This window comes from Sulfurimonas sp., from assembly GCF_050296975.1.
Lineage (GTDB): Bacteria > Campylobacterota > Campylobacteria > Campylobacterales > Sulfurimonadaceae > Sulfurimonas.
Genome location: NZ_JBNKRX010000008.1, coordinates 1 through 57671 on the forward strand (window position 1 = coordinate 1; position 57671 = coordinate 57671).

Annotated in this window: 64 protein-coding genes (1 of these 64 running past the window's edge); 42 read left to right on the forward strand and 22 right to left on the reverse strand. The window is 33.4% G+C overall.

Annotated elements, in window-relative coordinates; translation table 11 throughout:
• Nucleotides 1–245: 245 nt before the first annotated feature.
• Nucleotides 246–1061, forward strand: a complete 816-nt coding sequence (locus tag ACQY56_RS01850) for an RHS repeat-associated core domain-containing protein (protein WP_428737712.1) — start codon at nucleotides 246–248, stop codon at nucleotides 1059–1061.
• Between the two features lie 9 nt (nucleotides 1062–1070).
• Nucleotides 1071–1490, forward strand: a complete 420-nt coding sequence (locus tag ACQY56_RS01855; RefSeq protein ID WP_428737711.1) for a hypothetical protein — start codon at nucleotides 1071–1073, stop codon at nucleotides 1488–1490.
• Here ACQY56_RS01855 and ACQY56_RS01860 read toward each other — a convergent pair.
• The 4 genes from ACQY56_RS01860 to pgsA are packed head-to-tail and all read right to left on the reverse strand — an operon-like array spanning nucleotide 1487 to nucleotide 3908.
• The gene (locus ACQY56_RS01860; RefSeq protein WP_428737710.1) at nucleotides 1487–1675 is read right to left on the reverse strand and encodes an IS3 family transposase; all 189 of its coding nucleotides are present in this window, start codon (nucleotides 1673–1675) and stop codon (nucleotides 1487–1489) included. The genes ACQY56_RS01855 and ACQY56_RS01860 overlap by 4 nt on opposite strands.
• A complete protein-coding gene (locus ACQY56_RS01865) occupies nucleotides 1629–2303 on the reverse strand; it encodes a YggS family pyridoxal phosphate-dependent enzyme (RefSeq protein ID WP_428737709.1) in 675 nt (224 codons plus the stop codon). Before ACQY56_RS01865 ends, ACQY56_RS01860 begins: the two co-directional genes overlap by 47 nt.
• Nucleotide 2304: 1 nt before the next feature.
• The gene (gene rseP / locus ACQY56_RS01870) at nucleotides 2305–3357 is read right to left on the reverse strand and encodes an RIP metalloprotease RseP (RefSeq protein ID WP_428737708.1); all 1053 of its coding nucleotides are present in this window, start codon (nucleotides 3355–3357) and stop codon (nucleotides 2305–2307) included.
• Nucleotides 3357–3908, reverse strand: coding sequence for a CDP-diacylglycerol--glycerol-3-phosphate 3-phosphatidyltransferase (gene pgsA, locus ACQY56_RS01875; protein WP_428737707.1), 552 nt, complete (start codon nucleotides 3906–3908; stop codon nucleotides 3357–3359). The genes rseP and pgsA overlap by 1 nt, the downstream gene beginning before the upstream one ends.
• 80 nt (nucleotides 3909–3988) lie before the next feature.
• On the opposite strand from pgsA, the gene ACQY56_RS01880 reads away from it, so the two are divergent.
• The 7 genes from ACQY56_RS01880 to ACQY56_RS01910 all read left to right on the forward strand — a co-directional run bounded on the left by ACQY56_RS01880 (nucleotide 3989) and on the right by ACQY56_RS01910 (nucleotide 9607).
• A complete protein-coding gene (locus ACQY56_RS01880; protein ID WP_428737706.1) occupies nucleotides 3989–4615 on the forward strand; it encodes a class I SAM-dependent methyltransferase in 627 nt (208 codons plus the stop codon).
• Nucleotides 4616–4727: 112 nt separating this feature from the next.
• Complete coding sequence (locus ACQY56_RS01885; RefSeq protein WP_428737705.1) at nucleotides 4728–4979, forward strand: hypothetical protein; 252 nt, start codon at nucleotides 4728–4730, stop codon at nucleotides 4977–4979.
• Entirely contained in the window at nucleotides 4976–6310 is a 1335-nt protein-coding gene (locus tag ACQY56_RS01890; RefSeq protein WP_428737704.1) for a DUF3373 family protein, read from the forward strand. Before ACQY56_RS01885 ends, ACQY56_RS01890 begins: the two co-directional genes overlap by 4 nt.
• A gap of 40 nt (nucleotides 6311–6350) precedes the next feature.
• Nucleotides 6351–6623, forward strand: a complete 273-nt coding sequence (locus tag ACQY56_RS01895; protein WP_428737703.1) for a hypothetical protein — start codon at nucleotides 6351–6353, stop codon at nucleotides 6621–6623.
• Nucleotides 6624–6683: 60 nt separating this feature from the next.
• On the forward strand, nucleotides 6684–7979 hold the full coding sequence (locus tag ACQY56_RS01900) for a hypothetical protein (protein ID WP_428737702.1): 1296 nt from the start codon (nucleotides 6684–6686) through the stop codon (nucleotides 7977–7979).
• A gap of 9 nt (nucleotides 7980–7988) precedes the next feature.
• Nucleotides 7989–8870 (forward strand): metal ABC transporter substrate-binding protein, encoded by an 882-nt coding sequence (locus ACQY56_RS01905; RefSeq protein WP_428737701.1) that lies wholly within the window; start codon nucleotides 7989–7991, stop codon nucleotides 8868–8870.
• The gene (locus ACQY56_RS01910; RefSeq protein WP_428737700.1) at nucleotides 8861–9607 is read left to right on the forward strand and encodes a metal ABC transporter permease; all 747 of its coding nucleotides are present in this window, start codon (nucleotides 8861–8863) and stop codon (nucleotides 9605–9607) included. Before ACQY56_RS01905 ends, ACQY56_RS01910 begins: the two co-directional genes overlap by 10 nt.
• Before the next feature lie 36 nt (nucleotides 9608–9643).
• On the opposite strand, the gene ACQY56_RS01915 is transcribed toward ACQY56_RS01910, so the two are convergent.
• From ACQY56_RS01915 to ACQY56_RS01950, 8 genes are all read right to left on the reverse strand, one after another.
• Entirely contained in the window at nucleotides 9644–10420 is a 777-nt protein-coding gene (locus ACQY56_RS01915) for an enoyl-ACP reductase (RefSeq protein WP_428737699.1), read from the reverse strand.
• 2 nt (nucleotides 10421–10422) lie between these two features.
• Entirely contained in the window at nucleotides 10423–11316 is an 894-nt protein-coding gene (gene dapA / locus ACQY56_RS01920; RefSeq protein ID WP_428737698.1) for a 4-hydroxy-tetrahydrodipicolinate synthase, read from the reverse strand.
• A gap of 45 nt (nucleotides 11317–11361) precedes the next feature.
• Nucleotides 11362–12612 carry a M16 family metallopeptidase gene (locus tag ACQY56_RS01925; protein ID WP_428737769.1) on the reverse strand — a complete coding sequence of 417 codons (1251 nt, stop codon included), beginning with the start codon at nucleotides 12610–12612 and terminating at the stop codon, nucleotides 11362–11364.
• A 104-nt stretch (nucleotides 12613–12716) separates the two neighbouring features.
• Nucleotides 12717–13775 carry a quinone-dependent dihydroorotate dehydrogenase gene (locus tag ACQY56_RS01930; protein WP_428737697.1) on the reverse strand — a complete coding sequence of 353 codons (1059 nt, stop codon included), beginning with the start codon at nucleotides 13773–13775 and terminating at the stop codon, nucleotides 12717–12719.
• Nucleotides 13776–13870: 95 nt separating this feature from the next.
• Complete coding sequence (locus tag ACQY56_RS01935; RefSeq protein WP_428737696.1) at nucleotides 13871–14404, reverse strand: hypothetical protein; 534 nt, start codon at nucleotides 14402–14404, stop codon at nucleotides 13871–13873.
• A 99-nt stretch (nucleotides 14405–14503) separates the two neighbouring features.
• Nucleotides 14504–15514: a virulence RhuM family protein gene (locus ACQY56_RS01940; protein ID WP_428737695.1), complete on the reverse strand. Its 1011-nt coding sequence runs from the start codon at nucleotides 15512–15514 to the stop codon at nucleotides 14504–14506.
• A gap of 62 nt (nucleotides 15515–15576) precedes the next feature.
• Nucleotides 15577–16635 carry a restriction endonuclease subunit S gene (locus tag ACQY56_RS01945; RefSeq protein WP_428737694.1) on the reverse strand — a complete coding sequence of 353 codons (1059 nt, stop codon included), beginning with the start codon at nucleotides 16633–16635 and terminating at the stop codon, nucleotides 15577–15579.
• Between the two features lie 59 nt (nucleotides 16636–16694).
• On the reverse strand, nucleotides 16695–18710 hold the full coding sequence (locus ACQY56_RS01950) for an HsdM family class I SAM-dependent methyltransferase (protein ID WP_428737693.1): 2016 nt from the start codon (nucleotides 18708–18710) through the stop codon (nucleotides 16695–16697).
• Nucleotides 18711–18986: 276 nt separating this feature from the next.
• Between ACQY56_RS01950 and ACQY56_RS01955 the strand changes: the two genes are divergently transcribed.
• Nucleotides 18987–19550 carry a DJ-1 family glyoxalase III gene (locus tag ACQY56_RS01955; RefSeq protein ID WP_428737692.1) on the forward strand — a complete coding sequence of 188 codons (564 nt, stop codon included), beginning with the start codon at nucleotides 18987–18989 and terminating at the stop codon, nucleotides 19548–19550.
• Nucleotide 19551: 1 nt separating this feature from the next.
• Complete coding sequence (locus ACQY56_RS01960; protein ID WP_428737691.1) at nucleotides 19552–20091, forward strand: DUF4136 domain-containing protein; 540 nt, start codon at nucleotides 19552–19554, stop codon at nucleotides 20089–20091.
• A gap of 1 nt (nucleotide 20092) precedes the next feature.
• On the opposite strand, the gene ACQY56_RS01965 is transcribed toward ACQY56_RS01960, so the two are convergent.
• The 5 genes from ACQY56_RS01965 to murJ are packed head-to-tail and all read right to left on the reverse strand — an operon-like array spanning nucleotide 20093 to nucleotide 24395.
• The gene (locus tag ACQY56_RS01965) at nucleotides 20093–21004 is read right to left on the reverse strand and encodes a class I SAM-dependent methyltransferase (protein ID WP_428737690.1); all 912 of its coding nucleotides are present in this window, start codon (nucleotides 21002–21004) and stop codon (nucleotides 20093–20095) included.
• Between the two features lie 21 nt (nucleotides 21005–21025).
• Nucleotides 21026–21301: a type II toxin-antitoxin system RelE/ParE family toxin gene (locus ACQY56_RS01970; protein WP_428737689.1), complete on the reverse strand. Its 276-nt coding sequence runs from the start codon at nucleotides 21299–21301 to the stop codon at nucleotides 21026–21028.
• Nucleotides 21291–21545 (reverse strand): prevent-host-death protein, encoded by a 255-nt coding sequence (locus ACQY56_RS01975; RefSeq protein WP_428737688.1) that lies wholly within the window; start codon nucleotides 21543–21545, stop codon nucleotides 21291–21293. The genes ACQY56_RS01970 and ACQY56_RS01975 overlap by 11 nt, the downstream gene beginning before the upstream one ends.
• A 56-nt stretch (nucleotides 21546–21601) precedes the next feature.
• On the reverse strand, nucleotides 21602–23002 hold the full coding sequence (gene cysS / locus ACQY56_RS01980; RefSeq protein WP_428737687.1) for a cysteine--tRNA ligase: 1401 nt from the start codon (nucleotides 23000–23002) through the stop codon (nucleotides 21602–21604).
• Nucleotides 22989–24395 (reverse strand): murein biosynthesis integral membrane protein MurJ, encoded by a 1407-nt coding sequence (gene murJ / locus ACQY56_RS01985; protein WP_428737686.1) that lies wholly within the window; start codon nucleotides 24393–24395, stop codon nucleotides 22989–22991. The genes cysS and murJ overlap by 14 nt, the downstream gene beginning before the upstream one ends.
• Before the next feature lie 80 nt (nucleotides 24396–24475).
• On the opposite strand from murJ, the gene ACQY56_RS01990 reads away from it, so the two are divergent.
• Genes ACQY56_RS01990 through ACQY56_RS02020 form a run of 7 tightly spaced genes read left to right on the forward strand, consistent with a single transcriptional unit; the run spans nucleotide 24476 to nucleotide 31972 of the window.
• Nucleotides 24476–26380, forward strand: coding sequence for a flagellar assembly protein A (locus tag ACQY56_RS01990; protein ID WP_428737685.1), 1905 nt, complete (start codon nucleotides 24476–24478; stop codon nucleotides 26378–26380).
• Nucleotides 26381–26398: 18 nt separating this feature from the next.
• Nucleotides 26399–26974, forward strand: coding sequence for a Holliday junction branch migration protein RuvA (gene ruvA, locus ACQY56_RS01995; RefSeq protein WP_428737684.1), 576 nt, complete (start codon nucleotides 26399–26401; stop codon nucleotides 26972–26974).
• A gap of 14 nt (nucleotides 26975–26988) precedes the next feature.
• On the forward strand, nucleotides 26989–28026 hold the full coding sequence (locus tag ACQY56_RS02000) for a D-alanine--D-alanine ligase (RefSeq protein ID WP_428737683.1): 1038 nt from the start codon (nucleotides 26989–26991) through the stop codon (nucleotides 28024–28026).
• On the forward strand, nucleotides 28026–28760 hold the full coding sequence (locus ACQY56_RS02005) for an alpha/beta fold hydrolase (RefSeq protein WP_428737682.1): 735 nt from the start codon (nucleotides 28026–28028) through the stop codon (nucleotides 28758–28760). Before ACQY56_RS02000 ends, ACQY56_RS02005 begins: the two co-directional genes overlap by 1 nt.
• Nucleotide 28761: 1 nt before the next feature.
• Complete coding sequence (locus tag ACQY56_RS02010; protein WP_428737681.1) at nucleotides 28762–30207, forward strand: Mur ligase family protein; 1446 nt, start codon at nucleotides 28762–28764, stop codon at nucleotides 30205–30207.
• Nucleotides 30207–30692 (forward strand): TRAP transporter small permease subunit, encoded by a 486-nt coding sequence (locus ACQY56_RS02015; protein WP_428737680.1) that lies wholly within the window; start codon nucleotides 30207–30209, stop codon nucleotides 30690–30692. The genes ACQY56_RS02010 and ACQY56_RS02015 overlap by 1 nt, the downstream gene beginning before the upstream one ends.
• Complete coding sequence (locus tag ACQY56_RS02020) at nucleotides 30689–31972, forward strand: TRAP transporter large permease (protein WP_428737679.1); 1284 nt, start codon at nucleotides 30689–30691, stop codon at nucleotides 31970–31972. The genes ACQY56_RS02015 and ACQY56_RS02020 overlap by 4 nt, the downstream gene beginning before the upstream one ends.
• On the opposite strand, the gene ACQY56_RS02025 is transcribed toward ACQY56_RS02020, so the two are convergent.
• Together ACQY56_RS02025 and ACQY56_RS02030 are read right to left on the reverse strand one after the other, a co-directional pair.
• Entirely contained in the window at nucleotides 31969–32595 is a 627-nt protein-coding gene (locus ACQY56_RS02025) for a DUF47 domain-containing protein (RefSeq protein ID WP_428737678.1), read from the reverse strand. The genes ACQY56_RS02020 and ACQY56_RS02025 overlap by 4 nt on opposite strands.
• Complete coding sequence (locus tag ACQY56_RS02030; RefSeq protein ID WP_428737677.1) at nucleotides 32592–33623, reverse strand: anion permease; 1032 nt, start codon at nucleotides 33621–33623, stop codon at nucleotides 32592–32594. The genes ACQY56_RS02025 and ACQY56_RS02030 overlap by 4 nt, the downstream gene beginning before the upstream one ends.
• Nucleotides 33624–33694: 71 nt before the next feature.
• Here ACQY56_RS02030 and ACQY56_RS02035 point away from each other — a divergent pair, with 71 nt between their 5' ends.
• From ACQY56_RS02035 to ACQY56_RS02110, 16 genes are all read left to right on the forward strand, one after another.
• Complete coding sequence (locus ACQY56_RS02035; RefSeq protein ID WP_428737676.1) at nucleotides 33695–34186, forward strand: HIT family protein; 492 nt, start codon at nucleotides 33695–33697, stop codon at nucleotides 34184–34186.
• 2 nt (nucleotides 34187–34188) lie between these two features.
• Nucleotides 34189–35493: a M23 family metallopeptidase gene (locus tag ACQY56_RS02040; protein WP_428737675.1), complete on the forward strand. Its 1305-nt coding sequence runs from the start codon at nucleotides 34189–34191 to the stop codon at nucleotides 35491–35493.
• A 123-nt stretch (nucleotides 35494–35616) separates the two neighbouring features.
• Complete coding sequence (locus ACQY56_RS02045; protein ID WP_428737674.1) at nucleotides 35617–36816, forward strand: molybdopterin-dependent oxidoreductase; 1200 nt, start codon at nucleotides 35617–35619, stop codon at nucleotides 36814–36816.
• Between the two features lie 12 nt (nucleotides 36817–36828).
• Complete coding sequence (locus ACQY56_RS02050; RefSeq protein ID WP_428737673.1) at nucleotides 36829–37137, forward strand: sulfite:cytochrome C oxidoreductase subunit B; 309 nt, start codon at nucleotides 36829–36831, stop codon at nucleotides 37135–37137.
• A gap of 215 nt (nucleotides 37138–37352) precedes the next feature.
• Nucleotides 37353–37553, forward strand: a complete 201-nt coding sequence (locus tag ACQY56_RS02055; RefSeq protein ID WP_428737672.1) for a hypothetical protein — start codon at nucleotides 37353–37355, stop codon at nucleotides 37551–37553.
• A gap of 13 nt (nucleotides 37554–37566) precedes the next feature.
• Nucleotides 37567–38703, forward strand: a complete 1137-nt coding sequence (locus ACQY56_RS02060; protein ID WP_428737671.1) for an MFS transporter — start codon at nucleotides 37567–37569, stop codon at nucleotides 38701–38703.
• A gap of 148 nt (nucleotides 38704–38851) precedes the next feature.
• A complete protein-coding gene (locus ACQY56_RS02065; protein WP_428737670.1) occupies nucleotides 38852–40423 on the forward strand; it encodes a tyrosine-type recombinase/integrase in 1572 nt (523 codons plus the stop codon).
• 59 nt (nucleotides 40424–40482) lie between these two features.
• On the forward strand, nucleotides 40483–40959 hold the full coding sequence (locus ACQY56_RS02070; RefSeq protein ID WP_428737669.1) for a hypothetical protein: 477 nt from the start codon (nucleotides 40483–40485) through the stop codon (nucleotides 40957–40959).
• Nucleotides 40959–41498 carry a DUF6036 family nucleotidyltransferase gene (locus ACQY56_RS02075; RefSeq protein ID WP_428737668.1) on the forward strand — a complete coding sequence of 180 codons (540 nt, stop codon included), beginning with the start codon at nucleotides 40959–40961 and terminating at the stop codon, nucleotides 41496–41498. Before ACQY56_RS02070 ends, ACQY56_RS02075 begins: the two co-directional genes overlap by 1 nt.
• Nucleotides 41499–41613: 115 nt before the next feature.
• Complete coding sequence (locus tag ACQY56_RS02080; RefSeq protein WP_428737667.1) at nucleotides 41614–43155, forward strand: FIST N-terminal domain-containing protein; 1542 nt, start codon at nucleotides 41614–41616, stop codon at nucleotides 43153–43155.
• A 74-nt stretch (nucleotides 43156–43229) separates the two neighbouring features.
• Nucleotides 43230–44687, forward strand: coding sequence for a hypothetical protein (locus tag ACQY56_RS02085; RefSeq protein ID WP_428737666.1), 1458 nt, complete (start codon nucleotides 43230–43232; stop codon nucleotides 44685–44687).
• Nucleotides 44688–44706: 19 nt separating this feature from the next.
• Complete coding sequence (locus ACQY56_RS02090) at nucleotides 44707–45582, forward strand: hypothetical protein (protein WP_428737665.1); 876 nt, start codon at nucleotides 44707–44709, stop codon at nucleotides 45580–45582.
• Between the two features lie 11 nt (nucleotides 45583–45593).
• Nucleotides 45594–47582, forward strand: a complete 1989-nt coding sequence (locus tag ACQY56_RS02095; RefSeq protein ID WP_428737664.1) for a hypothetical protein — start codon at nucleotides 45594–45596, stop codon at nucleotides 47580–47582.
• A 9-nt stretch (nucleotides 47583–47591) separates the two neighbouring features.
• Nucleotides 47592–47930: a hypothetical protein gene (locus ACQY56_RS02100; RefSeq protein WP_428737663.1), complete on the forward strand. Its 339-nt coding sequence runs from the start codon at nucleotides 47592–47594 to the stop codon at nucleotides 47928–47930.
• A gap of 21 nt (nucleotides 47931–47951) precedes the next feature.
• A complete protein-coding gene (locus ACQY56_RS02105) occupies nucleotides 47952–48263 on the forward strand; it encodes a PAN domain-containing protein (protein ID WP_428737662.1) in 312 nt (103 codons plus the stop codon).
• Nucleotides 48264–48376: 113 nt separating this feature from the next.
• On the forward strand, nucleotides 48377–48661 hold the full coding sequence (locus ACQY56_RS02110) for a hypothetical protein (RefSeq protein WP_428737661.1): 285 nt from the start codon (nucleotides 48377–48379) through the stop codon (nucleotides 48659–48661).
• 21 nt (nucleotides 48662–48682) lie between these two features.
• On the opposite strand, the gene ACQY56_RS02115 is transcribed toward ACQY56_RS02110, so the two are convergent.
• Nucleotides 48683–48970: a hypothetical protein gene (locus tag ACQY56_RS02115; protein WP_428737660.1), complete on the reverse strand. Its 288-nt coding sequence runs from the start codon at nucleotides 48968–48970 to the stop codon at nucleotides 48683–48685.
• 1 nt (nucleotide 48971) lies between these two features.
• Nucleotides 48972–49997 carry a hypothetical protein gene (locus ACQY56_RS02120; RefSeq protein ID WP_428737659.1) on the reverse strand — a complete coding sequence of 342 codons (1026 nt, stop codon included), beginning with the start codon at nucleotides 49995–49997 and terminating at the stop codon, nucleotides 48972–48974.
• Between the two features lie 436 nt (nucleotides 49998–50433).
• Between ACQY56_RS02120 and ACQY56_RS02125 the strand changes: the two genes are divergently transcribed.
• The 8 genes from ACQY56_RS02125 (at nucleotide 50434) to ACQY56_RS02160 (ending at nucleotide 56754) form a co-directional block, all read left to right on the forward strand.
• Nucleotides 50434–51495, forward strand: coding sequence for a DNA cytosine methyltransferase (locus ACQY56_RS02125; RefSeq protein ID WP_428737658.1), 1062 nt, complete (start codon nucleotides 50434–50436; stop codon nucleotides 51493–51495).
• Between the two features lie 114 nt (nucleotides 51496–51609).
• The gene (locus tag ACQY56_RS02130) at nucleotides 51610–51963 is read left to right on the forward strand and encodes a hypothetical protein (RefSeq protein WP_428737657.1); all 354 of its coding nucleotides are present in this window, start codon (nucleotides 51610–51612) and stop codon (nucleotides 51961–51963) included.
• Between the two features lie 171 nt (nucleotides 51964–52134).
• Entirely contained in the window at nucleotides 52135–53028 is an 894-nt protein-coding gene (locus ACQY56_RS02135; protein WP_428737656.1) for a hypothetical protein, read from the forward strand.
• A 93-nt stretch (nucleotides 53029–53121) separates the two neighbouring features.
• Entirely contained in the window at nucleotides 53122–53394 is a 273-nt protein-coding gene (locus tag ACQY56_RS02140) for a hypothetical protein (RefSeq protein ID WP_428737655.1), read from the forward strand.
• Between the two features lie 85 nt (nucleotides 53395–53479).
• On the forward strand, nucleotides 53480–54205 hold the full coding sequence (locus ACQY56_RS02145) for a hypothetical protein (protein WP_428737654.1): 726 nt from the start codon (nucleotides 53480–53482) through the stop codon (nucleotides 54203–54205).
• A gap of 34 nt (nucleotides 54206–54239) precedes the next feature.
• The gene (locus ACQY56_RS02150) at nucleotides 54240–56009 is read left to right on the forward strand and encodes a hypothetical protein (protein ID WP_428737653.1); all 1770 of its coding nucleotides are present in this window, start codon (nucleotides 54240–54242) and stop codon (nucleotides 56007–56009) included.
• A 31-nt stretch (nucleotides 56010–56040) separates the two neighbouring features.
• Nucleotides 56041–56505, forward strand: coding sequence for a hypothetical protein (locus ACQY56_RS02155; RefSeq protein ID WP_428737652.1), 465 nt, complete (start codon nucleotides 56041–56043; stop codon nucleotides 56503–56505).
• A gap of 3 nt (nucleotides 56506–56508) precedes the next feature.
• Nucleotides 56509–56754 carry a hypothetical protein gene (locus ACQY56_RS02160; RefSeq protein ID WP_428737651.1) on the forward strand — a complete coding sequence of 82 codons (246 nt, stop codon included), beginning with the start codon at nucleotides 56509–56511 and terminating at the stop codon, nucleotides 56752–56754.
• On the opposite strand, the gene ACQY56_RS02165 is transcribed toward ACQY56_RS02160, so the two are convergent.
• Nucleotides 56740–57671, reverse strand: the 3' portion of a protein-coding gene (locus ACQY56_RS02165; RefSeq protein WP_428737650.1) for a hypothetical protein. The gene runs 592 nt beyond the window's last position; 932 of the gene's 1524 nt are visible here — the last part of the coding sequence; its start codon lies beyond the right edge, outside the window; it ends in the stop codon at nucleotides 56740–56742. The two genes, ACQY56_RS02160 and ACQY56_RS02165, sit on opposite strands and share 15 nt — an antisense overlap.

A 57671-nucleotide genomic window follows, 5' to 3' on the forward strand; every position in this document is an offset into this window, starting at 1 on the left:
TTATAATATTCATGAAGTTCATAATATTGATACAAATAAAGTTGAAGGTAGTTTTCAATATTTGGAAATAGATGAAAAAAATTTACTAAGTGCTATTAGTAAAAACTCTAATTTTAAATTTGAAGTTGATAAAGAAAAAAATAAGGTTTTATTTTTTAGTAACAAATAGAGAAAATTTTCTTCCCTCGTCCCCAATGTCCCCGTTGGTGATGCATAGAAACTAAACAAAAAAGGAGAAACCAAAAATGTGCAAACCACCAAAAAACATTTCTCCTTTTTTATCGTCTACACAAGGAACTCTTACAAAAGTAGATGGCACCATAACAGAGAAATACCTCTGGGCAAATCTAACAACACTACTAGCAACATTAGATACAAACCACAACATAGTAAAAGAGATAACATACGACACTTATGGTAATATACTCCAAGACTCAAATCCAAGTTTTAAAATACCATTTGGATTTGCAGGTGGATTACAAGACCAAGACACACAACTAGTACACTTTGGTTACAGAGAACTAGACACATATACTGGTAAATGGACTACTAAAGACCCTATAGACTTTAATGGTGGGGATAGTAATCTTTATGGGTATGTGCTTAATGATCCTGTTAATTTGGTGGATCCGAGTGGGTTAATGTCTACACAAGACATTATTGCATCTTCACCGTTCCTATATCATTATTTTTTTGGGTTAGGTCAAACTATGAATATATCACCTTTTTCCTCGTTAGGAAGGTTATTACAGGGAAATCTTTCTACTCAAATTTTAGATATGAAAAATGAAGCTATCAAAGATGCACGACAAGTATGTGGAGAATATAATGGGCATTACTCTCGTGCATATGATCTAACAAATATTCCTGAACTATTTTCTTTAGGAAATGGTTCCATTTTTGCAGAAACATACTGTAATAATGGATTGTGTCTTATGCACTTTTATATTAGAGATGCTTTTACAGATGCTTTAGATATTCATGACCAATGGCAAGGAAATCAAGATATTGGTATTCCATATAGAATTAATTTTGATAATTCAACTAGATTTAGCTATTAGGAGGGATTTATGACAGTTTTTAAAATAACGTTTTATATATGGACTTTGGTTATTTTTTGGAGCTTATTTTTGAAAATATTTTCTAATATATTGAACACTATGGATATTTTATTTATAATTTTTGCATTTTCTATTTTATATGCAGTCTATTTAATGTATAAAAATATTGTAAAAGCTCAAGAATATATTAAAATAAATTTAATAATCTTTTGGATCTTATTTGGATTTGAGAAAATCTATGTTTTTCTTTACAGTAGTTATATATTTATATCTAAAAGTGAAATATCAAGTGATGTACCAATGGCAATTGTATTAGTATATATTAATACTTTTGTTACTTTAGTTCCACCAATAATTTTATCTATTATCTTAATACTTTCACGAAGTGATCTGTCAACCCCACATCATACTAAGAATAAAAAACTCTAAGCAACTATTTCCTTTCGTAACATATTTTCTTTAGCCATAAAGTTTTCAAACTCTACAGGCGATAAATTATTATTTGCACTATCTATCCTTTTTCTATTGTAAAATAGTTCAATATATTCATCATCAATATAACATTTTTTATTTATTAAACATAACAGAGCCAAGACGAACCATATTTGAACCACATTCGATTGCTAGTTCAAAATCTCCACTCATTCCCATTGAACAGTATTTTGCATCTGAGATTTGTTTGAAAATCTCATGTGTAATTTCAAAACTTTTTTTGATGATATTTGTATCGTCACTATGTGCACCAATGCTCATAACACCTTTTAGATGGATGTTTGGACAAGTACTTATGATCTCGTTGTATGTAGCCAAAGCATCTTCAGGTATAACACCGTGTTTTGAGTCCTCTTTAGCAGAGTTGATCTGAAGTAGACAGTCCATAGTAGTGTTTTTAGCTTCAAGCTTTTTATTTAGCTCTAGTGCCAATTCAAGTGAGTCAAGTCCTTGAAACAAAGCAGGGTTTAGATCAATAAGGTTATTGATTTTATTTTTTTGCAGGTTGCCGATAAAGTGCCATTCTAGTGGAAGTTCTTCAAGTTCATTTGTTTTTGTTTTTAAGTCTTGTACTTTATTTTCACCAAATGCACGTTGACCTATTTCGTATAGTTTTTGAATCTCATCAACTTGTGAGTATTTACTAACAGCTATGATTTTAACTATATGATGATCGCTTACTTTGAGTCTAGCTGCTTCAACACGACGGATGATATCATCTATATATATTTTATACTCTGTTTGTGTCATCTTAACCTGCCAATCTATTGATATCGTTATAAAGACCAAGCCCCATAAGTCCAAAAAGAATTACCCACCCAGCAATGGTTAGATTCATCATCACTTTTTCACTAACTTCACGACGGAATATCATCTCGTAAATGTTGAACATGATATGTCCACCATCAAGAGCAGGGATTGGGAGTAAGTTTAAAACCCCTAAGTTTACAGAGATGAGTGCTGTAAAGAAAAACAGACTTATCCAACCAACTTTACTTGCATCAGATGTAAGTTGCACGATGCTAATTACACCACCAAGTTGATCTGCTGGAACTTCACCAAAGATTAGCTTTTTAACACTTGTAAATATCACGGTACTTGCAAAAACAGTTTGATCATACGCGTATACAAATGTTCCAAAAAAACTTAACTCCTTTGGATGTGTAACTCCAGCAGCAGTGATACCTATCATCTTTCTTTGTACACTCTCACCATACATGTTATGTGTCTCTTTAAGTTCAGGAGTTAAGATAATCTGATGTAAGTTATTTTCACGTTTGATATCTAACGTTAAAGAGTTGTCAGATTCTGCAATGATCTCAGACATCTCATTCCAACTTTTAATTTTTATACCATTGATGGAAAGAATTTCATCTTTTGCTAAAACTCCAGCTTTATTTGCTGGAGAATCTTTTACAATCTCTCCAATTACAGGAGAAAGCTCTTGAATGCCGCCTAAACCTATAGCAAAATACAAAACAAACGCAAGAACAAAGTTTGCCAAAGGTCCGGCAAAAAGTATGAAGATTTTTTGTAAAGGTGTTTTTGAGTTATAACTATCTGGATCGAATGATTTTTTTGTAGGGTCTAGGTCATCTTGCCCTTTCATACGAACATATCCACCAAGAGGGATGAGTGCTATACTCCATTCCGTTCCCCATTTTTTTATAGTTGCAACACGTTTTCCAAAACCGATGCTAAACACTTCAACATATACACCCATAAGTTTTGCCGCTACGTAATGCCCAAGCTCATGGAAAAAAATTAAAGCCGATAAAACTAATAAAGATACAAAGATACCCATTAAATCTCATCTCCTAAAAGAGCTTTTCTAAACTCCCACATGTATTCAAGTCCAGAATAAACTGTTAAAAATACAGCAAACCAAAGTATCTCATTGCCATAGTTCCAGTGCATCAGTAAAAAACCAATAGCTATCATTTGAGCAACTGTTTTTACTTTTCCAGACCAACTTGCTTTTATGCTAAGTCCTTCACTTACTGCTACTGTTCTTATACCTGTGATGAAAAGCTCACGAATGATGATAATGTAGATCGCCCAAGCAGAAGCCTCGCCAACCATCATAAGTCCTAAAAATGCTGCTAATGTAAGCATCTTATCTGCAAGTGGATCAAGTATAGCCCCGAGCATAGTCATCTGATCCCATTCTCTTGCGATATACCCATCGAAAAAATCTGTGACACTTGCTAGAACAAATAAAAGTGATGCAAAGTAGTAGTTCCAAGTGATGTCATAGCCATTGTCAGTAAAAACTTGTGGATTTAAAATAACCCAAAACATAAGTGGTGCCAATAAAATTCTAATAGATGCTAAAAAATTTGGTAAATTGAGCAAAAAATTCCTTCATATACAAAAGTTATTGCGATTTTATCTTATAAATACTTATCAATCCTTGATATGATACAATTAGCCTTATGAATCAAACTTGCAGACTCTGTGACTCACAAGCAGAATTTTTCCACCAAGATACACAAAAATATTATAGATGTCCAACATGTAAAGCAATCTTTACTGCAAAAGAGGATTTGGTTAATTTGGAGAGTGAAAAAGAGCGTTATGAACTTCACGATACCGAGATAGATGAAGGGTATAAAAAGTTTGTTTTCCCCATAACATCAAATATTCTTGAAGATTTCTCTTCTACTGTAAAAGGTTTAGATTTTGGATCAGGACGTTCCGAAGTTATCTCAAAAGTACTACAAGAACATGGGTATAGTGTTCAAAACTTCGATCCTTTTTTTTCAAACAAGCCAGAACTACTGCAACAACAGTATAACTACATAAGTTCTTGTGAGGTGATTGAACATTTTTATAAGCCTAAAAAAGAGTTTGAGCTATTGGCCTCTATGCTTTTAAAAGGTGGTAAATTATATCTAATGAGTGAGATATACAATGACTCTATGGATTTTGCATCATGGTATTACAAAAATGATCCTACGCATGTTTTCTTTTACACGCAAGATACTTTTGAATGGATAGCAAATGAGTTTAATCTTGTATTGCAAAAATGTGATAAAAGGTTAGTCATATTTTCTCATTAAAATCTTTTCCAACTTTAACAAGATAACACTGATTTATAATTGTTATAATATTTACTAATCATTATCTAAAGCATATATATAATTTTCGTTCATTTTATTGAAAGGAAATAACATGAGTTTAAGTAATAGAATATTAATCCGTTTTTTAAAATTAGTAGTAGCCATCTATGGTTACAGAACAAAGAAAAAACTTTATAATAAAGTAAAAAAACCACAAGTAAAACCAGTGCAAAAGCAAGTAATCAATTTAGAACATTTAAAACAATCAAATCTTTCTGGTTGTATCAATTACGATAAATTGAAAGAGGCTTTTTTAAGGGAATACCACCTTCTGCACTCCTCAATAGTAGGATCAAAAATATGAATGTAGCGAAAATGATTATACTTAGCTCATTAGTAGCTACGGCGTCATTATCTGCTGCAACTTTAAACCAAAATGTACTCAGTAAGATTGATATAGGAGCTGATTATAGATTTTCTGTTGATAGCTTAGGGTATAAAATGGCAAGTGGAAATGAGTATAAAAATAATGCTCTTTTAACAAATAGACTCTGGCTAATGTTAGGGTATACAGAAGACAAACATCTTTCATTTCACTCAAAAATAGTGTACAACAAAGTATTTGGTCAACCAGTTGTTAGTAATGTAGCTTTTGATGGTTTTGATTGGTTTGGTTCAACTACAAATACAGACAATCAAGTACGAATTAAAGAGGCATATATTGATTATAAAGATGACAAATTATTTGGTGTAAATATAGGTTGGGACTTTGGAGTAGGACGTCGTCCAACAACGTACAATAAACTTCTTAGTTTTAGAGATGATGAGGCAGCATCATCTCCACTCGGGCATATCGTTTCAGCTGAATTTGATGGTGGACATCTTGGGTTTAATTTGGAAAAACAGATAGGAATCAAAGGTTTTCGAGTTAAATTGGCAGCTGGAAGAGGTCTAAGTAGTATAGATTCTAGTATCTCTCCAACTCCAGTTGCATCATCAGGTGAAAATATCAATATGTTTGCAATTAATGTAGTGACGTATGCTAATAAAAATCTTCATACAGAACTGCAAGTTTTACGTGCAACAAACCTTGTAGATATAACAAATGCAGGGTTTGATAATACAGGTACATTTAATGCAGCTAATTATGATCCAACTTTAAAAACTGTTGGTGATATAAGTTTGGCAAGTTATATGGCAATGTATAATATAAGCAGTTTAAAAGATACAAAGGTTTTTGCTTCACTTGCTTTATCACAAACTGATCCAAGTAGTGGTGAAACTATGCTTGGAAGTGCTGATAAAAAAGTAGGAACAAGTATTTGGATAGGGACACAGTTCCCGTCGTTGATATCTTCAAAAGGAAAATGGGGTGTAGAGTATAACCATGGCAGTAAATACTTTCGCCCATTTACATATTCTGAAGATACGACGGTTGGCTCAAAACTAGCTACTCGTGGTGATGCTTATGAGATATACTTTACAGAACCATTATATAAAGGACTTTCATGTCAATTACGAACGACATATATTGACTATAAATACTCTGGAAGTAATGGCTTTTTTGGTTCTCAAACAGGGACACCTATGGCTCTAAGTACACTTTCTAGTGCGATGTATGCTTCAAGTGATTTAGCAGATTCTGTTGCAGATAGTGCATATGACTTTAGAGCATATCTGCGATATAGATTTTAATTGTAAAAAATCTCTTATAATAGTTTCGTTATAGTTGCGTATGCGAAACTATTTATCTAAATATGTAGGTATTATACTCTTTCTTGCAACCTTAATGGGGTCGTTTCACCATCATGATGATGGGCGGCAACATGAAGATTGTCAAGTATGTACTCTTCAATCAACAATGCTTGATTCAGATGTGCCACAAACGAGTACTTTCCTAACATATTTAGAAAATTTTAGCGAAGCTATTGTTACACCACTTTTTTCTGTTTATAAAGTGGAATATATCTCAAACGTAAACTCTCGTGCACCTCCGCAATTCTCTTAATTTATAAAAAATAAAAACAAATTTAGTATTAGAACAATTATAAAATGAAAGAGGATATTTATGTATAAAAAATTTATTTATTTATCGCTATTTGCATCACTATCATTATTTGCCGATAGTGAAGTTGATAAGCTTACAAGTGCAAGTATGGATAGTTTTTCTCAAAAAAGTTATCTCCCAGATATTTCACTTATTTTAGATGCAAGTTATGTAACTAGAAACAAAAAAGACGAGGAGTTAACTCACTTAGAGATACCAGGAATTGCACACGGCATTATGGGTGAGCACTCTCATGGTGATGGAGTTTCCCATGCCCCACTAAATGCGCATAATGGATTTAATCTTAACTATGCAGAACTTGCACTACAAAGTGTAGTTGATCCATATTTTTCACTTACAGGTATTTTCCACTTAAGTGAAAATGGATTTGAGATTGAAGAGGGATTTGCAGAAACAACCTCTCTTGGATATGGATTAAAAGCAAAAGTTGGTAAGTTCAAATCAGATTTTGGGCGTATCAATGTTCAACACCAACATGTTCAAGATTTTTCAGATATGCCACTTGTCTATGTAGCATTTTTAGGTGAGCATGGGATCGATGATATTGGTGCACAAGTGCAGTGGACATTACCAACAGATACTTATGTGATGGTTGGGTTTGAGGCTTTGCAAGGAAAAAATCCATCTATGTATGGAGTGGACGCGATTGTACCAGCTGGTGATGAAGAGACGATTGCGGTAAGTTCACCAGATCAGCCAAACTTACTTGTTGGGTATGTTAAAAGTTCATTTGATCTTGAAAATACAACCTTTCTTTATGGCGCGTCAATGGCGTATGGAGATAGCAGGATAGATCATTTAGATGATGAAGAACCACATGCATTTGCTGGTGGAAGTTATTTGTATGGGCTTGATTTGACTATCAAGCACTACTTTGATTCATACTCTTATTTAACATTTCAAGGGGAGTATCTTTACCGTGATATGGATGGAGATATGTACACATATACAGATAGTACGCAAACAGATTTTAATGTAAATGCAACAACTAAAAAACAAGCTGGGTACTATGCACAACTTGTGTATGCGTATAATCAAAATTGGCGTGTAGGTGCAAGATATGATGAGATCAATAAAAATGATGTAACAGTTAATAATGTAGCACAAGATTTAGAGGATAAATTTAACAGATATTCTGCGATGATTGATTACTCTACAAGTGAGTTCGCACGTTTAAGACTGCAATATAATCGTAACTATGCAATGATTAGTGAGGAAAGTAAAAAACAAACAATAGATACTGTAATCTTGGAGTTAAATCTAGCTATTGGTGCACATGGTGCGCATAATTTTTAGGAGTAGGGTATGAAAAAGATTTTAATAGTAATGCTTTTAACCTCTATCTCCCTTGTAGCTAAAGTAAATGTTGTTACAACATACGCTTATTTAGGTGAGATTGTAAAAGAGGTTGGTGGAAGTCATGTAAAAGTGAATGTTTTGGCAAATCCAAAATTTGATCCACATTTTATAGTTCCAAAACCATCTTTGATTACAAAACTTCGCAAAGCTGAACTTTTAGTTTTAAATGGTGGACAACTTGAAATAGGTTGGTTGCCACCACTTTTACGTGGTGCTCAAAATAGAGCTATCAATGTGGGTTCTAAAGGTTTTGTAGATGTAAGTGGTGTGATTCACATGATCGATAAACCAACAAATGTTTCACGCTCAGGGGGTGATGTGCATCCAGATGGAAATCCACACTTTGCACTTGATCCACACAATATGATTCCTATTGCAAAACTTATCACTAAAAAATTGGTTATGCTTGATAGTGCAAATCAAACTGCATATGAGAAAAACTTACAGAGTTTTATAACAAAATGGAGTAGTTTTTTAGATCAATATGATGCAAAAATGGCAACATGTAAAGATACAAAAGTTGTGCAATATCATGAATTGTTTAACTATTTTCTAAAACGTTATGAGTTTACCTTAGTTGGAAATATTGAGCCATTACCTGGAATTTCACCAAGTTCTAAAGATGCACTGAAAACAATTAATCTTATGAAAGATAATAATGTTAAAATTATTTTACAAGATGTGTATCATGAGAAAAAAACAGCGCAATTTATTGCAGATGAAACAGGTGCAAAAGTACAGCTTATTCCACACGATGTTGGAAGTGTAGAAGATACTGATACACTGGAGCATTTTTATAACATAATAGAAGAAAGATTATGCAGATAATAGAGATTTTTTGGCCAGCGTTTACGCTGGCTATTTTACTTGTATATATACATGCTATTTTTGGTATAGAGATCATCCGCCGTGGTGTAATTTTTACCGATCTAGCCATTGGACAGATTGCAGCTATTGGTATGGCTTTGAGCATTACATTTTTAGATGGAAGCTATCAAACACTCCTTGTTTTGACATTTGCAATTTTTGCAGCCTTGGCAATTGCATGGGCAAGTAAAAATCTCAAAAATGTAGAAGCATTTATAGGACTTTTATATGCCCTTGGAATCTCTTCTATTATGATAATCCTTGCAAACTCTGCTGAGGGGATAGAGATATTTTCAAAGCTCAGTGCTGCTGATATTTTATTTACTTCAAAAAATGAACTCTATACAAGTGTGATGTTTTATATCCCTATCTCTTTAGTGATGTTCTTTTTCTATCCAAAAACAAAAGGATTTTTAAGAGAAATCACCTTTTTTATAATGCTTGCACTCACTGTAACATCATCAGTACAAAGTGCAGGTGTACTTGTTGTTTTTGCACTTTTGATAGCTCCAGCATATATGGGGATTGTACAGAAAAAACTGCATCCTCTCATTGTTGCTTGGATAAGTGGAGTTATAGCAATAATTACAGCTCTTATTGGTTCATATCATTTTGATCTACCAACTGGGTACAGCATTGTTTTTGTAATGGTCGCTTTATCTATAGTTTTTGTAGTTATAAAAGAGAGAAAAGTTTAAGAGGAGTAAAAGTAGGGGTTTACCTACTTTTATGAATTATTGAAACGTTGTTCCACCGTCGATGATAAGTGTATGACCCGTGATCCATCCAGCTTCATCGCTACATAAAAATTTACAAGCACCACTTAAATCTTCAGGGAATCCCATTCTGTTTAGAGGGCTTCTTCTTTCTGTTTCAGCACGAACTTCAGCATAGTTTGGAAATGCACGAAGCGCATCAGTGTCAATTGGTCCACCACTTACTGCATTTACACGAATGTTTTTCTCGCCAAGCTCAGCAGCAGCGTAACGTACCATCGCTTCAACAGCAGCTTTGTTTGCACCATGTCCTGCATAGTTTGGAGTGTAGATTAAGTTACCCGTTGAGCTCATAGAGATGATACTCCCACCACCAGCAACTTCAATTCTTTTTGCAGCTTCTTGTGTTCCAACAACAAAAGCATCTACTGTTGCTGTCCAGATGTTATTTAAACCTTTTGGTTTAAGTCTCATAAATGGACCAAATCCACCAACAACAGCACGACCAGAGATGATAGCATTTGAGATAAAAAAGTTTAAAGATTCAAAATCTTCATCAAACTCTTTAAATACATCTTTATAAGTGTCAGGTTCTAAGATATCGAGTTTATACGCACGAGATTTTACACCGTATTTTGCTTCAACATCTGCAACAATTTCATTTGCAGTATCTGCATTTGATGCGTATGTAAAAGCAACGTTTGCACCAGCCTGTGCAAATGCATAAACGATCGCTTTACCGATACCGCGAGTACCACCACTAATAAAAAGAGTTTTACCTTTAAAATCTGTCATATTTACATTCCTTTAATGTCGTAATTTTTCATCACTTCTTCAATTTTTTTCATATTTTGAGTACTTGGAGCAACAAGTGGCAGACGATACTCTAAAGTATCTAGTAGTCCTGCAATGTACATCGCTGCTTTGATTGGTACTGGGTTTGATTCACAAAACATTACACTATTGAGTGGATAAAGTTTGTCATTGATCGCACGTGCACCTGCAAAATCACCACTAAGTGCACGTTTAACAAGCTCTGATTTTAGATCAGGCATAAGGTTTGATGTTACAGATGTAATTCCAGCACCACCATTTGCGAGTATTGGGTAATCAATAGCATCATCACCAGAAAATACTTTAAAATCAGGTCTTTGTGAAAGCAGGGCAGTTACACGCTCTAGGCTTCCAGTTGCTTCTTTAACACCATAGATATTTGCTACATCATCAAAAAGTCTGATTGCAGTCTCTGGCAAGATATCTACACCAGTACGCCCTGGAACATTGTAAAGCATAAAAGGAAGCTCTGGTACAGCTTCTGCGATAGCTTTGTAGTGTTGGTACAGTCCCTCTTGAGAAGGTTTGTTGTAGTACGGGCTTACTGAAAAGATAGCATCAACGCCACATTTTTGTGCAAATTTTGCAGTCTCTATAGCTTCGTGTGTAGCGTTGCTTCCAGCACCTGCAAGAACTTTAACACCTGTGCCTTTACAAACCTCTACCGCTATCTCAATACAACGAATATCTTCTTCATGAGTAAGTGTAGCACTTTCACCTGTGGTACCAACTGGACACACTGCATCCATACCGTACTTGATCTGTCTCTTGATTAGATCAGCGTACTTTTGCTCATCTAATTTTCCATTTCTAAATGGTGTGATCAATGCGGTTGAAGATCCTGTTACTATGTCCATAAAATTGTTCCTTTAAAAATAATGTGCAATTATAGCTAAAAAGTTTTATTTTTTTAATATAACCGTAGTTGATTTGTTAAAATCGAAGTACTTGTTTGCAACCTTTTGCAACTGCTTTGGCGTTATGTTCTCTACGTTTTTTTGGTAGTTAAGTAGTGGTGTGATGTCTCCACGAACAAGATAACTTCCATAAAGATTTGCAACACTTGTTGAGCTCTCTAACGAGTAAATAAAGTCAGATTTTGTATTTATTTTTACTTTCTCTAGCTCCTCTTTAGATACCTTCTCTTTTTTCAAAAGTTTGATCTCTTTGAGTAGCTCTTTTTCAACATCTTTAGCTTTTACACCAGGGTTACAAGTTGCTAAAAATATAAACAATCCCGGATCGGTATTTTCCATATTGTAAGCATATACAGAGTTTACCATTTTCTTTTCATTGACAAGTTTTTTATACAGACGAGAACTTTTCCCAGAGTAGAGAATTTCAGAGATAACACTCAGTGTTGTTTGATCTTCGTTTTTAAAGTCTGGAATATGAAAAGTGATAGCGATCATCTCAACTTCACTCTCTTTATGGATAGTTACTCTTTTTGCACCATTTTGCTCAGGTTCTATAAATTTTACTTCTGGAATATCTACACTGTTTTGGATATCTCCAAATATTTTTTGTGCTTGTGTGAACACTTTTTTAGGGTCAATATCACCAGTTACCATCAGTATCGCATTTTGCGGTTGGTAATAAGTTTTGTGAAAATCTTGAATGTCTTCAATCGTCCATGTACGGATGTCATTCATAAACCCAATCGGTGTCCAGTGGTATGGGTGGTAGATGTAGGCATTGTTAAAAAGTTTAAAGTAAAGAAAACCTAGTGGGTTGTTGTCTGTTCTCCAACGACGCTCCTCTGTTACTACATCACGCTCAGGTTGAAACTCTTCATCTTTGAGTGTCAAGTTTTGCATCAACTCTGCAAAAAGCTCTAATGATTTTCCCATATTGTCAGAACTTGATTTGATAAAGTAGTGTGTATAGTCAAAACTAGTAGATGCGTTGTTAACACCACCGATGCTTTTAACCTCTTTGTCAAACTCTCCAGCTTGAAGATTTTTACTAGATTTGAAGTTCATGTGCTCTAGCATGTGAGCGATCCCAGTTTTTCCCATAATCTCGTTACGGCTTCCAACTTTGTAGAAAATATCTGTACTCACTACATTTGTTCCATTTTCCATTGGAATTACAACAACTTGAAGTCCGTTATCTAAAGTTTTCGTTTTGTATGCTGGAAGAATATCTCCCATATTTACGTTCTGCATTCTGCTCATTGTACTCTCTTTATCTATTTTATCTATATTTGAAGAAAAAATTATTGTTGCACTAAGTGCTAAAACAATTAGGTTTTTAATCATTTTCTATCTGCCCCGATAGCTTCAGTAATGTTGCTGTAACCATCAGCTTTTAAAAGCTCTAGCAGCCCTTTGTTGATGTTCATGATAAGATCAGGTCCGCCAAATATCATAGCGCTGTAAACTTGTACTAAAGATGCTCCAGCTTTGATCCTTTTGTATGCTTCTTCTGCAGAATCTATACCACCCACAGAGATAAGTGTCGTTTTACCGTATAACTCTTTTGCGATCGCCTCAAAAATTTTAAAACTTTTCTCTTTTAAAACTGCACCGCTTAAGCCACCGATATCTTTAGGATTTTTTACAAGTGAATAGTCGATCGTAGTGTTTGTAGCGATGATCCCATCAGCACCTTTTTCAACTGCTAACTTTGTGAGTGCTACGGCATCTTCTTCACTCATATCTGGAGCAATTTTAAGTAAGATCGGCATATCTGTAAGTGCTTTTGCCTCATTAAAAAGTTCAGAAATGAAAGCTTCGTTTTGTAGATCGCGAAGACCTGGAGTGTTTGGCGATGAGATGTTTATAACAAAATAATCTCCTAAACCGTCAAACGCTTTGATCAGGTGTGTATAGTCATTGATCGCTTCACTCTCAGGTGTGATCTTGTTTTTTCCGATGTTGATCCCGATAGGTGTCGAGAATGGATAACGCTCTTTAAGACGCTGCACAACTTTAAAAGCACCGTCGTTGTTAAAGCCCATAGCGTTTTGGATAGTTTGCTCTTCTACGTGACGAAACATTCTAGGTTTTGGATTTCCCTCTTGTGGTTTTGGAGTGACAGTCCCGATCTCTGTGTAACCAAATCCTAACGTTTGAATACCTCTGATCATCGTTGCGTTTTTGTCAAACCCAGCACCAAGTCCAACAGGGTTTAAAAAAGTACGCCCAAAAAGCTCTTGGTTTAAGATAGGATCGTTTATGAAATGTGATTCTAAAAAAGAGTTGAACGGTAGTTGTGAAATGTTTGGAAGTCTAAGCACAAACTCTGCGATATGGTGTGCATTCTCCGGTTGAAATTTGAAAAGATAAGGTTTGAACAAGTTGTAATCTAGCATAGTCATCCACTTATTGAAAATAAGAGTGATTATACTCAATTAAAGGTAATAGTTTGATTATACTGCATTGGAGAGGGAAAAAGTTTAATAAGCTTTTAAAAAGAGTGATTGTCCCTATAGAGTTTAGTTCTAGAAATACTTATATTATTTCTTGCATTTTCGGGACAAATATAAAAGTCTAAGTCTCGATAACTCCAAAGATATAATTTCTCATTTTTATAAAATACAGCATGAGAATTGAATTGATATTCTTCTGATGCTATATATACTGAATATAAAAATGAATTGACATAAGCATAATTTACATTATATTTTTGAAGCCTGTCCAATATCAAAATATTTTTATAATAATTAGCTGAGAGTAAAAAGAATACAAGGAACAAAAAATTATAGGCTAAAGGTGAATACCCCTTAATATATTGAGACCAATATCTATAGGTTAAAAATGTAGTTAGACTTGTCAAAAGTAACGAAATAATAAAAGGTAATACTAAAAATGGAAAGAATTTAGCATAAAAATCAGGGACTAGTAGAAGTAATGGAGGAATTAAAAAAGCACCTAGTAAATTGATATTATAAAATGAAAACAGTGCCCAAAATAGATATGTTTGTAATAGTGTCTTTTTCATTTGAAAGTCCTTTTATTTAAGTTTAACGCTTGACTTCACTGACAGTTATCTATTCAGTGCTAGGTTTTGTTATATGAATTACGACTTATCTATATTGTACTACTTGTTTCTCTCTAAAACATTTTTCATCTCTTTATCAAAGTCTGATTCTATTTTTTGTATTTTATTAAACTCTTCATATTCACTAAATGCTTTTTGTTCGGCTTGAGTTCTTGAGATACTTCCTTTATCCTCAAGTATTTTATATTCATTAAATTCAAGAAATTTATTAACTGAGTTTGCTAAACTCTCCATTGTAAAAGTTGTGTGATTTTTTATAATTCTTTCAATATAATCAAAGTAGCCACTTATCGCACTCTCTAAGTTTTTTATCTCTTCAACACTTAGATAGTTCTTTGCTATAACTGTATCTGATTTTAACACTCTTCCATCGGGTGAATTTTTCCAAGTTTGCAAGCCCATAAATGGTTTTGTTTGGTCTGCACGATTTTCTATGATTTCTGCTGATGTTTGCCCACTGATTGCAAAATGAAATTTATTTTGAACAGTGGCATAAAAATCTTTTGTGATTTGAGAGTTTTTATCATAATCTATACTACACTCTGCAAATATATCTGTAATTTGTTGATATATCCGTCTTTCACTTGTTCGGATTGAACGAACGCGTTCAAGTAGTTCTTTAAAATAATCTTTGCCAAAATAACGACCGTTTTTCATTCTATCGTCATCCATGGCAAAGCCTTTGATGATATACTCTTTGAGTATTTTAGTTGCCCATATTCTAAACTGTGTAGCTTGTAAAGAATTTACACGATAACCAACTGATAAAATAGCATCAAGGTTATAAAACTTTGTATTGTACTTTTTCCCATCTTCGGCAGTATGTGCAATTTTTGCACTAACTGAATCTTCTTCTAATTCTTGACTTTCAAATATGTTTTTTAAATGTTTTGTAATTACTGTTCTATCTACACCAAAAAGCTCGGCTATTTTTTTTTGGGGTAGCCATAGAGTTTCATTGTGTAGATATGTTTCTACTTTTATATCACTGTTTGGTGTTGTATATAGCAAGAAGTCAGTTAGTTCATCTTTTATTGTTAGGTTATTCATCACATTGTTCTCCATACTTTTTATAATCATAGCATCTAAAATTTATATCATTAAAAAGCATGTCATTTTGTAACATTTAGCTTTCTGTCAGTATATAAAACAACATCTTTTATAACTTGCTTTTGAATTGCTGATATAAAAGTTTCCATCATTTTATAGTCAGGTTGATTATTTGTTACTGCTAAATTCATTGGTTGCTTATTTATAATATCAACATTAAAACTAGATCCTCCCCAAGAAAATGAACTAAAAGATTTTCTCATTGTTGAGATAAAAAACAATGCATTTTTTTTGTTAAATTGAGAATTTTTTGGTTTTAAAATTTTTATCTTATCCCCTGTAAAGTATGGATTTTCTTGATAGAACATAGTAGCTGTATCTTGTCCAAAGGAAATAGTATTGCCATCATTTAAGTATTGTATATCTTCATTTATATAACCTCTTTGACCATTGTTTGAACCTTGTCTAACAACATAAGGAAACTTTCCATTATCTAAAACTTTTACTTTATTTGCATCAAACCGTTTTTTGTAAGAATCTACATTAAATTGTGTATCAATGTTGAATTCTTTAAACTTGATTTTTCCTTTTTCAAAATCATCTAAAGCTTTTTGTTCTTCATCTGTTAAAGTATAGTCTTTTAATCCACAAGCTTTTAAATAAACATCTAGTTGTGATATTTGTTCTTTTTCAAGTTCTGTTATAAAAGTTTCTATAAAATTAAAATCTATTTTTTTATCTTTCGTTGGTAGTAGTATTGGAGTTTTATTCATAGCTTCACGATTAAACTTATTACCGTAATCAAATTTTTTAGATGTAGCTACTCTACATGCAGAAATTATTACATTAGCAATAGCTCTATTAAACGGTTTAATTTTTGGTACTAAATGTTGAATATGGGAATATCCTATAAAATTATTTTCTTGGTAAAACATTGTTTCTGCACCAAGTGTTGTATCTGAACAAGTTATTGAATTTCCTTTATTGTTTGCTTTCATATTTGAAAACCCCATAACTCCATTATCAATTGATGAATTTGAAATTAAAGGAATATTTCCATTTTCAGATATTATTTCTTCATTCTTTAATTTATAATATTTTGTCGGATTTATATCAAACAAATCACCTAACTTATATTCGCCCCACTCAACATTTTCTAATTTTTTGTTAAGCGGGGTGTCTACTTTCCCGTATCGCCTTTAGATTTTAAAATATTTGAAACTTCCCAAGAGAGATAATCACTCACAGTTTTTTTGAAGTCTTTCAAAGTTGGTTTTGTATCTATGATTTTGTGTTGATCAAAGTTCCAATCTGCCCCATTAGGTGTGATAAAATCTTCTACATAAATATCATCCAAGTTCCAAGTAGCTTCAACTTTAGCATTTTTACCTGCTTTATATATCTTGACAATATCTGAGTATCTTTTTGTAGGATTATCTATCTCTTGTAAGGCTCGGCTTGTTCTTTTATATCCATCATTTCTAAAATCTATAAACTTAACTGTTTGCTCATAATCATGTGCTTTTCCAGCCTCAAACACATAGATACTTGTTTGTACTCCTGCCATAGGTTGAAAGAGATCTGTAGGCATTTTTATACTGGCTTTTAGAGTATGATCTTTTAAAATCTTTTTGTTTGTTTTAACAGCTTTTCCACTTCCAGCACTATCTTGGATAATAATCGCACCCAATCCACCTGTTTCCATATTATCTAAACCAAAAGATATAAAAGGGATACCATTTTCATCATAACTAAAAGGTGGATTTAGTAATAGTTTATTTGCTTTAAAATCACTATAAAGTTTTTTTGGTGTTTTAAAAGTACTCCCTTTATAGATATTTGAGCTTCCATCTCCTCTTAGAATCATGTTTGTTGCTGCTAGTGTAAACATCTCAGCATTTAGTTCAATACCTAAAAGTTGCTTTTTCTTTATCTCTTCTATTTTAGTTTCTGATTGTGTTGTTTTTTTACCATAAAGATTTTGAGCATTTTCTATCATGATTTCCATTGAAGAGATAAGAAAACCAGCTGAACCTGTAGCTAAATCCATCACTCTACTATCTTTATTTACATCAAGAATTGTTGCCATCATTTTAGTAACATACGGAGGAGTTAAAACTATACCTATCTCTTTTCCATCACCCAGAGCATATTTTAAAAACTCTGAGTACATCTCACCCATAATATCAAGATGACCAGCCATAGCATCGATGGATAAAAATATATTTTCATAAATAAAAGTAAAAATTTGTTTATTGGTACTTGCATCTTCTTTTAATAACTTTGAAACCTCTTTATCAAGTTCTGTTATTTCATCTCTTTGTGAGTCTTTTGAAATTTCTGAAAAACTAGATAACATAAGAGATTGTTTTTCAGCTGGAATATTTCTAAAAGTTAAAAACTCTTTTATTTGATTTACTATTTGTACCCCGTCACGTTTTGACTCAGTTTGTATCCCTTTTAAATCCTCTGGAACTAAACCATCTTGAATTTTGTTTCCATCAGTATCAAGAACATTTTGCATTGATAAAAGCATACCCGATACATACAGTACTCTTTGTGGTGCTGTTATATTATGGTTGTGCATAAGTTTATTTAAACTTTTCGCATATTTTTGTAAGGTTGATTGAGAGTTTATGAGAATATCGTGTTTTTCTTCTTCTGTTAAAATGGCATCGTTGTAAAACTCATCAAATGTATCTTGGTTTTCAAGAAAATCAAGAGTTGTTATAGTATCTAGTAGTTTATAAGAGTGTTCACCTGAACCATAAACATAATATACTTTTAATTCAATACAATCATCCGAATCACCAGCAATACCTATAGCAATAACTTCAGGATATTTTCCAGATGCTATCATACCTGTAGCGTAGTACAAAGCACCATTTACAGCAAAATCTTTTATTGAACTTTCATCAAACTTTACCCCATCCTTTGTATCTTTTAGAAGCTTTTTTATTCCAAGTTTATTTTCAATGATAACTGGTGCTTGTTCGTACTTAGTAATGCTAAAGTCAGGCTTACCAAAATTCGTTTTATTTTGAGTTTTTGCTCGCCCTTTTAATGCAACTTTTAGATACTCAGGAATTGCTGATTCTATATGATAATCATTTTGATTTTTTAAACCTAGTCTTTTAAACTGAGATTTAACCCAATCATTAAGATGCTCTTCTAATTTATAATTTGATTGTGCCATTTATTTTCCCAATGTATTTCTTTATATCATGTCTGTAAAGTTTAGATTTGATATTTTAGCTAAAGATTTATTTAATGTTAATTTTGTTTATACAACTATTTATTAGTAGTATATTATATATAACTGAACTATAAAACCACTTAATACTTCATCATTTTTAATGTAATACTATTAAGTTATGTTAAATAGAAATTTGAATCAAGGTTTGATATGAACGTTAATAAGCTTTTAAAAAATTCTCCTGTAAGATAAGAACACTTTTAAAAAAGGATTTTGATGAGTAAAGTGCTTGTACCACTCGCTTGTGGTTTTGAAGAGATCGAAGCGGTAACAATTATAGATGTTTTGCGACGTGCGGAGATCGAAGTTTTGATCGGCTCTATCACAGGAGATCCTTATGTTGAAGGTGCACATAAAATGTTTGTGCAAACCGATTGTATCGTTGAGAGAGTTACAGCAGATATGATCGATATGATCGTACTTCCAGGTGGCTGGGGTGGTACTTTAGCTTTGGCAGAAGATGCGTATGTGCAAACGCTACTCAAAGATATGGATGCAAAAGGGAAAGAGATTGGTGCTATATGTGCAGCGCCTTTTGCACTTCATAAAGCTGGTGTATTAAAACAAAATTATACTTGTTATCCTGAGATAGAAAATGAGATCAGGCTTGATGGTTTTGTAGGCGATAGGGTGATGGTTGTTGAAGATGGGAATGTTATGACATCCCGTGGTCCTGCAACTGCTATGTGTTTTGCATTAGAGATTGTAAAAAAGCTCAAAGGTGCAGAAGTATATAATAGTGTTAAAAATGGTCTTTTGGCCAATTATTGCGGAGAATAATATGAAGTGGATATATGCAGTTTTTTTAACGATCTTTTTAGTTGGGTGTTCAACGGTAGATGTCAATGTAGACTATGATCAGCAGTATAAATTTTTAGAAGTAGATTGTTTTGCAGTCGAGCATGAAACAAAACAAGGTGAAAGCACTTTAGTAAATGACAGAATCACAACAGCGATCAAGCAACAGATCACACAAAAAGGGTATCAAAACACCTCTACAGCAGGACTTGTTTTTAACTACTTTTACAAAGCACAAGACAAAAAAGACTTTCAAACAAGTTACGGTTTAGGGACTGGTTTTGGAAGACTTGGTTGGGGAGGCGGTATGATGGTCTCAACAACCGATACTTACGAGTATACAGAGGGAACTTTAGTTATAGATGCACTCGATGCTAAAACAAAAAAAATAGTGTGGAGAGGTGTTGGTGTGCTTGAACTAAGAGAACAAAAAACTCCGCAAGAAAAAACAGAGTATGTCAACTCTATAGTTGCAAAAATCTTAGAAAAATTCCCATCTAAGATTGTACAACAGGAGAAGTAAGTTACTCTCGAACAAACACGAGGTTTTTCAAACTTCGTGTCTCATCTGCACTTTTAAACGCTTCTAAATTATCTAAACGTTTCTCAAACTTAAATGTTGGAGCAAGTTTTGCGATCATATCGATGATGAAATCACTCTCTAACTCTGGCGAGTTTAAACACGCTAAAAGTATACAGTTTTCATTTGCTAGTTGAGGCAGTTTAGTGATGATCTTTTCATAATCTTTTGTTGCTTCAAAACTGCCACGCTGAAAACTTGGCGGATCGATGATGATTAAGTCATACGGACCTTTTTTCTTTAAAGCACTAAATGATTTTAAGATGTTGTAGGGCAGAAAACTTACCCCTTTTGGATCAAGAGAGTTGATCGAGTGGTTTGCCATCCCGATCTTTAGTGCGCCTTTTGACATATCTACATTGACAACACTTTTAGCACCGCCAAATTTTGCAGCAACTGAAAAAGCACAGGTGTATGAAAAGAGGTTTAAGACGTGTTTGTCTTTTGCATGTTCACGCACAAAGGAGCGACCGTTTTTCATATCTGGAAAGTAAAAAGTGTTTTTATTTGAGAGGAGATTGAGTTTGAGTTTCATTCCATTTTCTAAAATGATTAGATCCTCTGGAACTTCCCCGCATAACACTTCACTAGGAGCACCTTTTATATAGCGGCGTTGCACAACTAAAGTAGAGTAGTGAGAGTTTATAACAAAGTTTGTAAGCATCTCAATAAGTTCTGCTTCATTTGATTCTTCAAAATAAAAAGCAGCGTTGATGATCTCACTATTTACACTGTCGATCGTAAGGTGTTTTAAGCCCTCATAAAGCCCACCACGCCCATGAAAAAGGCGTTGAAACTCCTCTGTTACATTTGGAAGTTTAGATTCTAAATATGTTTGTAATTCAGTTATTGTCATAAGTCATATCCATTAATAGTTTTAATACACTTCATCATGTGAACCTATCTCTACAGGGATAATTTCTTTTTCAATAATGATCAGTTCAATTGTGATTCGATAACTGATGTTTATAGACACAGAATGAAGATCTGAAAGTTTTCCAGATAGTTTGTGCAGTCTCAAAGATGGATGATGAGGATTTACTTCTAAGAGTTTAATGGTCTTTTCATATTGGGAAAGTACTTCAGGATGTCTTTTAATGAATTTTCGTAAGCGCTTTTCATATTGCTCTGTAAAGATTAACTTATAGATCATTATGAAGAGCCTCGATATGTTCCTCAGCTGTTAATGTTTTTGCTTTTCCCTCTTCTATCTCTTTATGAGTTTGAATAAGTGCTGCTTCAAGCTCACACTCTCTGAGATAATTATAATGTTCAAGATCCATCACAACGTATTTTGATTTACCACGTACACTAATGATCGCTTCATCTTCTAGCTTCAATGCCTCATCTAGTATAGTAACACCACGTGTTTTTAGATCATTTGCCATAATAGTCATATTTTAGTCCTTTTAATAGTACTTTAAATAGTATTATATCGCATATTCTTAAATAGTTATACTTTTTCCCAGAATGTTCCCGCAGGTGTATCCATGATCTGTACACCAAAAGCTAAAACTTCATCACGCAGTTTATCTGAGAGCTCAAAGTTTTTCTCTTTTTTGGCTTCGTTTCTTTGTTCGATCAGGCTCTCAATCTTTGTTTTTGTGTTTGCATCGATCCCAAACTGAAAATACTCAAACGGATTTTTTACACCAAAGCCAAGCACAGTTTCGATATAAGCTAAATTTGCCATCGTGTGACGTTTCAACTCTTTGTGTTTTCCCGCTGTATCGAGTGTTTCGTTTGCAGTAGCTACCATCTCATCGATCAAAGATAGTGCTTTAGAGATATTAAGATCATCGCTAAGTGCTTCTAGTAAACTTTTTTGAAACTGAGTTTCTTCATTTGATTCTGCCAAACCAAAAAGGCGTTTTTTCAGTCTGTAGATTTTATCCAGACGTTTTTTACTTACCTCTAGGTCTTGAGTATTAAAGTTAAAGTTTGAGCGGTAGTGCGTACTTAAAAGATAAAAACGTAACACCTCTCCATCATACTCTTTAAGTGCATCTTTTAAAAAGAAACTGTTGCCTAAAGATTTACTCATCTTTTCGCCGTCAATATTTACAAAACCATTATGTATCCAGTATTTTGCAAGTTTATGATCGCTTGAACAACGTGTTTGTGCCGCTTCATTTTCATGGTGAGGGAAAAGTAGATCAGCCCCTCCGCCGTGAATGTCGATCGCATACTCTTTGTCTTTATATGCAAGGTGTTCTTCGATCATTGCAGAACACTCTAAGTGCCACCCTGGACGTCCTGCTCCAAAAGGACTAGGAAATGTTACAGAGCCATCTTTTACAGATTTCCAAAGAGCAAAATCGGCTGGGTTTTTCTTTTGATCAGATGATGCTACACGGTTTTGTTTATCGTCTTCATCTTGAACACGGTTTGAAAGGGTTAAATACTCGCTGTCACTTGAAGTGTCAAAATAAACATCACCCTCTGTAGTTTTATATGCGTGCCCTTTGTCGATCAGCTTTTGGATCATGGCAAACATCGCTTCTAAATTTTCAGTCGCTTTTGGCTCTAAATCTGGGCGTTTTACACCAAGGGAGCCCATCTCTTTATGAAAAGCTTCAGTATAGAAGTCCGTAATAGTTTTGATATCTTTTTTTTGCTCGATCGCTTTTTTGATGATCTTATCATCTATATCTGTAATGTTTCTAGCGTATGTTACTTCAAGGTTATTTGCACGGAGAACTCTTGTTAAAAGATCAAATACAAGTGCAGATTTTGCATGACCTAGGTGTGCATCATCATATACGGTTGGACCACACACGTAAAGGGTTGCTTTTCCCTCTACAAGTGGGATAAATTCGAGTTTCTCTTTTTTTACAGAATCATATAAATGCACTGATAAAATCCTTGAAAATTAATAATAAAATAGTTAGTACGATCGAACTAAACAATAAGTATATAAGGTATTTTGATCGAATTATATCTAAAAAGTTTTTGAGCCCGAAAACTCTCACTGTCAAGATAAAACTCACAAACCCTCCGATCGTAGATGCAAGAGCCAGTCCTCCAACCCCTAAAGGCTGTATGAGTGCGAGTGCAGAGACTACATAAGCTACCAGTGAAGCTGTGGCAATTTTTGCAGCACTTCCTTGCATCTGTTTTGCATAGAGCCAAAGTACCAGCAGTTTTTGTAAACCAAAAGGGATAAGTCCGATCATATACATCATAAGTACATATGAGGTGTTTTGTGTATCGTTTGTATCAAAAGCGCCGTGCTCAAACAATAGCCAAGTGATCTCATGAGAGAGTATCACTCCGCCGATTGTGCTAAAAGTGAGTAAAAATGCTAAAAACCAAAACGCTTTTTTGAGGTTTGCAAGTGCTTGTGTTTCGTCATTGTTTTTAAGATAACGTGCAACACGAGGAAATAGAGCGATCGAAGTAGCTATAGCAAATAATGCTAAAGGAAGCTGGAAAATTCGATTTGCATAGTAAAGGTAAGAGATGCTTCCAGTGAGTAAAAAAGAGGCTAAAAAAGTATCTAAAAATGCAGAGACTTGAGCGGTTGAATTTCCCCACATAGCAGGGAAAAATTCACGTTTAAATTTTGAGGTTTCTTCTTTAATTTGCACACTTTTAGCTCTTACGTGTTTAAAGCCTCCAAATGCGATCTTAAAAAGTCCTAGTTTTTTAATAGCTAAGATGTGCACGAGTAGCTGTAAAACCCCACCAATGACAACTCCAAAGCTCATATAGTAAACTATAACACTATCACTTTTTTCCTGTGCTAAAAGCAGGGCAACAATGAGTGAAATGTTTAGCAGTGCTGTAGCAAACGCTGTTGTGGCAAAATGGTTTTTGTACTGTAACATCCCACTTAAAAATGTCATAGCAAAAATCAGTGGCAAGTACCAAAAATTGATTGCAACATAAGGGGCTGCGATCTCGATCGTCGAGTCTGAAAAACCAACTGCGATTGCCTTAGTAAAAAGTTCTGGAACTAGGTTTACTAAAAGGGTAATAATTAAGATGATCGAAAGAAATATAAGAAAAATATTTGCAGAAAAAACAGCCTTTTTTTTAGCCCGTGCAAAAGCTGGTATAAACACCTGTGTAAAAGCACCCTCAGCAAAGATACGGCGAAACAAATTAGGAAGTTTAAAAGCGATAAAAAAGATGTCAGAGTAGATACTTGCACCTAAAGTTGAAGCAGTAAGCAAGTCTCTTATAAATCCTAAAATTCTTGAAAATAGTACCCCAAAACTATTGGTGAAAATCGCTTTAAACAAGGCATCTCTTTTATTTTTACAAAATTTTAACAAAACTTTGGTTAAAATGGAGAACTTAAAATTTAAAATATGGTTGGTCAATGGCACTATTTGGTTCTAAAAAGAAAGAACATGCTTTAAAAAAAGTTCGTCCTACTGTTGTAAGAACACAAAATGTTGCCAAAGAGATATTTAATATTGCCAAATCGTATGACACTGATCCAGAACAGTTAGATTTTAATCTTCTTGGAGTACAAACATACACACGTTTAGTAAAAGATTCTAAAGAGAGTGAATGGGAAGAAGTTCAAGCAGATAAACTTTACGAACTTGATGATACTACTTTACTCAATCCTGAGTACCAAATTAAACAAACTTACGAAATCGAAATTTTTTCAAAATTAAAAGATGGTGATTATTTAGAAAAAGAGTTTAAAAGTGCTGTAGGGGCAAATGCAACAAAGTGTAAAGTTTACCTCAGTGTAGCGGCTGGTTCTAAACTAACTTATGATGAAAAGTTAGAGCACAATTTAAAGCTGCTTATAAACAAAAAGAAAATTCGTGCGGGGATACTTATTGGTATTTTTGATGAGATGGTTGATGATTTTATCTCAAAACTTTCGGCTTCTGCTCGGATTAATTCTGTATATGAATTTCAAAAAGCGCAAACATATCTGATCGCTGAGGGGTTTGAGCCAACAGCGACTATAAATGATGCTTTGATTTTACATTATGAGAACAATAAAGATGTTGATGAGAACCAAAAAGTTGATTACTCTTCAAGAGGCTTTATTCAGAGTGTGAAACAAGATGAACTGCTTATAGAGTATGTGAAACCGAAAAATGGGAAGTATGGAAGAAACTGTCGTGGTGAGTTTATACAACCAACTGAACCAATTGTAGCAAATGAGCCAACTTTTAATGTTGAAGACACTATAAAAGTTGAAGAAACACCAGAATCGATAAAATACATAGCTAAAGAGAATGGGTATATAGCTTACGAAGATAATAAGTACATTATAAAACAAGATGTAGACCTCTCAGAGATAAGTTTCAAAACAACAGGATCGATTTCAAGTGGGGTAGATTCTGATGTAAATATCTCTGTAAAAGAGAGCGATGCTGTGAAAGATGCTATCGGTACTGGGATGGTAGTTGAGGTAACAGAGATTGACATCGATGGTAATGTTGGATCAAATGCAAGGGTGATTGCAAAAAAAGCTACCATTGGTGGGCAAACACATCAATCAGCATTTGTTAAAGCTGATGATTTAGATATCAATGTTCACAAAGGGAAAGCTGAGGGAGAAAATATCCACATCACAAGATTAGAGCATGGAACTGCTAAGGGGAAAAACATTAAAGTTACTCAGGCTTTAGGTGGAAGCCTTTTTGCGAAAAATATCAATATAGAGATTTGTACATCACATGTAAAAGCAACAGCAACACATCTTATAGAGATAGAAAAACTTCATGGAAGTGAAAACACTTTTATAATTGATCCAATGCTTAGTGATGATGTACAAAAAAATGCTCAAGATAATGAAGAGACCATTAAACAACTCGAAATAGAGATACGTGATCTTAAAAAAGAAGCTGAACAATACTCTAAAATGGTAAAAGATGGGATGGGTGCATTTTTAGATATCAAAAAACGGCTTATACATTACAAAAAAAATGGTGTAAAGATGCCAGAAGCGTTTGTAAAAAAATATAAGCAATTTCAAACGATACAAAATCATCTGAAAAAAACTGAAGATACACTTTTGGAAAAACAAGATCGTTTAAATCTTTTAAGTGCAAAATCTTCTACATTTCAAGATAATATCTTTGAAGCAAGAGTTATTAATCGCGGGGAATGGATAGGGTATAACGAGATAAAATTTAAGCTTATCGATCCTCCGATGGAATTAGTGTATAAACCAGCTGAAAATTCAGAAGCAAAAATCTTTGGTATCAAAGAATCAGAAGATGGTGAGTTTAGCATTAGTGCACTGATAGAATAAAAGGGAAAAAGTTTTTAGATGATAGTTGGATTAAAAGGTGAAGTTGTTCACAAAGAACCTAGTTTTTTACATATAGATGTAAATGGTGTAGTGTATGAGGTGTTTATATCACTACAAACGTTTTCTGCATTACCAAAAGAGAAAGTTTCAATCTTTACAATGCAAATTTTTCGCGAAGATGCACAGTTGCTGTTTGGTTTTTTAGATATGGCAGAGAAAAAGATGTTTGAACGTCTTATAAAGATCAATGGTGTTGGACCAAAAGTGGCAATGGCTATATGCTCGACATACACTCCAGCACAATTTGCAGTGGTGATAAACAACAACGATATTAATGGTGTAAAAAAAGTGCCAGGGATTGGACCAAAAAGTGCAGGGCGGATACTCGTTGAACTTAACGGTTTTGATACTGAACTTTTAGCACAATCTGATGATTCAACAAGTGCAAATACACAAGCGTATGCACAAGCAAGTGAAGCGTTAGAAGCTTTAGGGTTTAAGAAAGATAAAATTTCTAAAGCTCTTAGTTCATTAGATGAAGAAGATACATCAGCACTTGTAAAAGGTGCTTTAAAATTATTACAAACAATTTAAAAAGGATATAAATATTGAAATTAACTATATTATTTGGTGGTGCTAGTTTCGAGCATGAAATTAGCATAGTAAGTGCAATTACGTTAAAAGAGAAACTTACAAATTTTGACTTAACTTTTATTTTCTGTGACAGCGATCATACTTTTTATCTCATAGAAGCATCAAAAATGAAAGCGATCACTTTTTCAAAAGGTGAGTATAAAAAGATGCCTACACTTGAGCTCTCTCAAGGTTCATTTGTCCAAAAATCTATGTTTTCAAAAAAAGAGTATAGCGATGTAGTACTCAATCTTATCCATGGGGGTGATGGTGAGGATGGTACTATATCTTCATTATTAGACTTTTATGCAATCAAATATATAGGACCACGTACAGATGCATCTGTTTTTTCGTATGATAAAGTGTATACAAAGTACTTGTGTGATGCGATAGATGTGAAAAGTGTACGCTATGAAATATTAACAAAATCGGAACATAAAGATATAACTCTCTCTTACCCAGTGATTGTCAAACCTGCTCGTCTTGGAAGCTCTATAGGTGTTACAATCGTAAAAGAAGAATCACAAATGGATTATGCTCTTGATACTGCTTTTGAGTTTGATGAAACAGTTATAGTTGAGCCATTTTTAGAAGGTGTCAAAGAGTATAATTTAGCTGGTTATAAATCAAATGGTGAGATCAAGTTTTCCATCGTTGAAGAGCCTCAAAAAGAGGAGTTTTTAGATTTTGAGAAAAAATATATGGATTTCTCACGCTCAGAACAAGTTTTAAAAGCAGAAATACCTGAAGAACTAGTCCTTAAACTCCAAACAAACTTTAAAAAAGTGTATGATGGACTTTTTGATGGTGCACTCATAAGATGTGACTTTTTTGTCCATGATGATGAGGTACTTTTAAATGAGATCAATCCAATCCCTGGAAGTATGGCAAATTATCTATTTGAAGATTTTGCTACAGCTTTAGAGGAGTTGTCATCTTCATTACCGCAAAAGAAACGTATAGCTTCAAGTTATGAGTATATCCACTCTATCTCAAAAGCAAAAGGGAAGTAATGGCGATCAAGTCGATCCAACATAAGCAACATACTTTTGATATTAGTTATGAGATAGTAAATCCAGAAGCCAAGGTAGATATTATTGTTTTACATGGCTGGGGGAGTAATAAAGAGTTGATGAAACAAAGCTTTTCAAAAGAGATGAGTGGTTTTAGACATATCTATATTGATCTACCAGGGTTTGGAAAATCAACTTGTTCTATGGCGCTTACAACTGCTGATGTGGCTAGAATTGTAGAGCTTTTAATGATCCATATGAATGCGTCTAAAGATATCATTGTAGGGCACTCTTTTGGTGGAAAAGTAGCACTTTTACTTGAACCTAAAGTATTGGTTCTTTTATCGAGTGCAGGTATTTATGTGACTAAATCATTAAAAATTCAGGCAAAAATTTTACTTTTTAAAGCATTGAAAAACTTGGGTTTTACAAAACTTCGTGAGCTTTTTGTTGCAGAGGATGCAAAAAAACTTTCAGAGCATATGTACCAAACATTTAAAAATGTGGTTGATGAAGACTATAGTGATGAGTTTTCTAAGTATGAAGGCAAAGCACTTGTATGCTGGGGTAAAGAAGATACAGCAACACCATTAAGTTCGGGTGAAAAAATAGTCTCACTTATCAAAGACTCAGAATTTGTTCCTTATGATGGAGACCATTACTTTTTTATGAAATATGGAAATGATGTATCTCAAAGAATAGAAAAAACATTTTTAGAAACTTTAGGGCATTAGTATGGAGAACTATGAAACTTTAGTAGCATTTGTTGTCAATGTACTCCTAGTTTTAGTGCTAGGTTGGTATCTTATCACTAACTTGCAATGGTATGACTATAAACTCTCACGTGTGATCTTAAAGCACCACAAAGCACATTGGCACCTAATCTATTTTATCATCCCGTTTTTTGCTTACTATACGACTGGGAAGTTTTTTACAATCTTTTTTATTTTTGCTGTACTTCCTGCTATCTATTTGTGGCATAAAAAACTGGATAAAAAGCTGGTGCTTACATGGCGTGTAAAACGCTTTTTAATCCTTTTAATCTCACTTGTGTTGTTTCAAAATATCTTGTGTACTTTAAAAGATGGATGTGCGATCTATGGTGTGTTTATGCCTTTAGCGGTTGCTTATGTAGGAAGTACACTTATAGAGAAGTATCTTTTTGCAGTTTATACAAAACAGGCAAAAGACAAGTTGAAATCTATGCAAAATTTACAAATTATAACGATTACTGGAAGTTATGGAAAAACAAGTATCAAAAACTTCGTAGCACAGATTTTAGCTTCAAAGTTTAAAGTATATGCAACGCCAAGAAGTGTAAATACAATCGGTGGACTTGTAGCGGATGTAAATAATAACCTTACAGAAGATACACAGATATATGTAACAGAAGCAGGGGCACGGGAAAGTGGTGATATCTATACAATTACAAAATTCTTAGAGCCACAAACAGTTGTCGTTGGGCGTGTTGGAGAAGCGCATATAGAGTACTTCAAATCTCTGCAAAACATCATCGCAACAAAACTAGAGATCATGCAATCTCCAAGAGTTGAAAATGCTTATATTCATACCTCAGTAACCGATGAGCCACATGAAAAAGTGACTTTTTTTGGAGATGGACTTGAAAATGTTGTAGCAAATCTTAGTGGGATCGATTTTGAAATCAACTTAGATGGCGAGATGTTGAAACTCCATACAGATATTTTAGGCGAGTTTCAGACTATGAATATCGCAGTAGCAGTTAAAATCGCAAAACAGTTTGGTATGAGTAATGAAGAGATTATAAAAGCAGTAGCTTCCCTAGAGCCAGTTGAACATAGACTGCAAAAGATTGAAGCTGGTGGAAAAATTATTATTGATGATGGTTACAATGGAAATATTGATGGGATGTTAGAGGGTGTACGTTTATGCTCACTCCACTCTGGAAATAAAGTGATCGTTACACCTGGACTTGTTGAGAGTAGTGACGAACTCAATTTACAGCTAATAGAAGCTATCAATAAAGTGTTTGATACTGTGATAGTTACAGGTTCGCTTAATGCTGATCTGTTTGATAAAAACTTAGATGTAAAACAGAAGTTTATGTTATCAGATAAATCAAAACTTGTTGATCTGTTGGCAAATCAAACAAAAGCAGGAGATATCATTCTTTTTGCGAATGATGCACCAAACTTTATATAATGAAATTTATAGACACACTTACAAAGTACACCTCTTATATAACTGCACTTATTATGGCATTACTTGTTGTACTTGTGGTCTATGACGCAACACTAAGATACCTTTTTTCGCAAGGCTCAACTGCACTTCAAGAGTTGCAGTGGCACTTTTTTGATGTAGTTATACTTCTGAGTATTGCCTATACTTTAAAACATAATGCTCATGTAAGAGTTGATATTTTTTACGATAATTTTAGTGAAAAAACACAGCACCTTGTAAATATCTTTGCATATATATTTTTCATCCTTCCATTTGCATTTTTGATCATCTATATCTCTCTTGATTTTGTTGTAATGAGTTTTGCACAACATGAGAGTTCAAGTGATCCAGGTGGACTTCCATACAGGTGGATCGTAAAGTCGTTAATCCCTCTGTCATTTGGGCTTTTAGTATTACAAGCTTTTAAAGAGCTAGTTTCTCATGTGCAGAAATGGAGAGCATTGTGATAGCACTTATAATGTTCTTTGTAACTCTTTTGCTTTTACTTATTGGAATACCTGTAGCATTTGCTTTTGGTGCAGTAGCAATGATGTTTGCTTTTTTTACACCAGATGTAGGGTTTGAAGTATTTAACATCTTGCCTTTTAGAATTTACGGAATTATGAGTAATTCCACTTTAATGGCAGTGCCACTCTTTATAATGATGGGTTTAATTCTTGAAAAATCGGGTATGGCAGAGAAGTTACTTGTCTCTATGGACTCACTTTTTAAAGGTGTTCGTGGTGGACTTGGTGTGAGTGTAGTTTTAGTTGGTGCGATTTTAGCAGCTTCAACAGGGATCGTCTCAGCAAGTGTTGTAATGATGAGTGTAATTGCACTTCCACTTATGCTCAAAGCTGGATATAACAAATCACTTGCAAGTGGAACAATCGCTGCAAGTGGGACACTTGGGCAGATCATTCCCCCTTCGATCATCTTAATCGTTTTAGGTGATGTGATGAGTGTGAGCGTGGGTGAATTGTTTATGGGTGCAGTTTTACCAGGACTTGTACTTGTTGGGCTTTACATTGTCTATATTTTGATACGAGCTTTTATAAACAAAGAGGATGCTCCAGCATTGCAAAGTGAGGAGAAAAGTTCACTTAAAGAGCTTTTGTTCGCAATCCTTCCTCCACTTTTTTTGATGGTAACAGTGCTTGGGAGTATTTTTGCAGGGATCGCATCACCGACTGAATCGGCTGCTTTTGGTGTAGTGGGTGGTTTTATTTTGGCAGCACTTAATAGAACGCTTAGTTTCTCTATGATTAAGTATGCACTATTTGAGACTATGAAACTAAGCGGTATGATTTTTATGATACTTATCGGTGCTACTGCATTTTCACTTGTATTTAATGAACTTGGTGGGACTGATCTAATCTTAGAGTTTTTTAGTGAAGATATAGGGGATGTCTGGGTATTTATCGGTGTAGCGATGCTGAGCATTTTTATGCTTGGATTTTTTATAGACTTTATAGAAATTAGTTTTATTATAGTGCCGATCTTAGTACCTGTTATGCACGCCTTTGGGATCGATCCTATTTGGTTTGCAGTGCTTATTGCACTCAATCTTCAAGCATCTTTTTTAACACCGCCATTTGGTTTGAGTCTTTTCTTTTTAAAAGGTGCTGCAAAAGATACAATTACAACAATGCAGATATATAAAGGAGTTATTCCTTTTATCCTACTTCAGTTAGTTGCATTGGCACTTGTAATTTTATTTCCTGATCTGGTTTTTGCATTTATCTAGTTCATTTTCATAACGATATCTTCAAGAGAGTTTGCACACATCTGCATTCTCTTGCCTATCTCTTTTAACTGACCTAATAGCTCTTTGTGAATAAACATCTCTCGTAAGTTGTTTTCACTTACAAGTCCAGCCATCGATTTTGCATATACTTCTACTAGCTCATTATAAGCATTTCGTACTCTTTGTGCATTTTCTGCCGTTTTTTGTGCATCTGTTTTCACTGTTTTAAAACCCGCAGTTAAAAGTTGAGATTGTAACTGGATATTTTCAAATAATGTCTCATAATTTTCATCTAAAGAATGGATACCATACGCTTTTGCTTCTACGACAAAATGTTTGATACTTACAGCAATCCAGTCTAACTGTGTAATAACCCTATAGATAGACTCTCGATCAAGTGGTGTGATAAAACTGCTTAAAAGTTCATTCATATTTTTTTCACGAATCTCTTGAGACTTGTGTAAGTCTTGTAAGATTGCTTCACAGCTCTCTTGACTCGCTTCTATAAAACATTTGTGTAGATCATCAGTTATCTTAGTGATAATCATCGCATGTTGGTTGAGTGCCAAGAGAAAATCTACCTCTTTGGGCATGATATATTTTTTTATAAATGAAAGATTCATGAAAGTACTCCTAAAATATAAATGATGATGAATGAATACAATGCTCCAAATATCATAGAAACAGGTACATTTACAAACCATCCTAAAATGATATGTGAAACTTTTGACCAACTAACATGAGAGGGCTTTTCCGCTACACCATTTCCAATCAAGGTCGCTACAACTACTTGTGTTGTTGATGTTGGTGCGCCGATTGCAGTTGCAAGAGTGTTGACAAGTGCAGAGCCGAGTTGATTTGCAACAGAGTGAATCAGTTTGAGGTGATATAGCTCAAATCCTAAAGTTTTAATAATGCTCCAACCACCAAACATAGTCCCTAAAGTGATAGCAGATGTACACATCAAAATTACCCATAGAGGCACACTAAACTCTGAAGTTTCGTGCGAAGCTAATAGGATCATCCCAATAATAGCCATCCCTTTTTGCGCATCGTTCGCACCGTGAGAAAAACCAAGCCAAGCGACACTAAAGTATTGAGAGATTACAAACAGAGGTTTTACTTTAATGCTCAAACGTCTAAAAAGGAAAAATATCAGTTTCATTATTATAAATCCCACTATAAAACCTAAAAAAGGGGAGGCAAAAAGTCCGACTATCACTTTTGAGAGACCTACAAGTTCACCGTGTTTTATAGCTTCAAAACCCCAGTTTATTCCATGCTCCCCTACAACAAACAAACCAGCACCAACTAAACCACCTGCCAAAGAGTTTGAAGAGGATGAAGGTAGCCCAAATTTCCAAGTAATTAAGTTGTATGTGATCGCAGCTAAGAGTGAGGCGATCACTAAAGACTGTGCATCACGTAAAGAGACACTTGATATATCTACAAAAGTTCCTATAGTATCTGCCACATAAAGTCCTACCATTAATGGTCCTAAAAAGGTAAAAACAGTAACTATAGTAATGGCAGTAGGTGCAGCCATAGCTCGTGAAGCAATTGCAGTTGCAACCATATCTGCTGAGTCATGAAAACCGTTTGTAAAATCATACAAAAAGACACTTACAACAGTTAAAATAATAAGTAGCATAGTTAAATCCATGGTAAATTTTACAATATTTAAAATAAAATAAGTTACAATAATTGAAAAGAGGTAAATGGATGGAAGATATTTTATATGCACCATGGCGCGATGAGTATGTGACAAATGAAAAGATACAAGGGTGTGTATTTTGTCATATAAGCAAAAATGCTTTTGATGATGGAAAACTTCATGTACTTTACCGTGATGAGCACTGCTTTATAGTTATGAATCGCTATCCGTATACCCCTGGTCATTTTATGATTATTCCTCATACTCACATAGATAAATTAGAAGAACTCGATCCAAAAGTTTGGCTGCATATCTCCAGTTTAGCTCAAAAAGGGGTATGTCTTTTAAAAGAGGGATTAGGTGCACATGGTGTAAATCTTGGGATGAATTTAGGCAAAGCTGGGGGAGCAGGGATTGCAGAACATATCCATCTACATTTAGTTCCTAGATGGGAGCGTGATACAAATTTTATAACCTCTATTGGAAATACTAGAGTATATTCAACAGATTTTGATAAAATGTACCAAAAAATTCTTGATTTGGTGCCAAAATACATTTGATTATGCGTTATATACTTCTCTTTTTAGCTTTTATAGGTGTTACTTTTGCTTCATCATATCCAAAGTTGTATGCACAGCTGAGTGATCCTTTATATGAAGCAGCATCTTATGCAAAAACATTGCCACATGTAGGCGAATTAAATACAACTACACAAACATTTATATCAAAAGCAGACGAAGCATTGCAAAAAGGTTTGACATTTCAAAATACACAAGAAAATCAGCAAAAAATAGAGTATCTAAAAAGTTTAAGGGCTTTACAAAAAGAGTACGATTATTTTTTACATGTATTACACCAAGAGATTAATAGTGCAATAGATAAAAAAGATTATAAACTTTTTACACAATTAACTGCTTATAAATACGATGGCTTATGGCAAAAAAGAGCTTTGTATAATAAAGCAAAACAGTTTTATAAAGCCAACAAAGGGTATGGTTATAACAAAATATTAGATGAGCAAATACGCGAAAATGAATTGATAGAAGAGACTAGGGAAGCTTTTTATAGTGCTCCGGTTTCAAATAGCTATACTTCAGAAAATATTCAAAAACAAACAAAAAAAGATGTTTATATAGAGGTGGCGGAAAAAGGGATAGAGTATAACTTTATCATCCATAATAAAAAACCGTATACTATTACAATGAAAGTAGATATGCAACTCAGTGGATTAGAACAACTAAACCAAACAAATGAGTATATTGTATTAAAACCTCATACTACTAAAACATATCTCAAAGCAAAAGTATCATCAGGAAGTATAGGGTATAACTTCCACTACACTTGGAATATGGGTTCTATAAATGCAAAGCATGATGATAGTTATATCTATAGATTACCATTTGCAGTAGGAGAAAATCATATGGTTTCTCAAGGATATAATGGAAAATATACCCATAAAGGGCGTAGTCGTTACGCAATTGATTTTGTTATGGATATAGGTACAAAACTTTATGCAGCTCGTGATGGAGTAGTGGTGAAAATAAAAAGTGATTCAAAAAAACGTGGTGAATCAAAAGAGTTCTCATCAGATGCAAACTATATAATGATAGAACACTCTGATGGCACTTTTAGTCTTTATGCACATCTTAGATATCAAGGTGTAAAAGTAAAAGTTGGAGATGTTGTAAAACAAGGAGATTTTATAGGATTCTCTGGCAATACAGGATATAGTACGGGACCACATCTTCACTTCGCAGTTTTAAAAAATATAAATCTAAATGCTAAAGAGTCATTACCTATAAGATTTAATTCTGATAAAGGTATCGTCTCTATACCTATTGAGAGAACATTTTATGCTGCAAAATAGTTTGTAAATCAAAAAAATATCACAATCATTTATTTAAGCGAAAAAATTCAAAACTCTTTAATGCAAAAGTGCTATAATTCCGCTGGACAAACTAATAATTATACAAAAAAATAAGGAAAATTTATGCAAAGAAGAGAGTTCCTGAAAAGTTCTCTTGTAGCTTCAGCAGCTGTTCTTGGCAGCACGGCTTTATCTGCAGGTGAAACAACACAACCCATAGATAACAGAAAAGTTTCAACTATGGCTTTTCCTGAAAAAAAACCACTAATTACATACTCTGATAGACCACCACTTTTAGAATCGCCTAGAAGTGTGTATACGCAAGGGATTACACCAAATGATGAGTTCTTTGTAAGATGGCATTTACCAGACATTCCACAACATTATGATCCAGATAATTATACGATTCATATTAATGGTTTGGTAGAAAATGAACTTAAACTTTCACTTAAAGAGTTAAAAACTGAATTTGAACAAGTTGAAGTTACAGCAGTACTTCAATGTGGGGGAAATTCACGTTCAGCATTTCATCCGATCCCTGGGGGAATTCAATGGGGTAGTGGTGCAATGGGATGTGCTAAATGGAAAGGTGTAAGACTTCGTGACGTACTCAATCGTGCAGGATTAAAAAAAGAGGCACATTGGATTGGCTTTAACGGTAGAGACAATGCAGCATATTATGAAACACCAAACTTTGTTCGTGAGATCGAAACACATGAACTTGATGATCATGTTATCATCGCTTATGAGATGAATGGTGAAGATTTACCATATTTAAATGGATATCCAATCCGTTTAGTTATGCCAGGATACTACTCTGATAGCTGGGTTAAAATGTTAAGTAACATTACTGTTACAAATGAATACAAGTCACTTTTCTTTATGGATGTTGCTTACCGCGTTCCAGATAATAAAACTGAAAGTGAAACTCCAGAAAATCACTTTAAACCAACAAAACCGATCACACATATGAATGTAAAATCTGTTATAGGTTATCCTGAAAATGGTATGAAGGTATATCACAACTCTCATGTAGTAGTTCGTGGTGTTGCTTTTGATGACGGTACTGGTATTAGAGATGTTATGATCTCTACTGATGAAGGTAAAACATGGGAAAAAGCATTACTTAAACAAGAAAATGGGCGTTATGCGTATACAGAGTTTAGATACTCTTTTAAACCAGCGAAATATGGGAAACTCTCTTTTATGGCAAAAGCTATCAATCGTCTTGGACAAGAGCAACCATTTGCTAAAGATGTTTTATGGAACCATGGCGGATACAAATATAACGGTATCGATGTAGTAACAGTAGAAGTAGTGTAAAAAGGACAAATTATGAAAAAAATATTATTATTAGCAATTTTATCAGTAGGTTCACTTTTTGCACAGGTTAAAGGTGAAGTTGAAGTTCCATACATAGCGTATGAGATTAAAATGGGAAATGGATTTGATGCAGTTCAAGCAAACTGTTTGATGTGTCATTCTTTTGGTTATATTATCAATCAAGGTCCACAATCAAAAGATTTTTGGGCAAAAAAAGTGGATAAAATGGTTACTCACTTTAAAGCACCTATTACAAAAGAGGATGCAACAATAGTTACTAATTATCTATTTCAACACTATGGAAATGGAAAATTAAAATAATAAAGAGAGGCTTCTCTCTTTATCTACTTCTTTTTAGATTTTAGTATAAAGAAAAATCCCACTGCTATCGCTAGAAAAATTAACATCCTAATTGTTAATACTGTTATATCTGTTGTGTCATTCATGGTGTTCCTAGGTTAAAGTTATATTTTTAAAGATATTTTAACCAAATTAGATTATACTAATTTAAATTTCATACTATAAGGAGAATCGATATGAAATCAATTTTAAAACTAACAGCTACATTAGGTATGCTTATAATGATGGGTTGTTCAAGTAACTCTAGTGAGCTTCGTCCTTTAAATGGGGGATGTAACAATCCAAATTGTACATGTCCAAAACCTTGTCAATGTGGTTCAAACTGCAAATGTGGGCAAAATGGCAACTCAAAAAGTATGGCAACAGAAAATAAATAATTAAGGGAAAAAATTGCACATAACATCATTTGCAAAGATAACATTACTTCTTTTATCTATTGCAACGATGATGTCAAATGTTGCAATCATTACCTCTTTACCCCATTTAAAAACTATCTTTAGTGACGTAAAAGATATCGAACTTTATTCACGTTTGATGATTACACTTCCATCACTTTCTATCGCTATATTGTCTCCATTTCTTGGCCATTTTTTACAAAACTATAAACGTAAAAATAGCATAGTTATAGCACTTGTATTATTTTCATTATTTGGTTCTGCTGGGCTTTATTTAGGTGCGATTGAAAACTTACTTATTTCGCGTTTACTGCTTGGTGTAAGTATAGCAATGCTTATGATACTTACTACTTCACTTGTTGGTGATTATTTTCAAGGGGAAGCACGTCACAAATATATGGGATTACAAAGTGCCTTTTCATCACTTGGAGGGATGCTCTTTTTAGTTGGTGGTGGATTACTTAGTGATATGGGATGGCGTTATCCTTTTGCTATTTACCTAATAGGGATTATTTTTATACCAATGGTATTACTGTTTTTGATAGAGCCAAATTTTGAGCATATAAATGAGGAAGAAGAGGTAAATTTAAAATTAACCTCTATCTACTTTCTTGGCTTTTTTTTGATGTTGATTTTTTATACTTTGCCAACACAAGTTCCTTTTTTAATCATAAACCATTTTCATGCAAGTGGGACACTCACTGGAGCTATTATCTCTACAGCGTTTATAGCAAATGCTTTTGGAGCTCTTAGTTTTGCAAAGTTTAAAAAGAGGTATGAGTTTCAAACGATTTATCTTATTGGGCTTGGAATAATTAGTATAGGGTTTGTACTTATAGGATTTGTTCGCGATATACACTTGTTTTTCTTTACATCTCCAATCATGGGCTTTGGTGGAGGGCTAATGATGACAAATGTAATGGCTTGGATGCTCTCACGATCACACCATAGCAAACGTGTAAAATCATCAGGCTATATGAGCAGTGCTTTGTTTTTAGGGCAATTTTTCTCTCCTATAGTTTTTCATCCATTAGTGAGTTATTTTTATATACAAGACTTTTTTATTGTGATAGGGTGTGTGTTATTACTAGGTGTGATTGGGATAGGTACATATAAAAAAATAAGTGTGTGAATTTTAAAAAATGGTGGATGGGGTAGAGGGATTCGAACTCTATATCCAAAAAAATAAAGTGCCTATTTTAGGGATTTTTAAAGGGTGTTAATTCTGTTTTTTAAGCATTTGTTGTATATGATGTTGTATATCATGCGTGGAGACGGTAATGAAAATAGGCAAATACAACAGCTTGGGGAATGGTATCCAAGTTAGAAAATCTCAGGATGAAACATACACTTACTACTATTCTTTCAGAGATAAAATAGATAAAAAAGTAAAAAGAAGAAAACTCTTTACAGCTGAGAAGGCTGACAATAAATCATACGCAAAAGCAATTTTGATGATCGAGAATGTTCTTGAATCAGAAGTTGAAATCAAGCAGAAGCAAAAAGACGATGAAAAGTACATTTTGCTTAATATGAAAAAATACTACATTGCCAAAAAAACTGACGATAAACATTTTGAACTCAAAAAGCGTTATAGCAAACTATCTGATCAAGAGCTTCAAGAAAATACTAACTACAAAGAAAAGATCTATAATGTAAAAAAAGAGGGCAACAGGTTTGATAAGGCTCTCTCTACTATTTATGTCGATAAGGGTAAAAGAAAAAAATTCATAGATTTGGATGTTCGAGAGATAACTGAGGATATGATCGAAAAGGTTGTGAACACTCAACTGCATTCTATGTCACAAAAATCTACCTATAACTTGGTAGGCTTAGTGAGAGCCATTGTAAATTACAATATTAAAAAATTGCGCTTAGACTGTAAAAACCCTTTTGCGAACTTGGATATTAACTTTAAGAATGTTCAGAAAAATAGAGAACGTTATCTATCCAAGCCAGAGATATTAGAGTTGCTGGTTAAATGTAAAGAGTACACAAGCAACCCTAATGTTTACAATGCAGTGTATTTAGCTGTTTTAACTGCAGGTAGAAAAATGACAGTACTCAATGTTCAGAAAAAAGACTTTGATTTTAAAAATAATGTTTTGCACCTTTATAACTATAAAACAGAGAAACGCTATAAAGTGTTTATACCAGCTGATGCAGTAACTTATTTTAGCAACTTTCTTAAAGAGTTTGACGAAGATGAATATGTGATCAAAAATTTCAATTCAAGAACCAAAACAAAACAGCCATTCCGGGCTATACCTAAAAAAATATATGAGATTATGGATGACCTATTCAATGAAGGTCTTGACAAACAAGATAATGATATAAGAGATAGAGTAGTTAATTTCCATACTATTAGACGTAGTGTTGCCACAAACTTGGCACTTGATAATGTCTCAATCTATAAGATAATGAGGTTATTGAATCACTCCAACATTAAGCAGACTCAAGATTATATCAATCTGTCAGACTTGAATCTTTCTGATGAAATTGAGAGCACTCATACATATTTTTATGAACACATTCGTGCTGATAAAGAGATGTCACAGGAATCTATGAGTGTTCAAGAGTATCTTGACTTTTTGAAAAATGATCATTTTAGCAATGAACAAGATGTCGTAGATTTTGAGAAAAAAGTTACCTACTGGGAGTTTAAGTTAAAGGAAGAGTTTGAAGACGGAAAGAGTCTCGATGATTTTGAGACAATTCAAGAGTTAAAAAATTATTTTAATTACAGAAAAGAGTTTGCATCGTATGAGGACTACTTGGAAGCAATGCAAGAGGATACTGAAGAAGCAGACGATGAATTTTTTGATTGGCTTCACGAAAATAGCAATGCATAATAGGTATTTGACAAAATAGGCAATAATTGCCTATAATTGTAAATAAAAAGGAGCAAGTTATGAAGCAGCAAGAGATGTGTGAGCTTCTTGGTGTTCCAGAGAGAACATTAAGAGAATGGAAGCATAACAATCGTAACAATGTATATAGACTACTTGAAAGTTTAAGTTCTGAGGATGTTGAGAGATTGCTTAATAGAACCGGGTATTTAAAAGTTTTAGAGAACGAAAAGTATTTCAAATCACTTCGTGACTTTGAGAGATACCTATATCCATTATTATTGAAAAATGATACTGAAGTGTGGCTACATTTGGCAAAAGATAAAAGCCTATCTACAACTGCAAGAATGAGAAGTGCCTATTTATATACATTTTTAACAGGAAAAAAAATAAGATTATCAGACAAGCCTGAGAATAGGGTGGCTTTTTACCACGCAAACAGACCTCAAAGTGATGACAGAACTGTGAAATACTATCATTTGAAAAATGGTATCAATGAGATGAGATATAACCAATATAAAACTACAGGTGCATTTTAATGGGTAAATATGAAGAAGCACTGTTAGAAATTCTTTCAAGAATTGCAGATAAAATACCTGAGGGGCATAAAGAATATCCAGTAAAAGCATATATAGCAGGTGGTGTGGCAGTATATCTTTATACACAGGCTCGTGTTTCAGATGATATCGACATGCACATATACAATAAAATAGAGGATTTTCCACAAGATCTCTATATCACTTGGAATGACAATGGGGAAGAGAGAAAGTTAGCATATGACTACACTTACCATGAAGGCTTTGGGTTAAAGCACGAAGATTTTGACAAAAGATTAAATCACTACAAAACCATAGATAACAAGTTTGAAATTTATCTCTTGCACCCGTTGGATCTCATAATTAGTAAAATTGCTCGTTTTGAAGAGAATGATGAAGCAGATATAAAAGAGTTGATTGCTAAATGCAATGTTGATAAAGATCAACTCTATAATTTGGCAGATGACGCCATTAAGGTTGCTTTTGGGGTAAAAGAAAAAGATATGCGTCAGCATTTAGAATGGACTATGGAGTTTTTTTGATGACTGCATTGTACATGGTGTCATAATGAAATGAAGAAAACGTGCTGTTGATTCAATAAGTTAACAATAAAAATTATATATAATATTTTTCAATTTATTACATGAAGGTAGAACTGTGATACAAAATAATGTTCATATATTTATAGATTTAGAAAATTTAGCCCAATATATCAGCAAAAATATTATTGATTCTGACAAGCTTCTAATTCAAGCATTTTTTAAAAATGCAGATGAAAAATATATATCTTCTATTAGAGAAAAACTTCATTCTTTATTACCTCAGGCACATATCATAGGAACTTCTACAGATGGTGCCATTCATAGTGCTACACATGATTTTGAACAAACAGTCATCTCTTTCACTTTATTTGAAAAATCCTTCTTAAAACACAAACTTTTTAAATTTATTCCTGAACACGAAGAGGAATGTGCAAAACAAATATGTGAACAGCTTTTCACTGATAAAACAAAAGTAGCAATTATGTTTGCAGAAGGCATTTTTTGCAATGCAGAAAAAATTCTAAAATATATACATAATCAATTTCCAAATGTCATTCTTTCAGGTGGTGCTGCCGGAGATAACGCTGCATTAGAAAAAACTTATGTATGTGATAGTGCTTCATGTGATTCTATGGCTGTTGTAGTTGCTACAATAGAATCAGACTCATTAATAATCCATAATGATTATAACTTGTCGTGGAGAGCGATAGGTCCTAAAATGAATATTACAAAAGGCAATGATGCAACGATATATGAGATAGATTATCAACCTGCAAAACAAATTTATGATAAATATTTAGGAAATAGTAAATATCAAAAATATGGGAAAGAGAATGTGGATGTTCCATCTGTAGGTATTGAGTTTCCATTTTTAATTAATCGAGGAGGTATGCCAATTGCCAGAGCGGCTTTTCGTTATTTTGAAGATGGATCCATACTTTTTGGTGGAAATATTTTAGAAGGTGACACCTTACAATTTAGTGTAGGGGATGTTCAGGCAATCATACAAAGTGGGCAAGAATTTTACGATAAATTGAAGTTCAAACCTATTGAGACTATATTTATATATTCGTGTATGGCAAGAAGAAGGTTTTTAGAGGCAAATATTACTCATGATATTGCACCACTAACTAAACTTGCTCCAATAAGTGGATTTTACGGTTATGGAGAGTTCTTCACTGATGATGAAAGTGTTGAATTTCTAAATCATACTATGACTGTTTTGGCTCTTTCTGAAGAGGATGATACTATCACATATAATTCTAAATTTGACAATGCAATGGATATGTATGGTTCAAATGAGACAGTAAATACACTTATAAATCTACTCAATAATATGAGCATTGAAAATGAAGTAGCTAATTCAAACTCATCTATAAAAATAAATCAAGAGTGTGTCTATTATTTTGAGCATTCTGAACTTAAAAAGAATGATACAGCGATTTCACTTACTAAAAAAGAGAAACAGTTACTTGATTTACTCCTTGAAGAGCGAAAACAAATTGTAAGTTTTGAAACTATTGAATATGAGTTATGGCCGGACAAACAAGTCTCTCCTACAACACGTAGAACACTCATACACCGACTTCGTGAAAAAGTTGGAGGAGATACAATTAAAACCATAAAAGATGTAGGCTGTAAATTAGATATAGAATAAATTTGTTATTTTAGAACGTTTTTAGAACGTTGTTTTTTTATACTTCTTCAAAATTTTTATTAACAGAGGTAGTTATGAAAAAACACATAATTTCAACAGCTATGTTGTTGTCAGCATTATCATTTACTGGATGTGGAAGTTCATCTTCAGATGGGGAAGCAACGGCAACAACTACAACAGGGCAGTTTATAGACTCTGCTGTATCAGGTTTAACTTTCAAATGTTCATCAGGGAATTCTGGTATAACTGATGTTTCAGGTCACTTTACTTGTAATGTAGGCGATAGTGTTGAGTTTAGTATCAATGGCTTTGTAATAGGTTCTGCAAGTGCTGGAGATGTTATTACACCGCAGACATTATTTCCAAACAACACACAAGCACAGGCTAATTTAGCACAACTTTTACAAACACTTGACAGTGATGGTAATCCTGAGAATGGAATTACAATTGATTCTGAGAGTCAAGAGGTACAAGGACTTAATGGTAATATAACTATTGATTTTTCACAGGTAGATTTTGATTCTGTTATGACATCACATATTGGTAAAACATTAGTAGATGAAACAAATGCTACAGCTCACTTAAATCTTACTTTACAAAACATTGAAAATGGAGCGGGTGCAGTAACTGGATATTCACTTGTAGCTATTGTAAATAATGCAGCAGATACCTCTTGTCATAGAGATGTAGAAGCAACTTATGACGGTTTTGCAGATTATGAAGCATTTGTGAATGCAGGAGGAAGTTTGAATGTCGAATATTTTGAAGCAACTGCTAAACAATGTTCACAGTACAATGCAGCTGGGTACTGTATAGAACAGACAATACCTGAGGGTGTAAGTGGTAGTGGCAACGGTAGTTGTGTAACTGTAGTTACATTTCCAGATTCTGTAATATTGCCTGACAATAATACTACCGATACAAATACATCAGGCAGTGTAGATAACAATACAACTGTAAATCCAAATGAATTATCATATGAAGAGTTTACAACTACATATAAACCATTAATGCCAAATCTTAGAAGTGACAATGTGTATTTAGAAGAATTTAGCAATAGTAATGAGATGCTTGGTCTTTATATGTCTACAGATAGTCAACCAATGAATTTGAATGTTTACTATGGTATAGGTGGCGGTAATAATCTTTATGAATACATAAAAACAACACTTACAAAAAGTACCAGTACAGACAATGGCTACTTACAAACATTTGTTGACTCCCATCAAGAATGGGCAGATTCTGATGGCTTAACACAAGATTTTGGAACAAAAACATATGAACAGATCGGAAATACATTTTTCAATAATAGTACTTATGAAAACATCAAATTTTCAAAACCTTTGGCAATTTCTGCTTTACAACAAATTTATAGTGATTATGGAATGAGCATCACTTTTGATAATAATGACAGAGCACAGTTTTTGATGAATCAACTCGGTGGTTCTGTTTATCTGGAATTGATCGTAAATGAAAGTGCATTTTTGAAAATACAGGCGGCATTTCAAGCAAAAATAGCTGCAAATAATTAAACCATAAAAAGGAGTACATATGAAAAATACACTTATACTATCATTGGCTGTAGCTGGACTTGTAAGTTTAACTGCTTGTAGTAGTGATAAAGAAGTAGATCCCACAACGGTATTGATCAATGAAATCAATAAACAAGAGAAACAAGATTTAGAGACTACTATAAAAGTAATGAAGAGTTTTTATAAAGATACTCTTATGAATGTAAATAGTAAAGATTGTGCAGTTCAAACAACTACAGATAAAGATGAGCTTGAAAAAGCAATGATCCTTTTATCACAAAAGTATTGTGGAAAATCAGGTTTGTTTGATAACGAAATGCAGGTCATCCTCAATAATGTCAATGTTAAAAAACAGATCAATATAGGAATGAACAAGATAGATAATACACAAGAGTATCTGGATTTAGGTTTTGATCTGCCAACTGCCACAAAGATGAAACAATATGGTGTTTCACCACAAGAAGCAGATAAAATATTTGCTTTTATTGAAAGAAATCCTCGTTTTAGTGATGAAGATTATTTTTATGGAATGTTAGAATCAGGTGTTACAACTGCTGCCGAATTTATAGACTGGACTAAGGCTCCTTTACCGAGCTATAAAATTCTTGAAGTTGTTCAATTGGGCGTAAATTTAGATGAGTACAAAGAGTGGTTCAAAATGCGATACACCACACCTAATCAAATTAAAGCTTTTAAAGAAGCTGCTATCAAAACACCTGCACAAGCAAGAGAATGGTATGAGGTTGCTAAAAAATTAAATGATCATAATCTGGCTTCATATGACACAATTATCGCATGGAAAAAACTTGGTATAGATAATCCAGAACAAATAGTTGAGTTAAGAAAAAATCATATCTATACACCACATGATTATGAACAATCAAATAAAAAATAGAGGACTATATTGTGAAAAAAATGACAGTTAGCATAATATTATTGTTCCTTACAATATTTTCAGCTTGTAGCAAACCAGCACCAGTGGTCCCAAAACCGAAACATCTTAGTATTACTGACAATCAGTTACAAAACCCAGGTTTTGAGAAAATCAACAGTACTTACAAACCTTATTTTTGGGATGTAAGTAATGGTAAAACAAGTTGGGCAAATGAATATATCTCTCCATATGCCGGACATTACTATTTATACCATTTAAAAGAAAAGGCACTGAATGGACATACATTAAGTCAATCTTTTAATCTGCAAGATAGAGGATTTGATCTAAATAGTGTTGATCAAGGACTTTACAGCGTAGATTTTGGAGGATATCATAAATCTTTCGTAGAAGATAAAACTTTACAAGCAAGTATTGAACTACTGTTCTTTGATGCTAATGCAAAACCAATTCTCACAAAAGTTTTAGAATTAAAAGATCCAACCACTGAATGGCAAAAAAAAGAAAGACTTGTGGAACTGCCAAAAGGTACGAGAACAATTAAATATGCCATTAGAGTATCACGATCTGCTAATGTATCTTTTGGTCCATTGTTAGATGATATGTTTGTCTTTATCAAAAAAAATGAGAAAATTGCTGAGCCTAAAACAGTTTTGGAACCTTTAACGTCTGGATGGGCAACAAATAATGAATTAACTCGATTAGTATATACAGATAAAAATACTATAGTTTTTAGAGATCTTATTTCAAATAAGGATATTTTTAAAAAAGAGTATAAAGAGGCACCACATGCATATTTTAGAGATAATTCATTAGTCATTTTTACAGGATATAACTATAAAGAAGTTATTGATATGGATGGAAAGAATCAAATAGTATCAAAAGACAAATCTTTTGATCTTTGGTCATCTGAAGTATATAAAATAGATTCAAATAATAAAACTAATGTATATGATATTGAAAAGAAAAAATTACGTTATTCATTTTCTAATGGGGATAGATATTTTATTGTACAAGACAAAAAAAGCAATAAATTAATAAGAGGTACATACCTGGAATATGATACCAAAGGAAATATTTTTTCAAACAGATATATCCATATATATGATATATTAAAGCACAAGGGAAATAAAGTTTGTTTATTGCCTACAGGTAAGAAAAATGTACTTCCAATTGCTACTTTTAAAGCTACAGATAAAAATGGAGAGGCAGTTTTTTTTCAAATTTCTGCATATGGAAAATTGGTTGATGAAGCTGTGAAATTAGGTGACTCTGCTTTTAATACACAACGAAAACATCAAGATTTTCTAAAGAAAATAAAAAAAGCATTACCAACTGACTTTCATGTTGTTGTCAAAGGTATAAGGCTGTCTGATCTAAAAGAAGAGAATTGGAAAGATAAACAATATATGGTTAGCGATGTACACTATAATAGATTTTTTTCTGCCGGTGACGTTTCTAAATTTATTTCTCAACAGTTAAATACCAAGCTTTCTTTCTATGTGAAAAGAATCGCTGATAATTACATTGCAGATTCCAGAGGAAATAGTATTACAATTGATGATGCTTTTACTGCTCAAGAAGTAGAAAAAATTCCAAATCCATATCCCAGCAAAAAATCTTTTGTAACATCAAGTATATTACAGTCAGAAGATTATATAAATGGTAATCGGGTAATAACTCTTCGCCAATTTAATGCAGATCAGAAAGTTTTAGAAAATCCATTTTTCCAGACAAAATTAGATCCTAAAACAGAATATTTCTTTTTTGAAACTCCTGATCATAAACATTGCTATATAGTCAAAATGAAAAAAGATGGTAAAGCAATGAAAAGTTATGCGAAAGTCATTCATGTTAATTTAATTTCTGCTGAAACAAATGAGCTGAAATTACCTCTTCAAATGAAGGAAATGCAATATGCTAAAGCCTTGGATATTAAGTTGTCAAATGAAAATATATTTATAACAAATGGTAAACAATATATGGTTTTACCAATTAAATAAAGGAAAAAAATGAAAAAACTACTATTAGCTACATTAACAGCATCTTTAGTTGTTTCATCAGCATTTGCTGGTGTTACAGCAGGGAACTACAAAGGTAACAATGGAAATTTATCTATTAAACAAAACATGCAGTTTAGTTATGATTCAGATAATGGCGGTATGAATATGTGTATGATAGATGGTACTTTTCAAAAGCAAGGAAATGTCCTTCAATATGAAGAGCAAAATTGTAAAATGGTCATAAGTGCAAAATCTGCAAATGCGATTCATTTAGAAGTGAGTGGTGATTGTAGTTACTTCTGTGGAATGGGTGCCTCTGTAGATACAGAAGATATGAGTAAAAAGTAAATTTATGAAAAAAGGAAAAAAATGTTAAAAAAAGTATCAGTAATTAGTATCTTAGCGACAGCATTGTTGTTAGTTGGTTGTAGTGCACCAAAACCACAAAGTAGTAGAACATTTGAAAATAATGTTGATAGAAAAGGTTTAGATTTCACAAAATTCGCAATGGATAATGCTGATCCAAGATTGTGTCAAGAAGCTTGCGATAAGAATGATAGATGTGTTGCTTGGACATATGTAAAACCTAATACAATTCAAGGACCTAAAGCTATGTGTTGGTTAAAAGATAGAGTTCCAAAAGCAAGTAGAAACGGAAACTGTATTTCTGGATTGAAATAGCTATGATCATTTTTGGACAGTAAATATCAAAAATATCAGTAAAAAGTAAATTTATACACAAGGAAAAAGCATGTTAAAAAAAAGTATCAGTAATTAGTGTTTTAGCGACAACATTGTTGTTAGTTGGTTGTAGTGCACCTAAACCAAAGGTAATTGAAAAGCAAGTCTTTACAAATCCTACAACAAAACAAGGTTATCCAGTAGATAGATGTTATACATGGGCAAAAAATTGTGATAAACCTGTTGCAGATGCTATCTGTAGAGCAAATGGATATGAATATTCTCTTACAAGTTCTTCGGAGCCCAAAAATCCTACACAACTTTTAACTGGTAGAATGTGTAAGGCAAATTACTGTAAAGTAATTACATACGTTGAGTGTGCAAGAGAAAAGAGATAACAGTATAATTAAAGACCCTATCTATGATTTAGAATTACTGATGGAGTTTTGTGAATCCTCGTCAAAGACTCTCTCTTTATCTAAAATAGCCAAAATCATAGAAGAGATAGAGTATCGTGGATAGTTGGCATCTCTATATGCCTCTATCTGCTCTTTTTCCTTGTTGGTAAGAGACAAACTAAGCTTGGCATATCTTTTAGTAGCCACATTGTGATTAGCGGGGTTTAAACCACTTTGCTTTGTAGTTTTTTGCTTGTTAATAAACTCATTGGCTATAGAATCAAGTTCATAGTTTCGATCAATTGACATATTAATTCTCCTCTATATATGTTCTTATTTTTTTACACTTACTCTCACTGGCTGATAACTTATTGGTTGTTCTATTTTCTCTGGCAGTACGTTTCCAGCATGAATAGCCATTTTCACAAGAAAAACATTCATACATCTCTTTATTATAAATGCCCATTTTATATAGCAGTGAATACATATCACGGATAGAAGCTCTGCTGAGTCGTATATTCTCTTGATGGAAATTTAACTTTGCTATCTCTTCATTGATTCCATCGGGTGTAGTCCTCTTTCTTCTCTTTTTATTGCCATGATGTCGGTTATAATCATAGGCCGCTTCTACTCTGTCCTTATAAAGATCTTCATAATAGCATTCATACAATTGAAAATCATAAGGAGCATCTTCATATTGGTAGTCATAAAACATCTCTAAATATTCTGTATATTCCATATCCTGAATGGTTGGGTATTTTTCTAACAATTCATAATTCTTGTTAAAAAAACTTTCCATGAAGAAGCGACCTTCACTCACTTCCGTATAATAAATGAGATTGGATCGTATGTAAGAAAATTTAATATTCATATCTTTAACATTTGCTAAGATCATCTCCTTGGAGACCTTGGTGTATTTTTTCTCTCTTGAAGCATTGCCATTCTGTAGTCTGTTGAACACCACATGTATAGGTTTGTTCTTGTCGTATACGAGGGACTGGATTTTTTGCAGTGTAGCGATTGTTTTTAGAATATCAATATAGCTGTTGTTTGTCAGCACCATTATATCTGTGGCAAATTCAAAGATTTTCTTGTTAGCCTCCTTGAGATCATATACAGCACCTTCTTTATAATCTGTGGCATTTAACTCATCTAACTGTTTTACTACATAGCGTGAACTGTTAAGCTTATTTTTTAAAAAGAAGACCAAATCATTCTTCTGATCTTGATATAAGGGAAGTCTTAATAAGCGTGAAAGTTGATAGGCGATAGTTGTATTTCCAACGCCATTGATTAAACTGTAAAAGACAATCTTTCTTTCTTTATTACTATCCATACTCTTCTCAAATATTATAATGTAGTGTATTGTAGTGTAATTATAGTTAAAATCCCAATAAATAGAGACTGAAAAATTCAATGAAAAAAATGTTAAAAATTTTATGTATTTCTTTCTCCGATAAATAGGCATTTTTAGATTAGAAACAAAAAAACAATTAAATTCATCAAAATGCTGAAATGAGCAAAATATTGTAATTATTTTTAAGAAAATACACCTCTCATAATCGAAAAATAGGGAAATTTACATCTTTAAAATAATTGAATTTACATAAATTCAGTGAAAAACTCCTCACTACAATGTTGTCAACTTAAAAAGGAAACCTTTTCAAACAGCCAATCATTAAACTGGCTCTAAACCCTTAAATGACAGCCCAAGGTGTTCTTCCCAAGAACATTGAAATGCAGATTCTGCTTTTATCATTAAAGGATTTCTAATGAATACACAAAAACCAAAAAAACAAAACCAAAACACTATCTTGGCTGTCAACAATGTTGATTATAAGCCAAGAGTACTCCACACAGGCACTGCATTCTCAGGAATTGGAGCAGTTGAAGAGGCACTTAAAAACCTGAACATTGCTCACATAAATGAGTATATGGTTGAGATTGACAAGTATGCAAGAGCTACATATGTAGCTAATCACGCTGTAAATAATGTCTTTGAAGATATCACTCAACTGGATTATAAAAACCTTCCAAAAGTTGATTTTTTTCCCTTTGGGAGTCCTTGCCAGAGTTTTTCAATGCAGGGTAAAAGAGGTGGCTTTGAAGATACAAGGGGAACACTATTTTTTTATGGTGCCCAAGTCATTAAGCACAGCAGACCAAAATACTTTTTGTTTGAAAATGTCAAAGGAATGGTATCCCACGACAAGGGTAATACATTCAAGATTGTAAAGGCAACCTTTGAAGAGCTTGGCTACAAAATATCTTGGAAAGTTCTCAATGCCAAACACTATGGTGCTGCTCAAAACAGAGAACGCCTCTTTGTGATTGGCATTAGAAATGATATTAAGCAGGAGTTCATATTTCCTGAACCACAAAGAGTCTCAAACTGTGTCAATAACTACATTGAGGAAGGAACTGATTTTTCAAAGTATCTCTTTGACAGCAGCTTAATGGAGCCATTCACTCCAAAGGTTTCAACTGATATTCACAAGGTAGGTGTATTCCCTCACTTAAAATTTGAGTATGACAAGAAGGTGATTTCTTCAACAGGGATTTCCCCTTGTTTTCTTGCTGGAAACACAAAAATCAAGTTCTATGACCAAAAGAACAATCTTTACAGATATCTGACTGAGAATGAAATGAAGCAGATTCAAGGCTTCAACAAGGACTACAAGTTCCCTGTCTCCAACTCACAGGCAAGAAAACAGATAGGCAACTCTATGTATGTGGGAGTGATAGAGGCAATACTGAAAAACCTTATCCCAAAGGAGTACTTTAATACTGCAGCAGTGGCAGACACTAATTCAACTTTAAAGATAGGAGCATAAGAATGAAGACATAGAAATTGTAGATTGCTAATCAAGATAATCTGCTTGGAGCCTTTATAGTGAAGGCTCTGAGGAGCTTGTCTCCAAATATATTTATAAAAGGAAATACACAAAATGCAAAATACATTTACGCACCAATTCAAAGAAATTTTACAAGATCTGACTATTAAGCATATACAATCAGCTACCTCAGTAGAAATGGAGACAGTTGATAATGAGTATATAGGTATTCAACAGATATGGTTTATGAGTTCGCTAATTCAAGAAGTCTCAAAAAATGTTTCAGAAAAGTTACTGAATTCAGCAGAATGTTCTGAAATGGTCATTACTGCTTCTAATAAATTTGGAGAAGATCTTGTAAGGATATTCCAACTTATACAACAAGGTATGCAAGATAATGACTGCAAACACTATGGTTTGTCCATAGTTAATAATCAGTTAAAAATATCATTTTTAAAAGAAGATTAGTTTAATTAACAATCTGCTTGGAGCCTTTTTGATAAAGGTTCTGAGGAGCTTGTCTCCAAAACCTTTCAATTTAGTCCTGTTTGTTGAACCCGCTGGATATTCCAAGAGAGAATACCTGAGACCCCTTCAAACCTTTTTTAACCTAAACACTTATTAAAGGAATGCAAATATATGCAAGCTAAAAATCAATTCACAGAAATTTTAAGACAAAATCACAACATCACCAAAATCAGTCTTATGCCTCCAAAAAAATACAAAGGCACGATACGTAATGCATTACGCACAAAACTTTCAGAAGAACATTTTGAATTTCTTGGAAAGCTTTTCAGTGGTAGAAAAGACCCAGTTGATATATCTCTTAAAGTCATTGCAGTTGCATTAAGAGAGCAAGGTATTATCCTTACAATGAAAAGTGGTTTTAAAGAGGTTGCACTTAGTGTATCTGAAAAATTAACTGGAGTTCAGTGTAGTGCTGTTTCATACCTTACAGATAGGTTAAAAGATAAAGAGTATGTCAAAGGTTGCTACATAGAACACGCTCAGATAAAAGAAACTTTAGAGGACTTTCTTTATAAAGCTTTTATCCCAACTGAATTATCACTATATATTATAGAGGATTTTTTGTTGCACATAGTGTATTTGGAAAATGTGGTTCTAAAATATACTGATATATCTAAAAAACAGTCAGCTCTCAAAATCTTGGCATATCTCTATAAGACAGGTGCTGTTGATTTGGAGGCAGATTCAAATAACCCAAAAGCAGTGGCTTTAGTTGATAAACTCAAAGAAGGCATATCAAAAGTTGTCCTAAAACCTGCCAATACACTTCAAGAGGATAATGAAGCTCAATACAAAAATAATGAAGGCGCTTCAAATACAAATCTTTTTGAATCTTCAATCAATAATGCATACCGTATTAAATATGTCAGTGGAAAAAATGGCAAACACTCTTCACACTGTTCTCCAATACAACATTATAGAAAAGGTCATTTCAGAACACTTAGAAATGGTAAAGAGCAATATATAGAGGGGACTTGGATTAACAAAGATAAGCAAGTATCCTAAGCATATAAGCCTGAGAAGGTCCATATACAGGGAATAGGAACTTGTATAAGATACAAGCTTTATTAAGCTTCACAAAAATATCAAGGAAAAAACATGAATAAAATTGAATTAAACAAATTTGCCAACAGAGAATTGTATAAGTTAAAGAAGCACTATAACAATGAAACGGTTATAGACTATCTACAAAATAATGTGTATGGGATAGATTTTGAAAATATGACATTGGATCTGTCAAGCTACTCTTATGCAGACCTTTACAAAGAAAAAATTATTGTTTCTTCATTTTCTAAAAGAGTCACAAGAACAATACCAACAGAAATATGTACATACTTCAGGTCTTTACTAACAGATCTGAACCAGAAGTAAGAAATTTCAAAATTCATTGAAAAACTTTCAAAAAAGAGAGAGTTTCTCTTATACTTAAATTAAACTTAATTAAAAGGAATCAAATATGGAAAAAAATCCAGAGTTAAAAACAAATATTCAAAAAGCAAATGACATTTACAGTGAAGAGAACCTATTTTCAGGTTCTTCAATTGAGGGCAATGAAGAGATCAAGCAAGAGTTTGAAGATTGGTTCAAAGTGAAAATCCAAGGTGTAGTGAAATCTTACAAGATACATGAGAATGGATCATTGCAACTAAAATTTCAAGAGATAGTAGAAAAAACAGTGGGTGGAGTTACATATAATGACTATGCTGATAAGTCTATCCGTATCACACAAGAGAAGCCATTTAGTGAGAGTTTTGCTAAAAGTCTGTTAAACAAAGCAGTTGAAATCATTGATGTAAAAGAAACAGCCCAATATAAAAAAATAGCAGAAGGTCAATATGACTTTAATAAAGTAGAGCGTTATGTATATAGTGCAGACAATGTAAAAGCCATAGATAAAGCAGTGGAAAACGGCTATCAGCTTTTTAAAGTATTCAGCTTTACAGTCAAAGATGTGCTTCCAGCTGTAAAATATGATTCTCGTAAAAGACAACAGGTGCTTGACAAGGATAAAGCAGTACTTCTATATGAAACTGTCAATGACACACTTTCTACACTGCATAAAATAACACTTCATGGAAGCACGTTTGCCAAAGCTCAGGAGTTAAAAAACAAAGAGGTTGTAATCCTTGATCTGCAGCAGATAGGTAAAAATAATTTCTGTTCAAAAATCAAAGTAAAATAAGCAGGGTCCTCCCTGTTTTATTGAAGAGTTAAATATGAACTCTAAACAAGACACTCCCACTGATAAAATATATCAGCTGAACTTTTACAACAGCAACGGCATTATTGACACTGTAAAACTGCGCCAATACTCTGCACTGCTGTTTTTCACACTATTTATAACTGCACTGTTTATTACATACATATTTGAAAATATGCCAATGAACGAGATAGTACCTGCATTGAGTAGCATAGAGTTTTATCAACAGTTTTTTTCATTTCATTATGACACAATATACAATGCTGTCATTAACAAAATATCCCTTGAGAGCAAATATATCTACACTCTTGGCACAGCATTGACAGTTGCTATTGTGCCAACACTCTATATGATTTATAGAGTGAGTAAAGCCTCAAAGTTTCAGGCAATTCTTTCAAGTGTTGGTTTATCCCAGTATTACTACCACAAAAGAAAAGGTAAAAACATATATTTGAAATTTAAAAAGGGTCAAAAAAACAACTTCAAAACCTTTATTGCCCAGCAGGAAAACCTTACCCAAATGCTGAAAAAAGAGAGTCTGCAGTTCAAACGCTGGAAAGAGAATGGCGTCATTATTCAATACAGTGATCAGTTCCCTTCCATTGAAGAGCTGTCTAAATTACAGGTCAAGAATTTTATAAAACCTGACAAACTGTTTCTTGGCATTGGATTACCACTAATAGGGGAAGAATACAATAAGCAGGATCTGATTAAAAACAGATACCTTCCACGTTACCTAAATTTCAGTGACATTCCACAAGGGAGTGCCAATCTTGGATCGGCTGGTGGTGGTAAATCAAACAGTATGAACCAATACCTTTATAGTATATTTGCCAACTTTGACAAGATAGAAGCCTTCTATATGATAGATTTTAAAGGCGGGATTGAGGCTGAACCAATAAAAGATTTAGAACATAAATTCCAAACTGGCAAAATTGAGGTATTTGACGATAACAGAGTGGCACTTTACAAAGCACTAAAAAGACTGAACTTTATCAATAAAGCAAGGATGCGCTATTTAAAAGCAAACAAAAAAAAGAAATTTTCAACTGATTTTATAGTGCTGATATTTGATGAACTGGCTGAGATACTGGATTATATCCCCTCCACAAAGGAAGAGAGAAAAATGCAGGATATGATCTCTTTTTACTTGGAGAGTCTGCTTAGAACTGGTAGAAGCCAAGGGTTTAAAATATTTTACTCCACACAATCGTATCTATCCAGTGCCAGTGGACTTTCATCTGGTATGAAAAACAATACTAAATTAAAAATAGCCCATCAGTTAGGTTCTAATCTGCAGGTGGGAAGTATCAAGCCTGTTGAAGAGCTAAATGAGATAGGTGTATTCCCCACTAAATATGACATTGGGAAAAATGTAGTGATCAATGAAGCTGACAATACAATCTATGAAGTAAGAAGTCTTTATGTGCCTGACAACTTTATTGAGGAGATAGAAATAAACTCTCAAACCAATGAATCTTTACAGCAGGAACTAAAACCACATTATGAAGCAGTATATGAAGAGATGGTGCAGGATTTAAATCAAACTGGTCAGGAGGACGACACAATATACTCCCTGCAAAACATAGCATCAGATTTAGGACTGCCAAGACCAACAAATGAAGAAACAACTGTTACACAAGAAAAGATAACTCCCATAGAACCGATAGCACAGCAAAAAGAAAAACCTAAAATTTCAATAGCCAAAGCTATTCACGCAAAAAAAACTGCAAAAACTGAAACTTCTGCAAATGATGAAGCAAATTTTTTAGAATCTCTGAAATAACTTCTATACTGTAGGGAAGCAAGGAGTTATTATGACAAGAGAAATAGAAAACAGTTTTTACAATGATCGAGCAATCAGGCATCAGCTTGGTGTATTGAATGCTCTTGGTGTCAAAATTCAATTTCATATGGGGCGAACAAATAATCAGCCTGAAATTCAAATATTACATATAGAGTTTGCCAGTGCATATTTAAAAGAGAAGTCCATTCTAAACATTCCAAAAATTATCTTTACAAACTATCAAATAGAGTCAATGGAATTGTTTCAACTGGAAAAACCGAATAAAGAATTGCTTACACAAAGCGCTATAAATGGAGGATTTAGCCCTCAATTTTCAAACTTTGAGTTGGTTGTTGAAAGTATCTACAATGAAGCACTGCATGACGTAAAGGTCCAGGAAAAAAGATTAACGCAGCAATTCAAAACAGTCCTAAACCAAAACCTGCTGTTCCTGCAAGATGCGGTGAATCAGTTTATATTATTTTATAAGGTGTAAATTATGGAGATAACACAAGAACAGTATGCCATTCTAAAAGAGAATTACCAGTTCGCGCAGGAGATTAAAGAACTGCAAATCCCTTTAACCAAACAAGAGATCACTCATTTGAGAAAGCTTGTTAAACAGCATATCAAAGAGGGCTATACCAACTATCTGAGGCTTATCACTATCTACTCAATGGATAGAGATAAACTGCTGGGGATTTTTGTAAGAGATCTTTACAATGCTTTATTACTTCAAAAATGATTTAATAAATGCTTCCCATTCATCATGGTTATTATCCAGCTCTTCACCATAGTGACTTATACAAAAATGACTTATTGATGAAGTTTGGTGTGTTTTTCTGCTGTCTAAAAACTTATCCAATACCTTATCGTGAGTTTCACTTTTAATAGAGAGTAAATGCTCAATGGAAATAATATCTGTAATCATAATACGTTCTACATCATAAATGTCATCCATATCCGATAACATTACAGGATGTTCAAAAAAATAACAGACAAATCTATAAAGCTTTTTACCTGAAAATGAGTTTTGATATTCCAAATATCGATCGATATTTTTAAGAGATTTTTCTCGATCTGCTTCTATCTTTTTAAAATCATAATTGTCAAAATCTGTAATAGCCTTTACTAAATCAAAAGGCTTAGATTTTGCTTCTATGATCAATACATATGTATCAAACTCAATAATAATATCAGGTGCATCATATTGATTTCTTCCAACTGTATATTTTTCATCTCCATATATTTCAGCATTTGTTATCTGCTTTTTAGCGTAATTTTGAATATAGTTTGTTACACTGTGTCCATGTATTCTTGATTGAAAATCTTTAATATGATCATTGTGATATATCAGGGAATACAATCTGTCAAACTTTAAAAATTGTAACAGTGAAGTATAAGATACAAGCATCATATTAGTATCTGCTTGAATCAATGGATACCAATAACTTATTCGCGGAAGATATCTGTCAAGATATGTTAATCTGTCATAACTAATAAACTCTCCTGAAATTTTATCCTTTCGAAGATTAAGATAGTGTGATTTGAATTCCTCTTTTGAAATAAGAAGATATTTTAAAAATAATTCCACTTCCTCTGGAGAAATTGTAAAGTCTTTACTACCAGTTGCGAACATTGCGAATTCACTGATTGAAAGAT

Coding starts and splice junctions, on each gene's coding strand:
- ACQY56_RS02150 (WP_428737653.1), top strand. CDS start 54,240: ATGAACTCTAAACAAGACACTCCCACTGATAAAATATATCAGCTGAAC.
- ACQY56_RS01890 (WP_428737704.1), top strand. CDS start 4,976: ATGAATGTAGCGAAAATGATTATACTTAGCTCATTAGTAGCTACGGCG.
- ACQY56_RS02160 (WP_428737651.1), top strand. CDS start 56,509: ATGGAGATAACACAAGAACAGTATGCCATTCTAAAAGAGAATTACCAG.
- ACQY56_RS02085 (WP_428737666.1), top strand. CDS start 43,230: ATGAAAAAACACATAATTTCAACAGCTATGTTGTTGTCAGCATTATCA.
- ACQY56_RS01930 (WP_428737697.1), bottom strand. CDS start 13,775: ATGCTAGATTACAACTTGTTCAAACCTTATCTTTTCAAATTTCAACCG.
- ACQY56_RS01965 (WP_428737690.1), bottom strand. CDS start 21,004: ATGACAATAACTGAATTACAAACATATTTAGAATCTAAACTTCCAAAT.
- ACQY56_RS02015 (WP_428737680.1), top strand. CDS start 30,207: ATGAAATTTATAGACACACTTACAAAGTACACCTCTTATATAACTGCA.
- ACQY56_RS02090 (WP_428737665.1), top strand. CDS start 44,707: ATGAAAAATACACTTATACTATCATTGGCTGTAGCTGGACTTGTAAGT.
- ACQY56_RS01885 (WP_428737705.1), top strand. CDS start 4,728: ATGAGTTTAAGTAATAGAATATTAATCCGTTTTTTAAAATTAGTAGTA.
- ACQY56_RS02065 (WP_428737670.1), top strand. CDS start 38,852: ATGAAAATAGGCAAATACAACAGCTTGGGGAATGGTATCCAAGTTAGA.
- ACQY56_RS02130 (WP_428737657.1), top strand. CDS start 51,610: ATGCAAAATACATTTACGCACCAATTCAAAGAAATTTTACAAGATCTG.
- ACQY56_RS01910 (WP_428737700.1), top strand. CDS start 8,861: ATGCAGATAATAGAGATTTTTTGGCCAGCGTTTACGCTGGCTATTTTA.
- ACQY56_RS01855 (WP_428737711.1), top strand. CDS start 1,071: ATGACAGTTTTTAAAATAACGTTTTATATATGGACTTTGGTTATTTTT.
- ACQY56_RS01950 (WP_428737693.1), bottom strand. CDS start 18,710: ATGGCACAATCAAATTATAAATTAGAAGAGCATCTTAATGATTGGGTT.
- ACQY56_RS02040 (WP_428737675.1), top strand. CDS start 34,189: ATGCGTTATATACTTCTCTTTTTAGCTTTTATAGGTGTTACTTTTGCT.
- ACQY56_RS02070 (WP_428737669.1), top strand. CDS start 40,483: ATGAAGCAGCAAGAGATGTGTGAGCTTCTTGGTGTTCCAGAGAGAACA.
- ACQY56_RS02035 (WP_428737676.1), top strand. CDS start 33,695: ATGGAAGATATTTTATATGCACCATGGCGCGATGAGTATGTGACAAAT.
- ruvA (WP_428737684.1), top strand. CDS start 26,399: ATGATAGTTGGATTAAAAGGTGAAGTTGTTCACAAAGAACCTAGTTTT.
- ACQY56_RS02140 (WP_428737655.1), top strand. CDS start 53,122: ATGAATAAAATTGAATTAAACAAATTTGCCAACAGAGAATTGTATAAG.
- ACQY56_RS01940 (WP_428737695.1), bottom strand. CDS start 15,514: ATGAATAACCTAACAATAAAAGATGAACTAACTGACTTCTTGCTATAT.
- ACQY56_RS01850 (WP_428737712.1), top strand. CDS start 246: ATGTGCAAACCACCAAAAAACATTTCTCCTTTTTTATCGTCTACACAA.
- ACQY56_RS02030 (WP_428737677.1), bottom strand. CDS start 33,623: ATGCTACTTATTATTTTAACTGTTGTAAGTGTCTTTTTGTATGATTTT.
- ACQY56_RS01955 (WP_428737692.1), top strand. CDS start 18,987: ATGAGTAAAGTGCTTGTACCACTCGCTTGTGGTTTTGAAGAGATCGAA.
- ACQY56_RS02105 (WP_428737662.1), top strand. CDS start 47,952: ATGTTAAAAAAAGTATCAGTAATTAGTATCTTAGCGACAGCATTGTTG.
- ACQY56_RS02050 (WP_428737673.1), top strand. CDS start 36,829: ATGAAAAAAATATTATTATTAGCAATTTTATCAGTAGGTTCACTTTTT.
- ACQY56_RS01990 (WP_428737685.1), top strand. CDS start 24,476: ATGGCACTATTTGGTTCTAAAAAGAAAGAACATGCTTTAAAAAAAGTT.
- ACQY56_RS02075 (WP_428737668.1), top strand. CDS start 40,959: ATGGGTAAATATGAAGAAGCACTGTTAGAAATTCTTTCAAGAATTGCA.
- ACQY56_RS01970 (WP_428737689.1), bottom strand. CDS start 21,301: ATGATCTATAAGTTAATCTTTACAGAGCAATATGAAAAGCGCTTACGA.
- ACQY56_RS02005 (WP_428737682.1), top strand. CDS start 28,026: ATGGCGATCAAGTCGATCCAACATAAGCAACATACTTTTGATATTAGT.
- ACQY56_RS01975 (WP_428737688.1), bottom strand. CDS start 21,545: ATGACTATTATGGCAAATGATCTAAAAACACGTGGTGTTACTATACTA.
- ACQY56_RS02010 (WP_428737681.1), top strand. CDS start 28,762: ATGGAGAACTATGAAACTTTAGTAGCATTTGTTGTCAATGTACTCCTA.
- ACQY56_RS01925 (WP_428737769.1), bottom strand. CDS start 12,612: ATGGGAGATATTCTTCCAGCATACAAAACGAAAACTTTAGATAACGGA.
- ACQY56_RS02125 (WP_428737658.1), top strand. CDS start 50,434: ATGAATACACAAAAACCAAAAAAACAAAACCAAAACACTATCTTGGCT.
- ACQY56_RS02100 (WP_428737663.1), top strand. CDS start 47,592: ATGAAAAAACTACTATTAGCTACATTAACAGCATCTTTAGTTGTTTCA.
- ACQY56_RS01935 (WP_428737696.1), bottom strand. CDS start 14,404: ATGAAAAAGACACTATTACAAACATATCTATTTTGGGCACTGTTTTCA.
- ACQY56_RS02045 (WP_428737674.1), top strand. CDS start 35,617: ATGCAAAGAAGAGAGTTCCTGAAAAGTTCTCTTGTAGCTTCAGCAGCT.
- ACQY56_RS01900 (WP_428737702.1), top strand. CDS start 6,684: ATGTATAAAAAATTTATTTATTTATCGCTATTTGCATCACTATCATTA.
- ACQY56_RS01905 (WP_428737701.1), top strand. CDS start 7,989: ATGAAAAAGATTTTAATAGTAATGCTTTTAACCTCTATCTCCCTTGTA.
- rseP (WP_428737708.1), bottom strand. CDS start 3,357: ATGGGTATCTTTGTATCTTTATTAGTTTTATCGGCTTTAATTTTTTTC.
- ACQY56_RS01880 (WP_428737706.1), top strand. CDS start 3,989: ATGAATCAAACTTGCAGACTCTGTGACTCACAAGCAGAATTTTTCCAC.
- ACQY56_RS02145 (WP_428737654.1), top strand. CDS start 53,480: ATGGAAAAAAATCCAGAGTTAAAAACAAATATTCAAAAAGCAAATGAC.
- ACQY56_RS02120 (WP_428737659.1), bottom strand. CDS start 49,997: ATGGATAGTAATAAAGAAAGAAAGATTGTCTTTTACAGTTTAATCAAT.
- ACQY56_RS02135 (WP_428737656.1), top strand. CDS start 52,135: ATGCAAGCTAAAAATCAATTCACAGAAATTTTAAGACAAAATCACAAC.
- ACQY56_RS02115 (WP_428737660.1), bottom strand. CDS start 48,970: ATGTCAATTGATCGAAACTATGAACTTGATTCTATAGCCAATGAGTTT.
- ACQY56_RS02055 (WP_428737672.1), top strand. CDS start 37,353: ATGAAATCAATTTTAAAACTAACAGCTACATTAGGTATGCTTATAATG.
- ACQY56_RS01915 (WP_428737699.1), bottom strand. CDS start 10,420: ATGACAGATTTTAAAGGTAAAACTCTTTTTATTAGTGGTGGTACTCGC.
- dapA (WP_428737698.1), bottom strand. CDS start 11,316: ATGGACATAGTAACAGGATCTTCAACCGCATTGATCACACCATTTAGA.
- ACQY56_RS01960 (WP_428737691.1), top strand. CDS start 19,552: ATGAAGTGGATATATGCAGTTTTTTTAACGATCTTTTTAGTTGGGTGT.
- ACQY56_RS02025 (WP_428737678.1), bottom strand. CDS start 32,595: ATGAATCTTTCATTTATAAAAAAATATATCATGCCCAAAGAGGTAGAT.
- ACQY56_RS02155 (WP_428737652.1), top strand. CDS start 56,041: ATGACAAGAGAAATAGAAAACAGTTTTTACAATGATCGAGCAATCAGG.
- ACQY56_RS01865 (WP_428737709.1), bottom strand. CDS start 2,303: ATGACACAAACAGAGTATAAAATATATATAGATGATATCATCCGTCGT.
- ACQY56_RS01895 (WP_428737703.1), top strand. CDS start 6,351: ATGCGAAACTATTTATCTAAATATGTAGGTATTATACTCTTTCTTGCA.